The 57,104-nt window shown below is 59.7% G+C and carries 49 protein-coding genes and 2 pseudogenes; 33 read left to right on the top strand and 18 right to left on the bottom strand.

Annotated features, from left to right (window positions below; genetic code table 11):
- The 3 genes from BZK31_RS21680 to BZK31_RS21670 all read right to left on the bottom strand — a co-directional run.
- On the bottom strand, positions 1-368 hold a 368-nt coding region (locus BZK31_RS21680; protein ID WP_157900777.1), incomplete at its 3' end, for an ATP-binding cassette domain-containing protein.
- A 59-nt stretch (positions 369-427) separates the two neighbouring features.
- A complete protein-coding gene (locus BZK31_RS21675) occupies positions 428-1,360 on the bottom strand; it encodes a sugar ABC transporter substrate-binding protein (RefSeq protein ID WP_083185309.1) in 933 nt (310 codons plus the stop codon).
- Between the two features lie 98 nt (positions 1,361-1,458).
- Positions 1,459-2,454: an ABC transporter permease gene (locus tag BZK31_RS21670; protein WP_083185303.1), complete on the bottom strand. Its 996-nt coding sequence runs from the start codon at positions 2,452-2,454 to the stop codon at positions 1,459-1,461.
- Between the two features lie 270 nt (positions 2,455-2,724).
- Here BZK31_RS21670 and BZK31_RS21665 point away from each other — a divergent pair, with 270 nt between their 5' ends.
- The 3 genes from BZK31_RS21665 to BZK31_RS21655 are packed head-to-tail and all read left to right on the top strand — an operon-like array spanning position 2,725 to position 6,045.
- A complete protein-coding gene (locus BZK31_RS21665; RefSeq protein ID WP_083185301.1) occupies positions 2,725-3,564 on the top strand; it encodes a transketolase in 840 nt (279 codons plus the stop codon).
- Positions 3,554-4,510, top strand: a complete 957-nt coding sequence (locus tag BZK31_RS21660) for a transketolase family protein (RefSeq protein ID WP_083185299.1) — start codon at positions 3,554-3,556, stop codon at positions 4,508-4,510. Before BZK31_RS21665 ends, BZK31_RS21660 begins: the two co-directional genes overlap by 11 nt.
- Before the next feature lie 59 nt (positions 4,511-4,569).
- Entirely contained in the window at positions 4,570-6,045 is a 1,476-nt protein-coding gene (locus tag BZK31_RS21655; RefSeq protein ID WP_083185298.1) for an FGGY family carbohydrate kinase, read from the top strand.
- A gap of 31 nt (positions 6,046-6,076) precedes the next feature.
- On the opposite strand, the gene BZK31_RS21650 is transcribed toward BZK31_RS21655, so the two are convergent.
- From BZK31_RS21650 to BZK31_RS30645, 6 genes and pseudogenes are all read right to left on the bottom strand, one after another.
- Positions 6,077-7,678, bottom strand: a complete 1,602-nt coding sequence (locus tag BZK31_RS21650; RefSeq protein ID WP_083185296.1) for a rhamnogalacturonan lyase B N-terminal domain-containing protein — start codon at positions 7,676-7,678, stop codon at positions 6,077-6,079.
- Between the two features lie 24 nt (positions 7,679-7,702).
- Positions 7,703-8,887 carry a pectate lyase family protein gene (locus tag BZK31_RS21645; RefSeq protein ID WP_244182713.1) on the bottom strand — a complete coding sequence of 395 codons (1,185 nt, stop codon included), beginning with the start codon at positions 8,885-8,887 and terminating at the stop codon, positions 7,703-7,705.
- A 162-nt stretch (positions 8,888-9,049) separates the two neighbouring features.
- A complete protein-coding gene (locus BZK31_RS21640; protein WP_083185292.1) occupies positions 9,050-10,237 on the bottom strand; it encodes an MFS transporter in 1,188 nt (395 codons plus the stop codon).
- Positions 10,238-10,406: 169 nt separating this feature from the next.
- The gene (locus BZK31_RS30655) at positions 10,407-11,171 is read right to left on the bottom strand and encodes a methyl-accepting chemotaxis protein (protein WP_425273302.1); all 765 of its coding nucleotides are present in this window, start codon (positions 11,169-11,171) and stop codon (positions 10,407-10,409) included.
- Positions 11,172-11,261: 90 nt separating this feature from the next.
- A pseudogene (locus BZK31_RS30650) lies at positions 11,262-12,131 on the bottom strand (HAMP domain-containing protein); the annotation flags it as partial.
- Positions 12,132-12,146: 15 nt separating this feature from the next.
- The gene (locus BZK31_RS30645; RefSeq protein ID WP_415639688.1) at positions 12,147-12,296 is read right to left on the bottom strand and encodes a hypothetical protein; all 150 of its coding nucleotides are present in this window, start codon (positions 12,294-12,296) and stop codon (positions 12,147-12,149) included.
- Between the two features lie 711 nt (positions 12,297-13,007).
- Between BZK31_RS30645 and BZK31_RS21630 the strand changes: the two genes are divergently transcribed.
- The 6 genes from BZK31_RS21630 (at position 13,008) to BZK31_RS21605 (ending at position 20,373) form a co-directional block, all read left to right on the top strand.
- Positions 13,008-15,455, top strand: coding sequence for a TonB-dependent receptor plug domain-containing protein (locus BZK31_RS21630; protein WP_083185291.1), 2,448 nt, complete (start codon positions 13,008-13,010; stop codon positions 15,453-15,455).
- 80 nt (positions 15,456-15,535) lie between these two features.
- Positions 15,536-16,522, top strand: coding sequence for an amino acid ABC transporter permease (locus tag BZK31_RS21625; protein WP_083185289.1), 987 nt, complete (start codon positions 15,536-15,538; stop codon positions 16,520-16,522).
- Positions 16,515-17,309: an amino acid ABC transporter ATP-binding protein gene (locus BZK31_RS21620; RefSeq protein ID WP_083185287.1), complete on the top strand. Its 795-nt coding sequence runs from the start codon at positions 16,515-16,517 to the stop codon at positions 17,307-17,309. The genes BZK31_RS21625 and BZK31_RS21620 overlap by 8 nt, the downstream gene beginning before the upstream one ends.
- Before the next feature lie 31 nt (positions 17,310-17,340).
- Positions 17,341-18,288, top strand: coding sequence for an ABC transporter substrate-binding protein (locus BZK31_RS21615; RefSeq protein WP_083185286.1), 948 nt, complete (start codon positions 17,341-17,343; stop codon positions 18,286-18,288).
- A gap of 23 nt (positions 18,289-18,311) precedes the next feature.
- Complete coding sequence (locus tag BZK31_RS21610; protein WP_083185284.1) at positions 18,312-19,892, top strand: flavin monoamine oxidase family protein; 1,581 nt, start codon at positions 18,312-18,314, stop codon at positions 19,890-19,892.
- A gap of 46 nt (positions 19,893-19,938) precedes the next feature.
- Positions 19,939-20,373 carry a RidA family protein gene (locus tag BZK31_RS21605; RefSeq protein WP_083185282.1) on the top strand — a complete coding sequence of 145 codons (435 nt, stop codon included), beginning with the start codon at positions 19,939-19,941 and terminating at the stop codon, positions 20,371-20,373.
- A 60-nt stretch (positions 20,374-20,433) separates the two neighbouring features.
- On the opposite strand, the gene BZK31_RS21600 is transcribed toward BZK31_RS21605, so the two are convergent.
- From BZK31_RS21600 to BZK31_RS21590, 3 genes are all read right to left on the bottom strand, one after another.
- Positions 20,434-21,393: a D-isomer specific 2-hydroxyacid dehydrogenase family protein gene (locus BZK31_RS21600; protein WP_083185280.1), complete on the bottom strand. Its 960-nt coding sequence runs from the start codon at positions 21,391-21,393 to the stop codon at positions 20,434-20,436.
- The gene (locus tag BZK31_RS21595; RefSeq protein ID WP_083185278.1) at positions 21,390-22,736 is read right to left on the bottom strand and encodes an LLM class flavin-dependent oxidoreductase; all 1,347 of its coding nucleotides are present in this window, start codon (positions 22,734-22,736) and stop codon (positions 21,390-21,392) included. The genes BZK31_RS21600 and BZK31_RS21595 overlap by 4 nt, the downstream gene beginning before the upstream one ends.
- A gap of 282 nt (positions 22,737-23,018) precedes the next feature.
- Positions 23,019-24,218: an MFS transporter gene (locus BZK31_RS21590; protein WP_083185276.1), complete on the bottom strand. Its 1,200-nt coding sequence runs from the start codon at positions 24,216-24,218 to the stop codon at positions 23,019-23,021.
- Positions 24,219-24,258: 40 nt separating this feature from the next.
- Between BZK31_RS21590 and BZK31_RS29530 the strand changes: the two genes are divergently transcribed.
- From BZK31_RS29530 to BZK31_RS21550, 8 genes are all read left to right on the top strand, one after another.
- Positions 24,259-24,522 (top strand): hypothetical protein, encoded by a 264-nt coding sequence (locus BZK31_RS29530; RefSeq protein WP_157900776.1) that lies wholly within the window; start codon positions 24,259-24,261, stop codon positions 24,520-24,522.
- A complete protein-coding gene (locus tag BZK31_RS21580) occupies positions 24,519-25,613 on the top strand; it encodes an NADH:flavin oxidoreductase/NADH oxidase (protein ID WP_083185272.1) in 1,095 nt (364 codons plus the stop codon). Before BZK31_RS29530 ends, BZK31_RS21580 begins: the two co-directional genes overlap by 4 nt.
- Positions 25,614-25,691: 78 nt before the next feature.
- Entirely contained in the window at positions 25,692-26,027 is a 336-nt protein-coding gene (locus BZK31_RS21575; protein ID WP_157900775.1) for a hypothetical protein, read from the top strand.
- A 107-nt stretch (positions 26,028-26,134) separates the two neighbouring features.
- On the top strand, positions 26,135-26,623 hold the full coding sequence (locus tag BZK31_RS21570) for a (2Fe-2S)-binding protein (RefSeq protein WP_083185268.1): 489 nt from the start codon (positions 26,135-26,137) through the stop codon (positions 26,621-26,623).
- Positions 26,620-27,612, top strand: a complete 993-nt coding sequence (locus BZK31_RS21565; protein ID WP_083185266.1) for an FAD binding domain-containing protein — start codon at positions 26,620-26,622, stop codon at positions 27,610-27,612. The genes BZK31_RS21570 and BZK31_RS21565 overlap by 4 nt, the downstream gene beginning before the upstream one ends.
- Positions 27,609-29,999 carry a xanthine dehydrogenase family protein molybdopterin-binding subunit gene (locus BZK31_RS21560; protein ID WP_083185264.1) on the top strand — a complete coding sequence of 797 codons (2,391 nt, stop codon included), beginning with the start codon at positions 27,609-27,611 and terminating at the stop codon, positions 29,997-29,999. The genes BZK31_RS21565 and BZK31_RS21560 overlap by 4 nt, the downstream gene beginning before the upstream one ends.
- 42 nt (positions 30,000-30,041) lie before the next feature.
- Entirely contained in the window at positions 30,042-31,010 is a 969-nt protein-coding gene (locus tag BZK31_RS21555; protein WP_083185262.1) for an XdhC family protein, read from the top strand.
- 25 nt (positions 31,011-31,035) lie between these two features.
- Positions 31,036-31,947, top strand: a complete 912-nt coding sequence (locus tag BZK31_RS21550) for an AraC family transcriptional regulator (RefSeq protein ID WP_083185307.1) — start codon at positions 31,036-31,038, stop codon at positions 31,945-31,947.
- Between the two features lie 67 nt (positions 31,948-32,014).
- Here BZK31_RS21550 and BZK31_RS21545 read toward each other — a convergent pair whose 3' ends face one another.
- Entirely contained in the window at positions 32,015-32,239 is a 225-nt protein-coding gene (locus tag BZK31_RS21545) for a hypothetical protein (RefSeq protein WP_083185260.1), read from the bottom strand.
- 210 nt (positions 32,240-32,449) lie between these two features.
- Positions 32,450-33,340 carry a LysR family transcriptional regulator gene (locus BZK31_RS21540; RefSeq protein ID WP_083185259.1) on the bottom strand — a complete coding sequence of 297 codons (891 nt, stop codon included), beginning with the start codon at positions 33,338-33,340 and terminating at the stop codon, positions 32,450-32,452.
- Positions 33,341-33,574: 234 nt separating this feature from the next.
- Here BZK31_RS21540 and speB point away from each other — a divergent pair, with 234 nt between their 5' ends.
- The 14 genes and pseudogenes from speB (at position 33,575) to BZK31_RS21470 (ending at position 50,944) form a co-directional block, all read left to right on the top strand.
- The gene (gene speB / locus BZK31_RS21535; RefSeq protein WP_083185257.1) at positions 33,575-34,534 is read left to right on the top strand and encodes an agmatinase; all 960 of its coding nucleotides are present in this window, start codon (positions 33,575-33,577) and stop codon (positions 34,532-34,534) included.
- A 139-nt stretch (positions 34,535-34,673) separates the two neighbouring features.
- Positions 34,674-36,200: pseudogene (locus tag BZK31_RS21530) on the top strand (purine-cytosine permease family protein).
- 43 nt (positions 36,201-36,243) lie between these two features.
- Positions 36,244-37,104 carry a sugar phosphate isomerase/epimerase family protein gene (locus BZK31_RS21525; RefSeq protein ID WP_083185255.1) on the top strand — a complete coding sequence of 287 codons (861 nt, stop codon included), beginning with the start codon at positions 36,244-36,246 and terminating at the stop codon, positions 37,102-37,104.
- The gene (locus BZK31_RS21520) at positions 37,101-38,129 is read left to right on the top strand and encodes an isopenicillin N synthase family dioxygenase (protein ID WP_083185253.1); all 1,029 of its coding nucleotides are present in this window, start codon (positions 37,101-37,103) and stop codon (positions 38,127-38,129) included. Before BZK31_RS21525 ends, BZK31_RS21520 begins: the two co-directional genes overlap by 4 nt.
- A 40-nt stretch (positions 38,130-38,169) precedes the next feature.
- Entirely contained in the window at positions 38,170-38,964 is a 795-nt protein-coding gene (locus BZK31_RS21515; protein ID WP_083185251.1) for an ABC transporter substrate-binding protein, read from the top strand.
- 92 nt (positions 38,965-39,056) lie between these two features.
- Positions 39,057-40,574, top strand: coding sequence for an amino acid ABC transporter permease/ATP-binding protein (locus tag BZK31_RS21510; protein WP_083185305.1), 1,518 nt, complete (start codon positions 39,057-39,059; stop codon positions 40,572-40,574).
- A complete protein-coding gene (locus BZK31_RS21505; RefSeq protein ID WP_083185249.1) occupies positions 40,571-42,172 on the top strand; it encodes a 5-guanidino-2-oxopentanoate decarboxylase in 1,602 nt (533 codons plus the stop codon). Before BZK31_RS21510 ends, BZK31_RS21505 begins: the two co-directional genes overlap by 4 nt.
- Before the next feature lie 251 nt (positions 42,173-42,423).
- Positions 42,424-43,254, top strand: a complete 831-nt coding sequence (locus tag BZK31_RS21500; protein ID WP_083185247.1) for an N-acetylmuramoyl-L-alanine amidase-like domain-containing protein — start codon at positions 42,424-42,426, stop codon at positions 43,252-43,254.
- A 117-nt stretch (positions 43,255-43,371) separates the two neighbouring features.
- Positions 43,372-44,661 carry an NTP/NDP exchange transporter gene (locus tag BZK31_RS21495; RefSeq protein ID WP_083185245.1) on the top strand — a complete coding sequence of 430 codons (1,290 nt, stop codon included), beginning with the start codon at positions 43,372-43,374 and terminating at the stop codon, positions 44,659-44,661.
- A 356-nt stretch (positions 44,662-45,017) separates the two neighbouring features.
- Positions 45,018-46,181, top strand: coding sequence for a hypothetical protein (locus tag BZK31_RS21490; protein WP_244182712.1), 1,164 nt, complete (start codon positions 45,018-45,020; stop codon positions 46,179-46,181).
- A gap of 463 nt (positions 46,182-46,644) precedes the next feature.
- Positions 46,645-47,463, top strand: a complete 819-nt coding sequence (locus tag BZK31_RS21485) for an energy transducer TonB (RefSeq protein WP_083185242.1) — start codon at positions 46,645-46,647, stop codon at positions 47,461-47,463.
- Positions 47,464-47,473: 10 nt separating this feature from the next.
- Positions 47,474-48,160, top strand: coding sequence for a MotA/TolQ/ExbB proton channel family protein (locus BZK31_RS21480; protein WP_083185240.1), 687 nt, complete (start codon positions 47,474-47,476; stop codon positions 48,158-48,160).
- A 1-nt stretch (position 48,161) separates the two neighbouring features.
- Entirely contained in the window at positions 48,162-48,566 is a 405-nt protein-coding gene (locus BZK31_RS21475) for an ExbD/TolR family protein (RefSeq protein ID WP_083185239.1), read from the top strand.
- A gap of 77 nt (positions 48,567-48,643) precedes the next feature.
- Positions 48,644-50,944 (top strand): TonB-dependent receptor, encoded by a 2,301-nt coding sequence (locus tag BZK31_RS21470; protein ID WP_083185237.1) that lies wholly within the window; start codon positions 48,644-48,646, stop codon positions 50,942-50,944.
- Positions 50,945-51,066: 122 nt separating this feature from the next.
- On the opposite strand, the gene BZK31_RS21465 is transcribed toward BZK31_RS21470, so the two are convergent.
- The gene (locus BZK31_RS21465; RefSeq protein ID WP_083185235.1) at positions 51,067-52,362 is read right to left on the bottom strand and encodes an OprD family porin; all 1,296 of its coding nucleotides are present in this window, start codon (positions 52,360-52,362) and stop codon (positions 51,067-51,069) included.
- Positions 52,363-52,608: 246 nt separating this feature from the next.
- Between BZK31_RS21465 and BZK31_RS21460 the strand changes: the two genes are divergently transcribed.
- The gene (locus BZK31_RS21460; RefSeq protein WP_083185234.1) at positions 52,609-53,244 is read left to right on the top strand and encodes a hypothetical protein; all 636 of its coding nucleotides are present in this window, start codon (positions 52,609-52,611) and stop codon (positions 53,242-53,244) included.
- A 38-nt stretch (positions 53,245-53,282) separates the two neighbouring features.
- On the opposite strand, the gene BZK31_RS21455 is transcribed toward BZK31_RS21460, so the two are convergent.
- The 3 genes from BZK31_RS21455 to BZK31_RS21445 all read right to left on the bottom strand — a co-directional run bounded on the left by BZK31_RS21455 (position 53,283) and on the right by BZK31_RS21445 (position 56,197).
- A complete protein-coding gene (locus tag BZK31_RS21455) occupies positions 53,283-53,828 on the bottom strand; it encodes a hypothetical protein (RefSeq protein WP_083185232.1) in 546 nt (181 codons plus the stop codon).
- A 143-nt stretch (positions 53,829-53,971) separates the two neighbouring features.
- Positions 53,972-54,946: an alpha/beta fold hydrolase gene (locus tag BZK31_RS21450; protein ID WP_083185230.1), complete on the bottom strand. Its 975-nt coding sequence runs from the start codon at positions 54,944-54,946 to the stop codon at positions 53,972-53,974.
- Between the two features lie 36 nt (positions 54,947-54,982).
- Entirely contained in the window at positions 54,983-56,197 is a 1,215-nt protein-coding gene (locus BZK31_RS21445; RefSeq protein WP_083185228.1) for an MFS transporter, read from the bottom strand.
- A 119-nt stretch (positions 56,198-56,316) separates the two neighbouring features.
- Here BZK31_RS21445 and BZK31_RS21440 point away from each other — a divergent pair, with 119 nt between their 5' ends.
- Positions 56,317-56,928: a TetR/AcrR family transcriptional regulator gene (locus BZK31_RS21440; RefSeq protein WP_083185226.1), complete on the top strand. Its 612-nt coding sequence runs from the start codon at positions 56,317-56,319 to the stop codon at positions 56,926-56,928.
- The last annotated feature ends 176 nt before the right edge of the window (positions 56,929-57,104 follow it).

Here is a 57,104-nt window from a genome sequence, read left to right as displayed (position 1 = left end):
ACGCGACCCAGGCGCGTCGGCAGTCGGCCAACGAACATATTCTCGGCGATCGACAGTTCCGGTAGCAGACGGATCTCCTGATGGATCAAGCCGATCCCGGAATCCAGCGCCGCACCCGGGGAGGCGGGCGCATAGGGCCGTCCGTGCCAGGTCATGGTGCCGCCTGACTCTGGCGGCACCAGACCGGCGATGATCGAAGACAGCGTGGATTTGCCCGCGCCGTTCTCCCCAAGCAATGCCAGTACTTCGCCTGGATAAATGTCGACGTCGACATTGGCGAGCACCTCGATGGCCGCGTATTTCTTGCCAATGTTGCGCAGGCTGAGCCTCGGCTCAGCCTGCGAACGATCTGTTGCGGTGGCAGACATAAAATCTCCCGGGCGGTGCTGAAATGATCACTGCGTTGAAAGACACCTTCAAAAGCGCATCAAGGATGGTTGGCGATAAACGGCGCAACATTTTCCTTGGTTGTCAGGATCGCTTCCTGCAACTGCTCCTTGGCTACCGGCTTGCCTTGCTTGAGCGCGATGGCGGAGTCCAGCGCAATCCGGCCCATTTTCTGCGCCTGCTGAGTCATGGTCGCCGAGAGAGTGCCGTTGGCAACGGCCTTGAGGCCCGCGACGTCACCGTCGAAGCCGACGATGGTCACCGGTTGTTCCAGATTGGCAACCTTCACGGCCTGGGCCGCGCCCAGCGCCATCGCATCGGCCCTGCCGAAAAACACGGTGATATTCGGGTCGCGCTGAAGCATGTCCTGAGCCACGGCGAAACCTTTGTCCTGTGCCCAGTCGGCAGGCTGTTTGGCCACCACTTTCAGATCGGGAAACTGTTTGAGGCCTTCGTCGAAACCTTTGGCACGATCGTTTTCCGGGGTTGTGCCGATCTGTCCCTGCAGGATCGCCACGCGCCCCTTGCCGCCTGTCTCTTTGCCGACGTACTCGGCCAGTGTTCGCGCCGCTGCAACGCTGTCGCTGGCGATGAAGGTATCTCCGGGCGCATCGGGTGCGTTGCGATCCACCGCGATGACCGGGATTCCTGCAGCCTTCGCGGCCTTGACCGGCACGCCAGCGGCAGTTGCGCCGGCCGGAATATAAATGAGTGCATCGATCTTACGGGTGATCAGGTCCTGTACCTGACTCACTTGTGTGGCTGAGTTGCCTTGGGCATCGACTGTGATGACTCTAATCCCTTTTTCCTTGCCCGCCGCCTCAACCGACTGCTTGATCTGGTTGAAAAAGTCGGCCTGCAGATTGGCAACGGCCAGCCCGACAGTCATGTTTTCAGCCCAGGCCTGACCAGTGCCGGCGATAGCGACAGCGGCGAAGAGGCTGCCCAGCAACATTTTCTTTGGCGCGAACATTTTTGACGCGAACATAGCGGTTCTCCATTGTTTTTGTTGTGTAGTGCGTTCAGGGAACAGAAGCCGGAAAACAGAACGATGTTTGACTTGAACCAACTTCAGAGTTGGCCGGACCTCCTGCGCAGCGTGTCCAGGGTCACTGCCAGCGCGATGACCACGCCGATTACCACTTGCTGCACGAAAGGGGAAACGCCGAGCAGGTTCAGGCCATTGCGCAGAACGCCAATGATCAATACCCCCACAAGCGTGCCGCCAACGCTGCCGACACCGCCACTCAGGCTGGCGCCACCAATCACGACAGCTGCAATGGCATCCAGCTCCAGCGTCAGACCGGCGCTGGGCTGAGAGGAATCCAGCCGGGCCGCCATCGCCACGGCAGCAAGCCCGGCAAGCGCGCCGCTCAGTGCGTAGACCCACAGGGTGATTTTCTTGACCTTGATACCGGACAGCCGGGCAACCTCTGCGCTGCCGCCAATGGCGTAGAGACTACGGCCCCCAGCCCTAAAGCGCAGATAGACCCAGGCCACCACCAGCATCACCAGAAACAACGCGACGGTGGCCGACAGAAAACCAAAATGGCGCTGGGTGGCGAGGGCGGTAAACCAGTCGGGAAAGCCGACGATCTGACGACCGTCGGTGAGGATATTCGCCAGTCCGCGAGCGACCGACATCATGGTCAGTGTGGCGATGAAGGCGGGCAGTCGGGCGCGAGCGATCAGGGTTCCGGAGATCAGTCCGCAGAGCATCCCGCCCAAAATAGCCAGCGGTATGGCAAAGCCCATTGGCATGCCGATGTCCTGATAAAGCCAGCCCAGCAGCATCATGGAAAACGCCAGCACCGATCCCACCGACAGGTCGATACCGCCGATCACGATGACTGCGGTCATGCCGATGGCAAGGATACCCAGCACGGTCACCTGATCCAGGATGTTGAGCGCGTTGCGCACTGAAAAGAAGTATTCGGACGTGAGCGAAACCGCCAGAACCAGCAGCGCAAGACCGATGAGCGGACCGCCGATGTTCTGGGGCAAACGTAATGCCAGACGCGTGAGGGGCTTGGGTGGGATCGAGCCAATCGGGGCTTTTGCGTCCACGGGCTTCTCCTGGATTGTTGTTGTTATTGGCACGTTGGAATAATTATTCGTACGTGATTTTTAAATCAGACTCCCGCCGTGGCTCTTGGATGTCAAGCGCTTTCTTCACCAGCAAGATGTGTGGACTGTCGACTGAAAGCTCGACAAAGGGGATTGACGCGGACCTGGTTTAAGCCCTAAATACAAATATATTCTCATATATGAATAATTATTCGAGAACGACGCGACCCAGCGTTCAGGGGCCGTCGAGGTCACACACAGGGGATCGAGATGAATCCATTCCGCTATGACGTACCGCAAATCCGGGCGACCGCTCAGTCAATTCGACGCAGAATCATCAAGCTCAATGCAGAGTCACCCGCCGGAGGCCATACGGGCGCCGATCTATCGGAAACCGACATTCTGGCCACGCTTTATTTCCGGCTGCTCAATGTATCGCCGCAGACCCTCGGCGATCCGGATCGCGATATTTATATCCAGAGCAAGGGGCATGGCGTCGGCGGTCTGTACTGCTGTCTGGCCGAAGCCGGCTACTTTCCCGTCGAGTGGCTAGATACCTATCAGCACTTTGACTCGTATCTGCCAGGCCACCCGGTGCGTCAGAAAACTCCCGGCATCGAGCTCAACACCGGGGCACTCGGCCACGGTCTTCCAGTGGCGTGTGGCATTGCCATTGCGGCGAAGAAGTCGGGAAGCAGCAAACGTATCTTCGTCCTGACCGGCGATGGCGAACTGGGGGAGGGCTCCAACTGGGAAGCTGCGCTCACTGCGTCCAAGTATCAGCTGGATAACCTGATCGTGATCGTCGATCACAATCAGCTCCAGCTCGCGGGCAGAACGGCGGAAATTCTTCCTCTGGAGCCGTTGCCTGAAAAATGGCGAGCGTTCGGCTTTCAGGTCAGCGAGTGTGACGGCAACGACGTGCACCAGTTGGTTGAAACACTGGAAGCAATGCTGTCGCAGCCATCCGGCGGACCGAAGGTACTGATTGCCAATACGGTGAAAGGCAAGGGCGTGTCATTTATCGAAGACAAGCCGGAGTGGCATCACCGGGTGCCGAAAGGTGAAGAAATAGAGGCAGCATTGAAGGAGCTAGAGCATGTCCACTGAACACACTGCTGCGCCAGAAGCGCATCTGGCCTCGGTCATGGTCGAGGCGTTCATCAACGCGGTCGATAACGGTGTCGACCTGATCCCGGTGGTCAGTGACTCGACATCGACGGCCAAGATCGGCCCGTTCATGAAACGCTTTCCTGACCGGCTGGTAAACGTCGGCATCGCCGAGCAGACCCTGGTGGGCGTGGCGGCGGGCCTTGGTTTGTCAGGAAAGGTTGCAGTTACCTGCAACGCCGCGCCGTTTCTGATCTCGAGAGCCAACGAGCAGGTCAAGGTAGACGTCTGCTACAACCGCTCGAACGTCAAGATGTTCGGCCTCAATGCGGGCACCAGTTACGGTCCGCTAGCAAGTACCCATCACAGCATCGACGACATCTCGGTGATGCGCGGTTTCGGCAATGTGCAGATTTTTGCCCCGGCCGACGGTGAGGAATGCCGCCAGATTGTCGACTATGCCATCGCCTGTGACGGCCCGGTTTACATTCGTCTGGACGGCAAAGCGCTGCCCGCCCTGCATGATGGAGATTATCGGTTCGTGCCCGGTCAGGTGGATGTCTTGAAAGCAGGGCACGACGTCAGCATCGTCGCATTGGGCTCGGTCGTGCATGAAGCCGTCGAAGCAGCCCGCCAGCTTGAACAACTCGGGGTCAGCGCGCAGGTCATCAATCTGTCCTCCATTCGGCCGCTGCAGCGTGAGTCGCTGATCCATGCACTGCGTGCTACACGCGCCGTGGTGTCGGTGGAAGAACACAACATCAATGGCGGGGTCGGAAGTGTCGTCGCCGAGGTGCTGGCAGAGGCGGGGCTGGGGATCACACTGGTTCGGCTAGGCATCCAGGACGGTGAATACGCCTCCGCGGGAGGGCGTGCGCCGACCCGGGCCAGGCACCAGATCGATTCGGCAGGGATTGTCGCAGCGGCCACCTCGCTGGTGAAATGAGTCGAGCCCGCTGACGCTTCATAAGAAACCGGACAATAACAACAACAGGAATCCACGCGATGGCGTCCCACGCTCCCTTGATTCTGGCGCTGGATGAAGGCACCACCAATGCCAAAGCGGTTCTTGTCGACCGCAGCGGCAGGGTAGTCGCTCGTTCTTCACAGCCGCTCACCGTCTCCCATCCGCAGCCCGGCTATGCCGAACAAGACCCGATTGCGATCTGGGTGGCCATGCTGGCGGCCATTGATGGCTGCATGACGCAATCCAGTGCACCGCTTGCTGCGATTGCGATCAGCAATCAGCGCGAGTCGGTACTCGCCTGGGACAGACGATCGGGTCGCCCGCTTTCGCCCTTGATCAGTTGGCAATGTCGCCGCTCGGGCGACTTTTGCGAGCAGTTGGCCGCGCAGGATCAAGCCGACTTGATCCGTTCAACCAGTGGGTTGGCGCTTGATCCGATGTTTTCGGCGGGCAAGATGCGCTGGATTCTCGATCATCTGCCGAATGGCCAGGCGAGGGCCGCCAACACCGAGCTGTGTCTTGGTACGGTGGACAGTTGGCTGCTGTGGCAGCTCACCGGCGGCCAGGTCTTCGCAACGGATGCCTCGAACGCGGCGCGCACGCAACTGATGGACCTGAGGACCTGCCAATGGAGCACAGCACTGACGGATCTGTTCGACATTCCACTGGCCGCGCTGGCTGAAATCCGCCCGAGCGCTTCGATGTTTGCAGAGACCCTGGCGATTGGACCGCTGCCCGCCGGCATTCCGATCATGTCGATGATAGGCGACTCTCACGCCGCGTTGTTCGGCCAGGGCGGGTTCGCGCCTGGACGCGTAAAGGCGACGCTGGGTACCGGCTCGTCGCTCATGACGCCGATGGCTCGGCTCGTGGGTTCAAGCGCCGGTCTGGCGACCACCGTGGCCTGGCAAACCAGTGCGCCTACGTATGCGCTGGAAGGCAACATCGTGCATACCGGCGGCGCAGTCAACTGGGCTGCACGCCTGCTGGGTGCAACGCAGGACATCGACGCTTTGGCAGTCGAAGCTGCAGCCTTGCCCGATAACGGCGGGGTGTACTTTGTTCCGGCGTTGGGTGGCCTTGGCGCGCCGCACTGGAATTCACAGGCACGCGGTCTGATCACCGGGCTGACCGAAGCCTCCAGCCGGGCGCACATCATGCGCGCCGGGCTGGAAGCCATTGCCTATCAGATTCGCGATGTGTTCGAGGCCATGGAGCAGGACAGTCCCGCGCCGCTGGACGAGCTATGGGTGGATGGCGGCGCGACGCGAAATGAATGGCTGATGCAGTTTCAAGCCGACTTGCTGCAACGACCGGTGGTGCGCAGCCTTTCACCTGAAGTGTCCGCTATCGGTGCGGCTCATCTGGCAGGCTTCGCACTGTCCTGGTGGCCGGATGCGCAGGCGCTGGCTGGACTCGAACGGCCCCGCCAGCGCTACGAGCCCAGGCAGAACGCTGTGCCTGCGCTCTATCAGGAGTGGAAACGGTCGTTGAAGCGTACCGTGATGGCGTGAGCTTCATTGATCACATATCCCAGCATCGGGCCTACTCGATTAACTGCACGCTGTCGTACACAAACCCCGGGCTCAGGAAGTCCCTTGCGGATTTGCCGGAAGCAACGTCGATCTCCAGTGAGTTGGTGCCCGCATGCAGCGCAGACGCGGGAATGTTGAATTCGAACAGGGCATTGTTGCCCCGGTAGGTTCCACGCGAAATCCCGCGGCTGTCGGGCTGGTCTGAGGCGGCGGGCACGTCTGCGCACCAGTTGTGGTTGACGCTTAACTGCGGACGGCCGTCAGCCTGGGCCAGGGAGATGAGCACACGCAGTCGATAGTCACGCACCTCGTTATTGCCCAGCACGAAGTCAATCCGGGTGGGGCTGTTGATGTCACGCCATTGTGCTGCCGGAAAATCGTCCGGAGCGCTTGTTCCGACGGTGTAGATTCCCGTGGCCCAGGATGCCATTCGCGAGTCGGATGGATGGGCCGATTGCAACAGTTGCGCGTTGCGAAACCCCAGTGGGGTGCCATCGGGCAGGCCGATCTGCCATTTCACTCGACCAGCAGGCCACTCGGCATGCAGCGCGGCGTGCGTGACGCTGCCTGCCAAAATGTCCGTCGTGCCGCGGGCGACCTCCAGCTCGTTCTGGTACAGCGTCAGTCGATAATGGCCAGGGCGAATACCGGCCAACTGAAACTCACCATTGGTGGAGACTCGAGCCCAATACGCTGCTCGATCATTGCTCAGCCCGACAACGGCGGGCGTTGTGGATGCAACTCCATGAGCATGGCCGGATAACGCGCCACGGCCAGCGCCGTTCAGATAGCCTTCGAGCCCCAATGTGTCGTTTACAAAATCCAGATTGGTCAGGTCAGCGGTCGGTGCTTCGCCTTGGGTGAACAACAGCGCGTAAATACCGTGCAGCCCACCTCGATAAGCTTCTGTCTGGGTATGATTGGAGAACATGTAGTTGTACAGCTCGTGGGTCTTCAGGGTTTTCTGCGTGGCAATATCCTTGAAAAACGGACCTCCCGAACTGAGTTCGCGATTGCCCATGAGCATGTAAACGGCAAGGCCCGGTCCTTTCACACCGTGCAGGGTGTCATCCAACATCGGTTGCGCCGAATAGAACTTGGAGCTGGTGCGTCCATCCGGCAGCACGAACACATCCTTGCCTTCGATCGCCGTGCCGACGTTGGAGTCGGTCCCATGGTCAGCTTTTGGCAATTGGCCAACATCGAGCCGCGCGACAAATCGCAATTCGCCCACCGGCAGCAATGTCGGCGCATACGTCGCCATATAGATGGCATCGCGGCCTTTCACTGCCATGTAGTACTGCGTCAGTTCGCCCGATCGGGCGCTGATCACGATCACATCCTCTACGGTTTTGACGTCCACCTGGGCCGCACCAAGACCTGATGCAACTTGCGAGGCTTTCGGCTCGCGGGTCTGTAATTCCTTACCTCGGTAGCGCATGGAAACCAGGTCGCCATTACGCGTATCTACGCTGAAAACCAGCTGGCTTGCGGTGTCCACGACAACCCGCTGTGGCGCTCGAACGAACCCGAAAGAGGCACTGTGGGCTGGCTCAGCAAGCCCGACCAGACCCAGCCAGACGTAGCACAGCATCCCGACCAAACGTTGCATAAGGCGTACCCGTCGCATTTGAAATCAGTATTGGTCTTTGCCCGCGCCGGCTTGCTGCGGTATTCGGGTCAGCGCCACATCAGCAGGCAAGGGCGTCACAAGGTACTGGCGGTAAGGTACAAATGCTTTGAGCACCGCCTCGTCTTGAGGGCGGTAGTCGTCGCCGCTCGACTGTTGCAGATTGGCCACGCAGGGCCTGCCAATCGTGCGCTGGCATTCATCGCTAACCGATGTGGCCGCAGCCGCGGAGAACAGGGCGAACCCTGTGCCCGGTTGCCGGGCATCGTTGAACAGAGGATGCGTGACGTTTTCGAAACCGTTCGCTTCGACCAACAAATGCGAGGAGGGCGTGCGCGACATGATTGCACCCTGGTAGGTCAGGCGGGCAAACACGTTATTGACCAGTTGAGCAATGACCGCCGCATCGTGCATCCCGCCTGCATGAGGCGCACGGCCTGAGGTGTCGTGGACGTAATTGCGTGCCAGCGTCAACGTGTCATGGCCGCCGAGGAACAGCCACACCCAGTAATGATGGCCGTCGCAGGTAGAGGACCAGGGTGTGCGGCCGTCGAACTCGTTATCTGAGACCGTCACGTGGGACGCGGCGCCCCACCCGGTCACGATCATCTGTCGGCCGATACGGGCGAAGGTGTTGTGGTGAATCCAGACGCCGTCCGCGTCGTCAATGGTGAGCGCGTCGCCACCCCACACCACTTGCGCATTGATGTCGGACAGGGTCAGGTTGCGAACGATGACGTTATGGACACCGCCGCCGATGAACAACCCCATTCCCTGAATGCCCGCATGATTTCCTGCACCCTGCAACGTCTTGTTCGAGCCGATCTTCAAACGTTTCAACCCGGCGTTATCGTAAGTGACCGAAACCGGCGGTCTTGACTGGCAGAACCCGTTTGCACCATTGAGAGCCAACTGCGCGCCTCCATTGGGGCAGGCTTTGACCATGCAGCCGGTCTCAGTGGTAGTGGCGCTGCCGTTTACCAGGACACTGGCGCGAAAGTCGAAGGTATGGTCGAGTACGATGACGCGTGGCGTATCGTCCTTGCAGCTACCGCGAGCGTCGACGGCACTGCAGAGCGCCCGGGTGAGTTCATCAAGCGTGGCAGGATGCACGGCGACGGCACCTGCGCCGCCGGTGACGTCTTTGGCAAAGCCGTCGGGAGAGTCGGCGGCTTGTGAGCGTTGAGTCACAACGAGTAATGCGCAACACAAGGCCAGGCCATGAAACAGCGATCTGCGCAAAAGAGTGTCCCCGCGAGCAGCGAATCGATTATTAAAGGCCGATCATCCGGTATTCAGCGACTCGCGGGGGTAGTGATCGGCTCCTTTTAAGCGGCCGTTCAGTTGCCGCGTTCAGTTTCCTCCTTTCATACGGCGCGCCATGAGGTAAATACCCAACCCCGCCAGCGCACACCCCGCGCCGATGTAGCCGGTGCTGGTCCAGCCAAGGCCTGCGGTGATCGCTATACCGCCAAACCAGGGGCCCAGTGCATTGGCCAGGTTGAACGCGGCATGATTGGAGGCCGCCGCAAGACTCGGCGCTTCATGGGCGATGTCCATCAATCGGATCTGCAACGGCGCAGCCAGCGCGACCATCGTTCCGACCAGAGCAATGCCCAGCAACACTCCCCACAGCGAACCCGCCGCGAAAGGGAAGAACAGCAGTACTGCCATCGACCAGATCAACAACACGCCAACGGCCTTGAATTGCAGGCGGTCGAACAGCTTGCCACCGGCGACGTTGCCGATAATCCCGCCCACACCAAATGCAGCCAGCCCGAAGGGGATCCATTGTGGGGAGACGCGGGTGACTTCCAGCATGGTCGGCGCCAGGTAGCTGAACACGCAGAACATACCGGCAAAACCGATTGCGCCAATGGCCAGCGCCATCCAGACCTGCGGCTTGGTGAAGGCACCCAGCTCCTTGCGCGGATCGCTGCGTGGCTCGTCGCGGCGATCAGGCACGAATTGCCACACCAGCGCGATGGTGCACAGAGCGATCAGCCCCACCAGCGCGAACGCTGAGCGCCAGCCAAAGAATTGGCCGAGGAAGGTTGCGATCGGGTTGCCCAGCAACATCGCCAGGGTCAGGCCCATCATCACACGCGCCACAGCGCCTGCCCGCTGGTTGGCGGGCACCATGCTCGATGCGACGACAGCAGCAATACCGAAGTAGGCACCGTGGGGCAGGCCACTGATGAATCGAAATGCAACCAGGCTGCCGAAGGTCGGGGTAAAGGCAGTGGCCACGTTACCCAAGGCGTACAGCGCCATCAGCAGCAACAGCATGTGCTTGCGCAACAGCTTGGCGCCGAGGATGGTCAGCAGCGGGGCGCCGACCATCACGCCCAGCGCGTAAGCGCTGATCGCATGGCCCACTTGAGGTTCGCTCAAATGCAGGTTGTTGGCGATGTCAGGCATCAGGCCCATGATGGCGAATTCGCCGGTGCCGATAGCGAAGCTGCCAACGGCCATGGCAGCTTCCATTTTGCCAGCGGCGCGCGCGGGCAGGACGTGCCCGGGTTTTTGCTGTATCGACATGCGTCGCTCCGTTGTGAAAGAAATACCGAACCAAAAAAAGCGCCGATGCTAACCGCGCATCGGCGAAGGGGTCTAGAACAGTGTTTGTCGAGAGAGTTCCGGAAAATTGAAATCCCGTGGCGCAACTCGAACGGCCTGGCGAGCCGTTCCGACAACGCCCGGCGCAATCCTAGATATGGAAGCTGCCGACCAGTTGGGTCAGTCGGGCTGACTGGCGCTCCAGATCACTGCAGGCGCGCAAGGTGGCGTTGAGGTTTTCCACGCCTTCCTGGTTCAGTGTGTTGATCTGGGTGATGTCGACGTTGATCGCTTCGACGACGGCGGTCTGTTCCTCGGTGGCTGTGGCCACCGATTGATTCATGCCGTCGATCTCGCCGATGCGCACGCTGACGCTTTCGAGGCTGGCAACGGCCTGATTGGCAATGCCGACCGTTTCGATGCTCTCGCGCTGGCTCTCGTTCATGATGGCAACGGCTTCGCGAGCGCCGGATTGCAGTTGCTCGATCATTTCCTGCACCTGGCTGGCCGATTCCTGAGTCCGGTGAGCGAGGTTGCGTACTTCGTCCGCGACCACGGCAAAGCCTCTTCCGGCCTCTCCGGCACGCGCAGCTTCGATGGCGGCGTTCAGCGCCAGCAGATTGGTCTGCTGCGAGATGCCGGTGATCACTTCCAGGATCTGACCGATATTGGCAGTCTTGGTATTGAGTGCCTCGATCTCGCCACTGGCTCCGCTGATACGCGACGAAAGACGACTCATGGCGGCAATGTTCTTGCCGACCACGTCCTGACCATCGGCTGCGAGCGTGCGAGCGTCACTCGAGTGGCCGGAAGCACGCGCCGCGTTCTGGGCGATTTCCTGTGCCGCCGCTCCCAGTTCATTGATGGCCGCGGCCACGCTGTTGGTGCGATTGGCCTGCTGGTCCGAGTTGAGCATCGACGTGTTGGAGGCGCTCACCACTCTTAATGCAACCTCGTTGAGCTGGACGGTGGACGACGCCACCTCGCGCATGGAGTCATGTATCCGTTCCACGAACAGGTTGAATCCGTTGCCCAGATAACCGAATTCGTCCTGGCTCTGAATCGTCAGGCGTTTGGTCAGGTCGCCTTCGCCTGCGGCAATGTCGTGCATGGCGTGGCCCATCAGATTCAGCGGACGCATCAGTACGCTCAGCAGCATCCCCAGCAGTCCGATGATCAGCACCACGGCAATCACTGTGGCCACGACCGCCGAACTCCGGAACTCGCTCAACGTGGCGTAGGCCTTGGTCTTGTCCATGGCCACACCGACATACCAGTTGACTGAAGGCAGCCCGTCCACATGGGCGAAGGTGAGTATCTGAGTCCTGCCTGCGTACTCGCTCTGGCTGATGTCCTGTGACAGCCTGGGCGTATCGACCGGATACACGTCAGCCAGCGTTTTCATGGCGAGTGAAGCGTCAGGATGGACCAGAATGCGACCGTCGGCATCGACCAGAAACGCATAGCCGTCGCCATGCAGGCGCAGCGCGCTGATCATCTTCACGAGGATCTCCAGGCTCAGGTCTCCACCCACCACGCCGCTCACCGCCGAACCCGATTTCACCGGTGTGGCGATGGTGATAATCAGGCCTTTGGTGACTGCATCCAGGTACGGTTCGGTGAGGATGGTCTTGCCCGCGCTGACAGCGCCGGTGTACCACGGCCGGGTTCTGGGGTCGTAGTCGCCCGGCATGTCATCGGGCGGCTGAGTGGCGAATGCACCGTCGCTTTTGCCCAGATAGATGCTCATGAAGGTCGAAATCAGCGTCGGTTGACCGAGCGCAACGTTCAGCGCGTCCGTCGACAGCGGCACTGCCGTGGTTTGCGCGAGGTTTTCCACCAGCAAAATCCGTCCGGACAGCCAGTTGCGAATATTGCCAGCAGTGCTTTCTCAGGTCTGGTTCAGACTTTCCTTGAGCTGCTCGCGCAAGGCGTGACGTTGCAGATAGTCGTTGTAGAAGGTGAACAACGTGAACGCGGCTATCACCACGAGGGAGGCAGCCAGCAGAATCTTGTGGCTGAATTTCAGAGATCTGGTCATGCGGGTAAGAGCCTTTCGAGTGTCTGGCGCGGGGACTTGTGGTGCGGAATCAGCGCAGGGCTTATCGGCAGGCTTGGCGACTAATGAATGCCATTTGTCATATGAAGATCTGAATGCGCGTCTGGCAGGTTTAGCCGACCAAGCGGTGGACGAGCGCTGAAAGAACCGATACCGAAACAAAAAAAACAAATAAAGAATAATCTAATATTAATATCATGATTATTAGTAATATTAGCTTATGCCAAAACAGCATTATATTTTCACTATCGATTCCTTTATGTTGCAGTTCTACGACCTACCCCTTACCCCGGATGGTACCTATCGAGATCAAGCATCTGAGCACCATGCCGCAAAGAACGCAGCCACGGCCAACAGCCTGAAACTGCCCGGCATGTCAGGGTGATTCACATCACCCCCTGTAGCAGATCGTTGGAAGGGAGTTCGACGCATGTTGCCTATCCACCCCCTTTGCCCGGTGTTCGCCATCAGCCCGGTCAGTCACGGACGCGCTGCCCCGGTTTTGTCATTTCCCGCCACTGCGCCGCCTGCCTAGCCTGAACGGCGGGCTCTGGCGCAGGCATCTTTCAGTGCTGCGGCAGAGAACCGACCCACGCAAGTACCTCTCGAGCCGCGTTGTCATGGCGACGGCGTGAGTGCCCGACTGCGCAAGCTGGATGCATGGCCGATGATGGCGGCCATTCTGGAGTGGAAATGAAACGAGTCTTACAACGTGCTCGCCAAGGCGCTTCGGCCATGGGCTTCAGCCCGTTGGCTGTTGCCATCGGAAGCATATTGCTGTCAGAACAGGTGCAGGCGCAAACCCTGCCCGTCAACGAAGGCAGCACACTGTCCGCAGTCGTCGTGACCGGCAATCGCGGTGCCGAACAACGTACCGTGGCCAGCAGCGCAGTACCGATCGACGTGGTCAGCGCCAGGCAATTGCAGAGCACAGGCAAACCCGGCCTGATGGAGGCCTTGAGCGCGGTCATTCCATCGCTGACCCTGCCGGAAAAAACCGGCTGGGACGCCAGCGGTATCGCCAGAGCCCCCAACCTGCGTGGCCTGAGCGCCGCCGAAGTGCTGGTGCTGGTCAACGGTAAACGCCGCCACACCAGCGCGACCCTGAACATCAACGGCATCAACACGGGGGCCGCGCCTGCGGATCTGGATTTCATTCCGATCAGCGCCATCGATCATGTCGAGTTGCTGCGTGATGGTGCTGCTGCCCAATATGGCTCCGACGCCATCGCCGGAGTCATCAATGTCATTCTCAAGGCCGACACCAGCGGCACTTCAGTCAGCAATGCCGGTATCGGTTATGACGGCAAGAAGCAGACGGTCCAGCAGAGCTTGAACAAAGGCTTCGAGATCGGCAACGGCGGTATCGTGCAATTGGCGCTTGATGCCCGCAGCCAGAATGACGACAACAAGGCGTCCGCCAACGGCTACACCGAAGAACAGGCGTTGGGTCTCGCAGGCAGGAGCACGTATGGCGGATACGGCACGCCCAAGACTGAATTGCTGACCTTGGGCTATAACGCCGAACTGCCGATCGATGACAGCCTGAGCCTGTACTCCTTTACGACCTATTCCCATCGCAAGGGCGAGCAGGGACAGAATTTTCGTCTGCCGACCATTACCAACACCATTACCACCGGGCCCAACGGCTACCCGGCGGGATATACGCCCACCTGGTACATCGAGGAAGACGACTTTCAGGCGGCGTTTGGCAGCAAGGGTACGTCAGGCGCGTGGGATTGGGACCTGTCCACGACCTATGGTCGCAACGAGGCCGAGCAGGGCACGTGGCATAACCAGAACCCGTCATTGGGTGAGGCGACACCCAACCATTTCAAGTCCGGCACCTGGATTGCCAGCGAGCTGACCACCAACCTGGACGTCAAGCGCGGCTTCGATATCGGCCTGCAAAAGCCGCTGGATCTATCCTATGGGCTGGAGCATCGACGCGAGGCCTATGAAGTTCAAGAGGGCGATCGGGCCTCGTACGCAAACGGCGAATATTGCGTTGCGCCGGGCGATTGCGCGTCCTCGGGCGCGCAGGTCACCAACGGTATTTCTCCGGACGAAACCGCCAGTACCTCGCGCAACAGTGTCGCCGGTTATGTCGACGCGGGATTCAATCCAGTGCCTGACTGGTACCTGGGCACCGCGTTGCGTTACGAGCATTACAACCAGGGCGTCGGCGCAACGCGCAGCGGCAAACTGACCACCCGCTATGACTTCACCCCGCAATTTGCCGTACGGGCCACGGTAAGCAACGGCTTTCGCGCGCCATCGCTGGCCAACAGCCTGTTCAGCGCCCGCTCGACCACCTACGGCATCGTCGACGGCACCTATCAGTCGATCAACTACGGCGTGCTGCCCGTCGGGTCGGGCGCAGCAAAGGCGCTAGGGGCGCAGGACCTCAAGCCCGAGCGTTCGACCAATTTCAGTCTCGGCTTCACCCTGACGCCATCGGAGCGCCTGAGCCTGACTGCCGACGCTTACGTGATCAATCTTCGTGATCGCATCACCCTGACCGGCACCTTGCTGGGCGATGAAGTGACTCAGGTTCTGCTCGATAACGGCATCAATGCAACCTCCGGTGGCCAGTACTTCATCAATGGCGCGGACACTCGCACCAAAGGCGTGGATCTGGTCAGCAATTACCGCCAGGACCTTGGCCGATATGGCTCGTTGAAATGGACGGCAGCGTTCAACTGGAACCAGACCGAGATCCTCGACTACAAGGCATCCACCTCGATTCTGGGGACTTCGTACGACTTGCTGGACCGCGAAGCGCGCAACCTGATCACCGGTGTTCAACCCAAAACCAAGCTCATCCTCGGCGGCGACTGGCGCATCGAGCGCTTTAATTTCAACCTCGCGTTGACCCGTTACGGGGCCTACAAGGAGGTCAACGCGTCCAGCGACCGCACGCTTGACCGGGTGTACGCCGCCAAATGGATCACCGATCTGGACCTGGGTTACGACCTGACCCAGGACCTGAATATTGCCATCGGCGCCAAGAACCTGTTCGACATCTATCCCAAAAAACAGGGTGTGCCCAGCAGCACCATGGTCAGCAGTTACGGAACCTATTCGCCGTTCGGTTTCACCGGGGGCTACTACTACACCCGTTTGACTTACGCCTTTTAGGACGGACGCCCGGCCAACGTCCGGTCGTCCCGCTCGACATCGAAAACCTACCGACCGTTAACGCGTGAGAGGAACCGTGCATGCCTATTGTCGCCAAACCCTTCGATCTGATCGCCGAAGTGGATCAATACCCCGTTCGCCAGCGCCGGACCAGACACGCCGTAGATCACGACACGGCCGGTCAGCTGCGGATCGTGCCCTCCCGACATCCCTGGCGCTGGGCCGGATCGATATTTGCCGCTGTGGTGCTGTTGGCGGTCGGTCATTCGCTGGCGACCAATCCGCGCTGGGAGTGGGGCGTGTTCGGCCATTGGTTTTTCTCGCCGTCCGTGTTGCGCGGCCTGGCGCAGACCTTGTTGCTGACGGTCTTGAGTACAGTGTTCAGCATCGTCCTGGGGACTGCGCTGGCGCTGGCACGTTTGTCCGGTTCTCCACTGCTGGCCGCGTTGGCGTGGGGCTACATCTGGTTCTTTCGTTCGATGCCTGCGCTGCTGGTGCTGATCATCCTCTACAACTTCGCCTACCTGTACGACCACATCGTAATCGGCGTGCCCTTCACCGATCTGATTATTGCCCAATGGTCGACGGTGGACGTGCTGAGCCAGTTCACGGTGGCGGTGCTGGGCCTGAGCCTGATGCAGGCGGCCTATACTGCCGAGATCATCAGGGGCGGGTTGATCGGCGTCGACGCCGGTCAGCATGAAGCCGCTGCTGCGCTGGGCCTGCCCGCGTCGCGTCGCGTGCTGCGGGTCATCCTGCCTCAGGCGCTGCGTTCTATCCTTCCTTCCGGGTTCAACGAGATCATCGGTCTGGTCAAGGGCACGTCCATTGTTTACGTACTGGCGTTGCCGGAACTGTTCTACACCGTGCAGGTGATCTACAACCGTACTCAGGCGGTGATCCCGCTGCTGATCGTCGCCACCGTCTGGTACTTGATCATTACCACGGTGCTTACCAGCGCCCAGTATTACGTCGAACGCTACTTTGCCAGGGGCACTTCGCGGGTTCTGCCGCCAACGCCGTTGCAAAGGCTGCGTCGCTGGTTGAAGGAGAGCGCTCATGACTGAGGCGGCTACTGTCACGCCGAAGCTGCGGGCCGGGCGAATCCGGATTCAGGGCGTGGGCAAGCGCTTTGGCAGCCAGCAGGTATTGAAAAACATCGACCTGACCATTGAGCCGGGTCAGGTCACAGTGATTCTCGGGCCTTCCGGCTCCGGCAAATCGACCCTGCTGCGCACGCTCAATCACCTCGAGAAAATCGACAGCGGCCATATCACCATCGACGGTGAATACGTCGGCTATCGGCGCAAAGGTGATCTGCTCTATGAGCTCAAGGAGCGGGAGATTCTCAAGCGTCGTATCGAAATCGGTTTCGTGTTTCAGAACTTCAACCTGTTCCCGCACCTGACCGCCTGGGAAAACATCGCCGAAGCGCCACTGGCCCACAAACGCTGGAGCAAAGCACAGGCACGCGACAACGCCTCGCAGCTGCTGGCCCGAGTCGGTCTGGCCGACAAGCTCGATGCGTATCCACGCCAGCTTTCCGGCGGGCAACAGCAACGGGTCGCGATTGCCCGTGCCCTGGCGCTGGACCCCAAAGTGCTGCTGTTCGACGAACCCACCTCGGCACTCGACCCCGAACTGGTCGGCGAGGTGCTGGACGTGATCAAGGGTCTGACCCGTCTCGGGGTCACGCTGGTGATCGTGACCCACGAGATCGGTTTCGCTCGGGAAGTAGCCGATCACGTGGTGTTTCTTTGCGACGGGCAACTGATCGAACAAGGTCCGCCAGAGCAGGTTTTTCTGCACCCACGCCATCCTCGCACCGCTGCCTTTCTTGGCAAGGTGCTGTGATTTTTCTGCCAGATCGAAGGAGTGACCGTTTATGACATTGAAAATCGCCCGAGTGGCCGCCCTGGCGTTCGCCGTCAGTCTTGCTCTGCCGGCGCTGGCCGCGCAAGGCACCGGCACACCTGCCATCCAGACATTTGATTTGAGTCCCGATCGAGCGCGCATCCATGCGCCGCGCAACGAGGCCGCCATCGCACAGATCCCTCAAGGCTTCAAGTTCGCCCACCCCGGCAAGTTCACGGTGGCCGTTTCAGGCACGGCAGGGCCGCCGCTGGCGCTGCTGGCCAGTGACGATAAAACCACTATCGGCAGCGAAGCCGATACCGCGCAACTGGTGGCCGACAGCCTGGGGCTGCAATTGAACGTGGTGCAAACCAGTTGGGAAGACTGGCCGCTGGGTGTCAGCTCCGGCAAATACGATGCGGTGATCAGCAACGTGACCGTGACCGAAGCACGCAAGAAACGTTTTGATTTCGCGACCTACCGTCAGGATGTGCTGGGGTTTTACGTCAAGAGCACCAGCCCGATCACTGAAATCAAGGAGGCCAAAGACATCGCCGGCCTGAAGATCATCGTGGGTTCGGGCACCAATCAGGAAAAGGTTCTGCTGGCCTGGAACGAATCCAACGAAAAGGCCGGTATCGCACCGGCGACCTTGCAGTACTTCGATGATCAGGCGGCCGCGCAACTGGCCGTGCAGTCTCGCCGCAGCGACGCGCTGTTCGGCCCCAATTCGATTTACGCCTACTCGGCGGCGATCACCGGCGGCATCAAGCGGGTCGGGGTGGTCAACGGCGGCTGGCCGCTCAAAGCCGACATCGCGGTGACCACCCGCAAAGATAACGGGTTGGTGCAGCCGATCAATACCGCGCTGGAAGGTGCGATCGCCGATGGCCAATACGACCAGGTGCTCAAGCGTTGGGGGCTGGATGTGGAACGTATCGACAAATCGCTTATCAACCCGCCCGGTCTGCCGGACTGACACCTATCAGGGGAGTAACGAACATGGGATTGACTCGACGTGAAGCGCTTTCAAGCCTCGCGGCAGTGGGCGGAGACAAAGCGGTCAGGGAGGCACTCGCGGTGCTGGGTCTGGGGCCTTCGTCGCACCGGCGGCCGCAAACCTTGACGCTGCAAAAGGATCTGGGGCAGGGCACCCGCGTGCTGGTGCTCGGTGCCGGGATTGCCGGACTGGTGACCGCTCTTGAGCTGAAACGGGCAGGCTTCGACGTGCAGGTGCTGGAAGCCCGCGACCGGGTGGGCGGCCGCACCTGGACACTGCGCAATGGTGATCGTGTCGACTACAAGGACGGCCGCTCGCAGACCGTGGCGTTCGATCAAGGCCTGTATTTCAACGCAGGGCCGGCGCGCATTCCGAGCCAGCATCGGACCTTGCTCGATTACTGCAGCGAACTGGGCGTGCCGCTTGAGGTGCTGGTCAATAGCAGTCACGGCGCGCAAGTTCGTCCGGACCTCAACCGGTCGGCGTTCTCTGTCGGTCAGGCCATCAATGACGCCCGTGGTCACGTCTCGGGCCTGTTGGCCACGGCCGTGCAGCGCGACGCACTGGACGACGTGCTAAGCGCCGAAGAGCGCAGCCGTCTGCTGGCTTTTTTACAGGCGTACGGCGATCTGTCACAGGAGCTGACGTACGAAGGCAGCATTCGTGCCGGTCATCTGGAGTCGGCCAGCCACCCTGGTGCGTTGCCGGGCAGCGTTGCGCCGCTGGCACTGGAGCGGCTGCTGCATCCCGAACTCTGGGGCGCCTTGCTGCATACCGAATTTCCCGAGTTTTCCGCCACCATGTTCCAGCCGGTAGGCGGCATGGACCGTATCACGGATGCCTTTTATCAGCGCCTGACCCGGCAGATACAGCTCGATGCAAAGGTAAACAGCATTCGTCAGCACCCGCATGGCGTGACCGTCACTTGGCACGATCAACGCAGTGGCCATGAGCAGGTATCGCGTGCCGATTACCTGATCTCGACTTTGCCATTGCCGCTGCTGGCCAGACTGGACACCGACTTCAGCGATCTGGTCAAAACCGCGTTGTCGAGCGCGCGCAACGATCAGGCGACCAAGGTGGCCTGGCAATCGCCGCGGTTCTGGGAAACGGATTACCGGACCTACGGCGGGCTATCCTGGATCGACCACCCGGCGCGTCTGCTCTGGTATCCGAGTAATGACCTCAATACCGCTGAAGGCCTGTTGATCGCAGGCTACGTGACAGGCGAGGGCGCTGCGGCCTTCGGCAAGCTGCCACTCGACGTACAGCACGCCACTTCACGCGAAGCCGTTGAGCTCTTGCATCCCGGTTATTCCAGACAACTGCGTCATCCGTTGGCAGTGTCCTGGGAGCAGATTCCGTTCAGCGAAGGCCCATGGCTGCAACGCGAGCACTTTGCGGCTGATGCCAGCGCTTTGCTTGAAACCGGTTACGGCCGGGTGTATTTCGCGGGCGACGGTCTGGTGCAGAGCGGCGTCGGTATCTGGCAGGAATCGGCGGCCAACTCGGCGCGTCATGTAGTTGCGCAACTGGCTGACCACGTAACCCGGCAACGCCACAGCGCAGCCATCGCGGTGTGACGCTGCACTCACCTTCGAAACATCCCGTTATCCAAGGAGCACTACCATGAGCGACAGCATTCAACGCACCAGCGTCGGCGATTTCCCGATCTCGCAAACGGTGACCGTGCCGGCCTCAGCCAGTCTGGTATTCATCAGCGGCACCTTGCCCGACCTCGCCAATCCGCAGGCTCCGGCCGGAACGCCTGCGGCCTACGGCAGCACGCAAGTGCAGACCGTTTCGGTATTCAACAAGCTGCGAGCCATCCTCAGACAGCAGGACCTGGATCTGGGTGACATCGTGCAACTGCGCATTTTTCTGGTGGGCGCTGAAGAAACCGGCGGCAGGCTCGATTTCGCAGGCCTGCAAGCAGGGTACACGCAGTTTTTCGGAACGCCTGAGCAGCCGAACAAACCCGCACGCACCGCCTTGCAGGTAGTGGCGCTGCCGTTGCCGGGCGCGTTGGTGGAAGTTGAAGCGGTCGCGGCGAGAACCGCCTAGCCGGTCTTTGCGAACACAGGGCTTCGACATGAGTTCGTCAAAGCCCTGTTGCATTTCACGTCAGTTACCACGGTTCATGTTCGCCTGATTCTCCAGCGCCGAGCCTTTCAGGTAGCGCTCCAGATTGGCCAGGAAGCTGTCGGCAATCTCATGGTGACTGTTACTGGAAATCGCCGAGGTATGCGGTGAAAGCCGAACCTTTGGGTGAACATAAAGGCGATGACCGTCCGGCAAGGGTTCGGGCTCGGTGACGTCCAGCGAAGCGAGGCCGATGCGGCCGGTATCCAGTGCCTCAAGCAACGCCTCCTGATCCAGCAGGCCGCCGCGGGCGACATTGATCAGGTGCAGACCTTGTCTGGCCTGCGCCAGTACCGCGCGGTCGACGATGTGACGGGTCGAGGCGGTCAAGGGTGCCGCCAGCACCAGATGGTCGGAGCGGGCAAACAGGTCGTTGACATCCCGCGCAACTTCCACGCCTGCGACCCCGAACGGGGTCTGGCTTTCACGCAGGGCAATGACCTTGATGCCCAGCGCATGGGCCTTGATCGCCAGGCTACGGCCAATCGCGCCAAACCCCAGAATTCCCAGCGTGCTGCCTTTGACGGGCGTCAATGCGGTAAAATTCCACTGCGAATCCTGCACCCAGATATCCGGCAGATGCTTGGCCGCCGCAAAGATCGCGGCAAGGGCGAACTCGGCGATATTCTCCGCCGCGCTGCCACGTGAGGTGCTCACAGGCGGCCCGTTGAAAAACCAGTCGGGGTAAAAGTCGATGCCCGACGACACCACCTGAATCCACTTGAGCCCGTAGGGCCAGCCGGGAGGCGCAGTATCAGGCGCCTGATAGCCGCGCACATTGATCGGTCGCGCCAGGAGAACACTGACCTGAGGGGGCAGATCACTGGGCACGCCGGTCGGCACGCTGATGAGGCGGGCACCCGGCAACATGCGCTCCAGGCGCTGCCGGATGACCTCGTTGAACTGTTCATCCAGCTGGCTGGCGATGACGAGCTGACTCATGCCAGTGCCTCGCTGTGCTCTTCCTGAGCGACGCTGGCATAACGATTGACCGGCACTTCCAGGCCAAGATGCTCACGCAGCGTGTCTCCGCTGTACTCATCACGAAACAGCCCGCGCAGCTGAAGCACCGGTACCACTAGCTCGGTAAAATACGCCAGACCGTCGGGTAACAGCGAGTTGATGATGAAACCGTCTGCGGCGCCTTGTTCGAACCAGGTCTGTATTGCATCGGCCACCTGTTCAGGGGTGCCGGCGAAATCGCGGCGCGGCCTGGAGAATTGCAGGGCAACTTCACGTAACGTCAGGCCCTCGTCTTTGGCCAGTTGCTTGATGCGGTCCGATCCGCCTTTCTGGCTGTTGGAGCCCAGATCGCCCAGTTCGGGAAATGGCGCGTCGAGTGGGTATTGGCTGAAGTCATGGTCATTGAAGGGGCGGCCAAGCGCGACGATTGCGTCCTCGATGGTCACCAGCTTCACCGCTTGCCGATAGCGGCTTTCCACCTCGGCCTCATCACGGCCAACGATCGGACGGATGCCTGGCAGAATCGACAGCGTGTCGGCGTTGCGACCAAAGCTGGCGGCGCGCTGTTTCAAATCCTGATAGTAGACACGGGCGTCATCGAACGACTCCGCGTGGACGAAGATCGCGTCGGAGTTCTGCGCGGCGAAATTGCGGCCCGCCTCGGAGGTGCCCGCCTGAAAAATCACCGGTTGGCCTTGCTTTGAGCGGGCGATGTTCAACGGGCCTTTCACCGAGAAGAACTCACCCTTGTGATCCAGCGTATGCAGCTTGCCGGGCGTGAAAAACTCGCCGCTTTGCTTGTTGTAGGCAAAGGCGTCGTCTTCCCAGGAGTCCCACAAACCCTTGACCACCGCGACGTGCTCTTTGGCGATGCGGTAGCGCACGGCATGCGGCGGATGCTCGGCCTTGCCAAAGTTGTCGGCCGTGCCGCTGAGCCAGGAGGTGACCACATTCCAGCCGGCACGCCCGCCGCTGATGTGGTCCAGCGAGGCGAACTGGCGGGCAACCTGGAAGGGTTCGGTGTAGCTGACCGTAACGGTCGCCACCAGGCCAATGTGGCGAGTCGTGGCCGCCAGCGCGGACAGAATGGTCAATGGCTCGAAGCGATTGAGGTAATGCGGGCTGGATTTTTCGTGAATGTGCAGGCTGTCGGCGATGAACACGAAATCGAGTTTCGCCGCTTCCGCCAGTTGCGCCTGCTGTTTGTAGAAGTCGAAATTCACGCTGGCATTGGTCAGGGCCTGCGGGTGCCGCCATTCGCCCCAGCCGTGGCCGACGCCATGAACCATTGCACCGAGTTTCAGTTGGCGTTGCTTGCTCATGGGTGTACTCCTGTATCAGTCGCATCATGTTCGGTAAGTCGGCCAGAAACGACCGCACAGAGGGTGACGAGCCACCGCCCGGAATTCATGGAGGGGCAGCAGCTTTGCGCGTAAGAGATGTGGGGTTTCATGACAGGCAGGCTCCAGGCGGCAGTTATCGCTAATCGTGTGCCTCCGCCTGGAGGAAGGGGTCGGTCCGGACGTCAACCTAACCGTGTAGAAATGTACTGTAAAAGTCTTTCTGGTTATATCTTAATGAACACATTATTTAACTAATGCATTTTACGAGGTGCATTGAGCAGTTTCGGATGCCACTTGTTCACGCTTCATCGACTTCACGGCAGGCAGCAGACTCAGCAAGCCTACCAGCGCCATCGCCGCACCGACCCAGAGCGGCGAACGCAAGCCATACCCGGCATCGATCACTGCGCCACCGGCCCAGCTGCCAAACGCCAGGCCTGCGGTGATCACCGAGGTGTGCAGGATGTTGACCATTGCAGCAGGTTCGGCCGCCTTCATGACCCGCGCAACCATCGCCGGGTTCAAGGCAACACCTGTCAGCCCCAGCGCGAAGAAACAGCCCAGGTTCAGCCACAGATGATCACCCGCCAAGGCGAAGCCGCCCAATGCCAGCACCATCAGGCCGAGCCCCCAAGCCAGGGCAGGAAAGGTGTAGCGATCCGCAAAGCGGCCCACGATCATGTTGCCCAGCAGGTTGGCGACGCCATAGATGGCGAGAACCGGAGCAACCAGCGTCGGTGCAATGCCGACCTCATGAATCAGGATCGGCGTGCAATAACTGAACGCTGCGAACGTGCCGCCAATGATCAGGCCGCTGGTGACGTAAGCCCCCCACAACCTTGGGTTTTTCAAACCTGCCCACTGCTGACTCAGCGGCGGTTCGCCACCTTTCTGGATGGCTGGCAGACGGCGTGTCGCCAATACGGTACACAGCATGGCCAGCGCGACGACCGCCCAGGAACTGGCACGCCAGCCGACATGCTGCTCAACCCAGGTGGTCATCGGAACGCCGATGACGGGAGAGAGCATGAGCCCGGCCAGCACGACAGACACTGCGCGACCACGGCCTTCAGGCGCAACCAGTCCGGCGCAGATGGTCATGCACAATCCGATGCACACGGCACTCGAAATTCCCATGACGATGCGTGCCACGGCAAGCACTGCATAGCTCGGGGCTGCCGCCGCCACGGCACCCGCGAGCACGTAACACGTCAGCAGCCAGACCAGTGCGCGTTTATTGCTGATGCCTCTGGAGAGCAGGAGCACCGTGACCGGCGGACCACCCAGCGCCATGCCCAGCGCATAGTAAGCAATCAGGTTACCGACCTGCGCCAGGCTGACGGAGAAGGCGTCGGCCAGCGCGGGCATCATCCCTGCAACCATGAACTCGGCAGTAACCAGGGAAAAGATCGTCAAACCCAGCAGGTAGACGGTTGGAGGCAATGTGGAGCGGGTAGTCATCAGCGTCTCGGGCGGGGGAAAAGGTCGGTCACGGTAGGGAATGTTGACCGGCTGGTCAAATCGACATCAGGCATATTGTTATTCGCTGTGCGTAATGCTGACGCAAGCCGCTGAAACAGGACAGGTCAGCCGAAAACCCCGTAACGCCTTTGTTGAGCACCTTGTGGGTGGCATGGCTATACAGCCAATGACGCGGCTGAAAGCTCGTCATTTTGTGCAATCTGTCGATCCGATCCGGCAAAAAACAGGCACCGCTGCGCAGCATAATTCGCTCATTCAAATCACCCAGTGGATGAGCCCATGACCTCGTTGTTCTCACCTTACACACTCAAAGGCGTAACCCTGCGTAACCGCATAGTGGCGTCGCCGATGTGTCAATATCAGGCAGTCGACGGAGCCTTGAACGGTTGGCACAAGACCCACTACGAGACGCTCGCCAAAGGCGGGGCAGGTCTGGTGATGGTTGAAGCCACCGCCGTCAATCCCGAAGGAAGAATCACACCGGGTGACGCGGGACTGTGGCATGACTCGCAGCTTGCCGGCTTCGCCGATGTCGCGTCGTTCATCAAAGGCGCAGGCGCCGTTCCTGGCATTCAGATAGGTCATGCGGGCCGCAAGGCCGGGTGCACGCCGCCCTGGCTGGGTGGTGCTCCGCTCGTTGAGTCCGGTGCAGAAGGCTGGCAGCCGGTTGCACCCAGCGCGTTGCCGTATATGCCTGATTCTTCCTACGTTCCCGACGCGATGACTGTGGATCAGATTGTTGCGGTCCAGAATGACTTCGCGAACACCGCCGTGCGCGCACTCAGCGCTCGGTACGAATGGCTGGAACTGCATTTTGCCCATGGTTTTCTCGGCCAAAGCTTCCTGTCGCCAACAGCCAATCATCGTTCGGATCACTACGGCGGGTCGCTGGCCAATCGTGCACGGTTTCTGCGCGAAACGGTCGCTGCTGTAAGGCGCGTCTGGCCGGCGAATCTGCCGCTGGCGGTGAGATTTGGCGTGGTCGATTTTGCCGATGACCTTGAGGCGTCGATGGCAGAAGCACGCCAGGTGCTTCGCTGGCTGAAAGACGACGGGGTCGATTTCATTGACTGCTCGCTGAGTCTCGTGGTCCCCAGCGAGCCCGTGCCTTGGGGGCCGAACTTTCTGGTGCCGTTCGCAGAGCGCGTAAAAACTGAAACGGGCTTGCCGGTCAGTGCCAGCTGGATGATTACCCAGGCCAGCGAGGCGGATGAATTCATACGCAGTGGCGCACTCGACCTGGTCTGCTTCGCACGCACGCTTCTGGCCAATCCTCACTGGCCGTTCCTGGCAGCACGCGAGTTGGAGGTCACTGACCCAGCCTCGGTATTACCGACACCTTACGCCTACTGGTTAAAAAACTGGGCGGAGTGATGGCCCCTGACGCTTGTGCGTCCTGCCAAAAACTGCGCCTTGCCGATTGTCGTGCCGAGCTTTCTCGAGGGGGGATCCGTGAGTACTTCAATACATGAAACGGGGTTCAACCAGTCGATGGAAATACTCGCCAGTGTGCAGACTTCAGCGCAGCTGGTCGAGGCATTGATGGCGCAAGTGGATCGTTTCACCAGCAGGCACGCAGGGTTCGTGGGGTCGCGCATACAGATTGGCGAACACGAAGGCGAGGTTCACCTGCAGCTTTTCTGGTTGACCAAAGAGCACGGCGAGCAGGCCCTGGCCTGCCCGGTGGCCGGGGAAACCGATCTGCTTCAGTTCGTGCGTGATTTCCAGGTCCGCCAAGTCATCTTTCGGACAAGTGTTGCATTTCCCGGCGCGCCATCCGCTCTGTAAAGCGCGGCCATACCCTCGTCGGATCGGGCAATAAACACCGCCGATCAGGCAATTCCAGCCCTGACCGACCGCGCATACTTGCGCCAGACCTTAACGGAGAGGCCATCATGGCAGACCGCAATAGACTTCAGCTCAACGTCAATGGGCAGTCAAAGGCTTTTGAGCTTGAGTCGCGCACGACATTGCTCGACGCGCTTCGCGAGCATGCCTTTCTGCCCGGCACCAAAAAAGGTTGCGACCACGGCCAGTGCGGCGCCTGCACCGTGCATGTGAACGGCGAGCGGGTCTTGAGCTGCCTGACCCTCGCTGCGCAGGTTGATGGTTACGACGTCACGACCATTGAAGGCCTGGCCCAGCCTGACGGTACGTTGCACGCGGTCCAGGCTGCGTTCGTCGAGTTCGATGCTTTCCAGTGCGGCTTTTGCACGCCAGGTCAGATCATGTCAGCCGTCGCCTGCATTCGCGAAGGTCATACGGGTTCGGATGACGAGATCCGGGAGTACATGAGTGGCAACCTGTGTCGCTGCGGCGCCTACCCTCATATCGTCACCGCCGTGCGGACCGCTGCAGCGAGACTGCAAGGAGTGAAGGCATGAGAGCGTTCGACTACATTCGTGCTCCTGATATCGACAGCGCATGCCAGGCTGGCGGCCTACCCGAAACCCGCTTTCTGGCGGGTGGCACCACCTTGCTGGACCTCATGAAATGCGGTGTGGAGCGTCCGGCTCGTCTGGTCGACATCAGCCGTCTGCGCGGGCTTGACCAGATCACGGTCGATGAGCAAAAGGTTCATATCGGCGCATCGGCCAGGATGAGCCAGGTCGCGGCCCACCAGCGGATTCAGACTCAGGCACCGGTGCTGAGCGAAGCACTGTGGCGTGCGGCATCTGCGCAATTGCGCAACATGGCGTCGATCGGCGGCAACCTGCTGCAACGCACACGGTGTACGTATTTTCGTGACCCGGCGGCTTATCCAGCTTGCAACAAGCGCAATCCGGGATCGGGTTGCGCGGCGCTGGACGGGTTCAATCGAAACCATGCAGTGCTCGGCGTGAGCGACGCCTGCATCGCAACCTATCCTGGCGACCTGGGAGTGGCCCTGGTGGCGTTCGATGCCAGAATTTCTATTCATGGCGTGACAGATCGTCAAGTGGTCGCCGACGACTTCTTCCGACCGCCGGGCACGCGTCCGGACATTGAGCACGATTTGCAGAACGGCGAAATGATCGTCGCGGTGGACGTGCCCGTAGTGCCGGCATTGAAACGCTCTCATTACCTGAAGGTTCGTGATCGTGCGTCTTATGAATTCGCTGCCGCCAGCGCGGCGGTCGGTATCGAATTCGAGGCCGATGGTCGCACCCTCAAGGATGTCCGTATCGCCCTGGGCGGCGTCGGAACCAAACCGTGGAGAGCGCGAGAGGTCGAGCAAGCGTTGATCGGGCAACCCCTGTCCGAAAAGCGGGTGCGTGATGCCGCACTTCACGCGGTCGATGGCGCTCAAGCGCGTGAACATAACGGCTTCAAGATCGTTCTGGCTCCGCGCGTGGTCGCCCGGGCATTGATGACAGTGGGAGGCCTGGCATGAACGATCTCTTCAACCCCGATGTTCATCGACGCACGTTGCTGAAGACCGCTGCCGCAGGCACCGCTGTCGCGGTATCGGGACTGGCATTTAATCCGTTGACCGGCCACGCTCAACCGCTGACGGTCAGACAACCCAACGGCTCGATTGGAGAACGCGCGCCCAGACAGGACGGCGGACTCAAGGTCCGAGGCGAAGCCCGTTACGCCATCGAGCAAGTCATCGATGGCATGCTTTACGGTGTTGCGGTCCAGTCGACGATTGCTGCCGGACGGATTACCGCAATTGACACGCGCCAGGCTGATGCCTCGCCGGGTGTCATTGCCATTTACACCCACTTCAACCCGCTCGCGATTCAACCCGCGACGCCGTTTATCAAGGGCGGCGCAGCCACCGAGAATTTCACGCCGTTGCAGGATGATCGGGTGCGCTGGAATGGTCAGCACATTGCCCTGGTCGTGGCGCAGACTTTCGAGCAGGCCACTGAAGCGGCGAGTCTGCTCAAGGTCAGCTACGAACCGACTCGCGCGATCATCAACCCCGACGACGCCGAGGCCAAACCCCAGCCCATAGATGATCTGCAAGCCAAATGGGGCGATGCCCTGACAGCCATGGCGTCGGCTGCGGTGAAGGTCGAAGGTATCTATTCCACGCCCCGCGAATACAACACGCCGATGGAACCCCACGCGTGCATCGCGCAGTGGCAGCAAGATACGCTCACCGTTTACGAATCAAGCCAGTGGGTAGGCGGGGCGCGCGCGGTTATCGCGCAGTGGATGGGGCTCGATATCGCCAGGGTCAGAGTCGTGTCGCCGTTCATTGGCGGCGGTTTCGGCTGCAGGGTGGCTCCGCATCCGCATGTGGCCATGACTTGCGCTGCGGCCAAGGCGCTGGGCCGTCCGTTGAAAGTGTCTTTGACGCGTCCGCAGACCTTTACCGGTTTCGGTGGACGACCACGGACCAGCCAGAAGCTGGCACTGGGCGCGACTGCGCAAGGCATACTGGTCTCGGTGCTGCACGAGGGCTGGAATGAAACGGCCATAGACGATATCCATCTTGAGCCGACCACTTCGGTCACGGCACTGATGTATGCCACGCCCAATATGCTTGCTCGTCATAGCATCATCCCGGTAAACACGGTCAACCCTGGCTGGATGCGCGCGCCGGGCGAGAACATCAGTACCTATGCCCTGGAGACGGCAATGGACGAATTGGCTGGTGAACTGGGCATCGATCCGATCGACTTGAGGCTTAGAAACTGGGCTGCAGTTGACCCGAAAGCCAATATCCCGTGGACCACCCGTCGGCTACGCGAAGGGTATATAGCAGGCGCCAACGCGTTTGGCTGGGCGCAGCGTAATCCGCAGCCGCGTTCAATGCGCAAAGGCCGTGAATTGATCGGCTGGGGCATGGCCGCGGGTACTTACCCGGTGTGGCGCACGCCGGGTGAAGCCAGAATCGTCATCCATCGTGATGGGCTGATTGAAGTGCTCAGTGGCGGCACGGATCTGGGCACCGGTACGTATACGATTCTGGCGCAAACCGCAGCGCAAGTGCTCGATGTGCCGACGGGCTCAGTCCGGGTGAGACTGGGCGACACCGACTTGCCCAGGGCCCCGGTCGCCGGGGGATCCCAGTTGGCCAACAACCTCACCGGGGCGGTTTACAAAGCGGCAAAAGTGGCCCGTGCCGAATTGCTCAGGGTGGCGACCACCCACCCTAAATCGCCGTTGCACGGTATGGATGTGGCCAACCTGGTGCTCAAGAACGGTCGAATCAAACCGTCACAGCGGCCCGGGGATGGTCTCTCTCTGGGGGATCTGTTGAAAGCGGTTGGCAAGGAGCGTTTCGACATATCGACCGATACCTTCAAGGCCGGGGCCACAGAGGCGGATCGGGATGCCGCAGCGCATGGGTTCAGTCAGATGCTGTTGCCCACTACGGGTGGTGTTTCAGCCCACAGTTGGGGCGTGCATTTCGTCGAAGTGAGGGTCGACGAAGACTTCGGCACCATAAGGGTCAAACGCATGGTGGCGGCTTTTGACAGCGGGCGGGTCTACAACCCCAGGCTCGCCGAAAGCCAGTGGATGGGCGGCATGATCATGGGCATCGGTCAGGCCCTGTTTGAAGAGGGGCATATCGATCCGCGTGACGGCAGGATCGTCAACGCCAATCTGGCCGATTATGTGCTGCCGGTGAATGCGGACGTTCCAGAGATCATCACCCTGGATGTCGGTGTGCCTGATCTGCAAGCCAGCGCACTGGGCGGTAAAGCGGTAGGCGAGTTGGGAATCGTGGGGGTGGCGGCGGCGATTGGCAACGCGGTGTATCACGCCACTGGGAAGCGCATTCGTGATCTGCCCTTCACAATGGACAAACTGCTGACATGATCGGTACATACGCCCTGCAAGCGGGTTCTGCGAGAGCACGCCATGAATAGCCTGGACCTCCAAGTGGTTCAGCAGGCTTCAGCCTGGCTCGAGCAAGGGCAGGGTGTCTGGCTATGCACGGTTCTGTCCACGTTCGGCTCCGCGCCCCGTGGTCCAGGTGCCCTGCTGGTCGCGCTGGAGCGCGGACAGTCCGTCGGCTCACTGTCCGGCGGCTGCGTCGAGGATGATTTCCTGGAGCGGCTCGGTCGCCGGGAGTTTGAGAGAGTCAGTCAGATCGTTCGCTACGGAGAGGGTGGCCTGGCTCCAAACCTGGCGTTGCCCTGTGGCGGCGTGCTGGACGTGTTGGTCGAATATTTCGAACCTGACTGCGCAAGTCTCGAACACTTCAGCAGGCTGTCGGGCGCGCTCCAGGGCCATCGACTGATCGTGCGTCAGGTGACCTTGGGATCGAGTCAGGCGCACATCATCCCGGCAGATGAGGGGTGTGCGCCCGTCAGGGTACACGCCGATGCCGTTTACCTGCGCATGGGCGCGGCTCAACGGTTGCTGATCGCAGGCTTGTCACCGGTTGCGCAGTTCTGTGCCAGTTTTGCAGTGTCGCTGGGGTACGAGGTCATCGTTTGCGACCCTCGCCCTGAAGTCGTATCAACGTTCAAGCTCCCCGGCGTCACGCTGATCGACACACTCCCGGCGGCTTACATCGCTCGACACGGCTGTCACGAAGCGACCGCCATCGTTGCGCTGACTCACGATCCTCGGCTGGACGACCTGACGCTGCTGGAGGCCGTCAGGACCAAAGCGTTCTACATCGGTGCCATGGGCTCAAAACGAACCAGCGAAAAGCGCATGGAGCGGATCAGGCGCATCGGTGGCCTGAACGACGATCAGGCACGTCGCATTCATGCGCCCATTGGGCTAAACCTAGGTAGCAAAACGCCTGCAGAAATCGCGCTGGCGGTAATGTCCGACATCGTTCGGGTACGTAATGGCGTTGCCACAAACGCACTTTAGTCGTGTTGAATCCGGAAGAAAGATGATGAACTCAGCCTCTGTACATTTCCCTGCTGGCAACGACACAAGTGTTCTGGCTGAGCGCGCGGCGCGGCTGCTGCGCAGCGACGGCGATCATTTCAGTGACATACCCGGCCTCAGTTTCCATCGTCGCAGTGCGGCAACCGTGCCGTTGCACTGCATCTACGGACTGGGTCTGGGCCTGACCCTGCAAGGTGGCAAGCAGGTCATGGTCGGTGAAGACGTGCTGTCCTATGGTCCAGGCCAATCCATGGTCACCAGTGTCGATATTCCCGTCATTGCAAACGTGACCAAAGCCAGTTCCGCGCATCCCTTTCTGGGCATGATCCTGACCTTCGACAGTTCCATGGTGGTGGGCGTGGCAGAGCGACTGAAATTATCTCAACGAATGAAGGACGAAGAGTTTCGTCCAATTACCGTCCATGCGCTGGACGCGAACATCCTGCACGCACTCGAACGTCTGGCAGGTCTGCTGGACGAACCCTGTCTGATCAAGAGCGTTGCTCCGCTGATCATCGAAGAAATCGTGATTCGCCTGCTCAGCGGTGCCCACGGCCGTCAGTTGCTACACATTGTGAGCGCAGGGTCGCCCAGTCAGCAGATCGCCAGAGCGGTTTCGTGGCTGAAAGTCAATTTTCGGCAATCACTCAAGGTCGATGACCTGGCCGCGTCCGCGTACATGAGCCCATCCACGTTCCGCCAGCATTTCCGTGCCGTTACCGGCATGAGCCCCTTGCAGTATCAGAAGCAGCTCAGGTTGCAGGCAGCCCGCCAAATGATGCTCAGCCAGAACGTGGACGCCAGCAGTGCTGGCGGACTGGTCGGCTATGAAAGTTCTTCTCAATTCAGTCGCGAATACAGCCGACTGTTCGGCGAGCCGCCGCAACGCGACATCAAGCGCATGCGGTTGCTTTAAGCCCACAGAGCGCCTTGAAATGCGCATCAGGCACTGCGAGTGGGCCATTCCCTGGCCATTAACGGTTTCAGCGATTTCTCAACATTTCATTCATCCATCCGATCATCCAGCTCAACGGATCACGTGACAGAAAGGGAAGAAACGGCTTTCCCTCTCTCGCGGCCATCCGGCCCTGTAACTCACACTCGATATGAATCCACAGAGTGTTTTGCTTGAATCCGTCTGCGCGTTGACGCTCCCTGTAAATGCGCTGCCTCCTGAGCGCATCAGCCTGCTTCGGGTTGTCGGGCATGGAACACCTGATTGAAGTTCACTGCATGGATGAGGTGTATCGGCCAGTCCCGAACGATTGAACGGTTGCAGATACGCACGCCATATTCACAGGAAGGCAATGGCTTCAATACACCGATCCAGCGGCTTTCTTGCCTGATCTGATGGAGGATTTGACGCTGATGACTCACCGCAGGCTTTGGGCGTGCTGGCTGAGTGAAAAGCGAAGGTGCTAAGCCTCGAACCAGGTTTTCAACCGGTCCCTGAAGCTCTGAATCAAAGGTTCTCTTGCCCGGCCGCGTCGCAGCGCCAGGGAAAAGGGTGCCTGATAGCCGAAGGTGGCAGGCAACAGGACTTTGAGGCGCTTCTGATCCACCCAGAACTGCGCATAGTGCTCTGGCAGATAGCCGATATAAGCCCCGGAGAGCACCAGAATCAGCTGCGCTTCCATCGATTCGACCGTTGCGGCGCTGTCTTTGAAGCCGTGACGGGCGAGTTCGGACTGGCTCCAGTAGCCACGACCGACCATGCGCTGCTGGGCAATGATTTCAGCCGGGATCCGCCGTTGCTCGAACAGCTCGTGTCGGTCGCTGCAATACAACCAGTGCTGTTCGCGGTAGAGCGCCTGGTACATCAAACCGTTCATGCGGATGGAAAAGGCACCGATGGCCAGATCCAGACGATTCTCCAGCAAGCCCAGCTGCAGTTGCGCCGGACTGAGCACTGAAAGGTGCAGGTGCACAGCGGGATGCTCCTTGCTGTACGCCCCGATGACCTCGGCCAGCGGCAGTGCCCGGTCACTGACGGTGGAATCGAGGACACCGAGGTTCAACGTGCCTCGCAAGTCGCCCTTGAGGGCCGCGCTGTAGCGCTCGAAGCCTTCGAGTTCCGCCAGCAGACGCAAGGTTTCCTGATGAAACAGCTCGCCTTTGCTGGTCAGACTGAAACCGCCGCGTCCGCGATGACACAGCACCAGACCGAGTTGGGTTTCAAGCTGGCTCATGTACGTGCTGATTGCCGAGGTCGACAGGTTGAGTTCCTGTTGCGCTGCCGCGAACCCCTGATGGCGTACCACGCTGGCGAAGATACGCAGCAGTTTGAGGTCGGGCAGGGCAGAAGACATGAGGGCTCCGGTGCGGTTTGGCTGGTCGCAGTCTAATCATGGCGGGCGTGCGGGCAAGTGTTGTTTTCCGAAATTCTGGCGACCGAAGCTCGTAATGGCGGCACACGTCGGTGCGGCCGGGACCGGGCGATAGTTTAGAAATGTCTGAACTAAGTATTTGCTGACAGCGATTCTTTTGCCTGCGTGGCGTCACCAGAATGGCCGCACATTCATCAGTACGACATGAGGCCTTTCGTGGACAAGACTTTCCACCAGCCACTGGGCGGTAATGAAATGCCCCGATTCGGCGGGATCGCCACCATGCTGCGTCTGCCCCATGTGCAAGCCCCTGAAGAGCTGGATCGGCTGGACGCCGCTTTCGTCGGCATTCCCCTGGATGTCGGCACGTCGCTGCGGCCGGGCACCCGTTTCGGACCACGCGGGATTCGCGCCGAATCGGTGATGATCCGCCCGTACAACATGGCCACCGGCGCCGCCCCCTTCGATTCCTTGAACGTGGCCGATATCGGCGATGTAGCGATCAACACCTTCAACCTGCTGGACAGCGTGCGCATCATTGAGCAAGCGTACGACCGCATTCTCGCTCACGGCATCATCCCCCTGACCCTTGGGGGCGACCATACCCTGACCTTGCCGATCCTGCGCGCCATCCATAAGAAACACGGCAAGGTCGGACTGGTGCACATCGATGCCCACGCCGACGTCAACGATCACATGTTCGGCGAGAAGATCGCTCACGGCACCACCTTCCGTCGCGCCCAGGAAGAAGGCCTGCTGGATAGCGAACGGGTGGTGCAGATTGGCTTGCGGGCGCAGGGGTACACCGCTGAAGACTTCAACTGGAGCCGTAAACAAGGCTTTCGCGTGGTGCAGGCCGAGGAATGCTGGCACCAATCGCTGTCGCCATTGATGGCTCAAGTGCGCGAGAAAGTAGGCGGTGGGCCGGTTTATCTATCGTTCGATATTGATGGCATCGATCCCGCATGGGCGCCGGGTACCGGTACGCCTGAAGTGGGCGGCCTGACCACTATTCAGGCGCTGGAGATTATTCGCGGCTGCCACGGTCTGGACCTGATCGGTTGCGATCTGGTGGAAGTGTCGCCGCCGTACGACACCACCGGCAACACTTCGCTGTTGGGCGCCAACCTGCTGTACGAAATGTTGTGCGTGCTGCCCGGCGTCGTACGCCGCTGAGCGTCAGGACCGGGGCACAGAACAAGTGTGACAGAAGAATAATCAGATCGACCCTCCGTCCGGGGTTAACAGGCGGCCATAAAGGGTCAGCGTGCCTGCGCTGGCCTTACAACAACCGTGACAGGTGCTGGAGCGACACATGAGCCATTCGACGCGTGCCGAAACCCCTGACAAAACCCGAATCGAAACCTGGGGCGTCGAGCAGATACCCGACAGCCAGCGTCATGCACGCCCGCTTGATCTGTTCCGCCTGATCTTCGGCGGTGCCAATACGTTTTCTACGGCAGTGCTGGGCAGCTTTCCGGTGCTGTTCGGGTTGTCGTTTCAAGCCGGCCTCTGGTCGATTGTGCTCGGCGTGATGCTCGGGGCGCTGATTCTTGCCCCCATGGGGCTGTTTGGCGCGCTTAACGGGACCAATAACGCGGTCTCGTCCGGGGCGCATTTCGGCGTGCACGGGCGCATCATCGGATCGTTCCTGTCACTGCTCACGGCCATCGCGTTCTTTTCCCTGTCGGTATGGAGTTCCGGCGACGCGCTGGTCGGCGGCGCCCAGCGACTGGTGGGCCTGCCGGAAAACGAGCTGAGCCTGGGGCTGGCTTACGGCCTGTTCGCAATACTGGTGCTGGTGGTGTGCATCTTCGGCTTCCGCTTCATGCTGTGGGTCAACAAGATCGCGGTGTAGGCGTCCAGCTTGCTGTTTCTGCTGGGCATCTTCGCGTTTGCCGGCCCCTTCGATTCAGGCTACGCCGGCAGCGTCGATCTGCAGCAACCAGGTTTCTGGGCAGCGTTTGTCGGCGCTGCACTGCTGGCCATGAGCAATCCGGTATCGTTTGGCGCGTTTCTGGGCGACTGGTCGCGCTACATCCCGCGTGAGACCTCAGGGACGCGAATCATGCTCGCCGTATTGGCCGCGCAAGCCGCTACGTTGATTCCGTTTCTGTTCGGGCTGTGCACCGCAACCCTGGTGGCCAGTCAGGCACCGCAGTACATCGAGACCAGTAATTACGTCGGCGGGTTGCTGGCCATTTCGCCAGGCTGGTTCTTTCTGCCGGTGTGCCTGATTGCAGTGATCGGCGGCTTGTCCACCGGCACCACCGCGTTGTATGGCACCGGGCTGGACATGTCGAGCCTCTTCCCACGGCTGCTCAGCCGGGCCGCAGCGACTTTGCTGATTGGCATTGCTGCCATCACTTTCATTTTCATCGGCCGTTTTACCTTCAATCTGGTGCAGAGCGTGTCCACCTTCGCGGTGCTGATCATTACCTGCACCAGCCCGTGGATGGTGGTCATGATCCTCGGACTCATCGCTCGTCGCGGCTTCTACCACGCAGATGATCTGCAAGTGTTCACCCGTGGCCAGCGGGGAGGGCATTACTGGTTTCACCATGGCTGGAACTGGCGCGGCCTGGGTGCCTGGATTCCCAGCGCAGCGACGGGCCTGTGCTTCGTCAATCTGCCAGGCCAATTCGTCGGCCCGCTGGGTGAGCTGGCTGGTGGCATCGACATCAGCCTGCCGGTCACGTTGGGGCTGGCGACGCTGCTGTATCTGACCTTATTGCGCACCTTTCCCGAGCCTTGCGGGGTCTACGGCCCCAGGGGCGCGCATCCGATGCTGGGCCGCAAGGCGCTGAGCAGCGCCGCGAAACCGGCATCCGTTCACCCGTGACCGGTACTGCGCCCGATGCCGGCGCAGACGATGAGGCATGCCCATGAAACTGGAACTCTTTCGTACGCTGTGGGGCTATCGCGGCGCCTGGCAGCAAGCGCTGGACGAGGCGCTGGCCGCAGGCTTCGACGGACTTGAAGCCCGCATCCCCGAACAAAGCGCCGAGCGCGCGGCATTCGCGGCCTTTCTGCGCGACAACCGGGCGCCCTACATCGCGATTCTTTTCACCTCGACGCCTGTGCTGCCGCTGCAATCGGCCACGCCCGCCGATCATCTGGCCGATTTCGCCCGCAAGCTGCAATTGGCGGCTGACCTTGAGCCGCGCTTTGTCAACGTACTGGCCGGGAACGATCGCTGGCCTTTGGCGCAGCAAGTGGATTTCTTCGGTGAGGCGCTGCAAATCGCTGCACGCAGTGGCCTCACGTGCAGCTTCGAAACACACCGGGCCCGGTCGCTGTTCAATCCCTGGCTTACCCTGCAACTGATCGGACAAGTGCCTGATCTGCGTTTTACCAGCGACATCAGTCATTGGGTGGTGACCTGCGAGCGCCTGTTGAACGATCCGGCCGACGATTTGCGCGCCTTCGTCGAGCGCGTGCACCACATTCAGGCGCGGGTCGGTTATGACCAGGGACCTCAAGTGCCGCATCCGGCAGCGCCCGAGTATGCCGAGGCGCTGGCGTTTCATCAGCAGCACTGGGCCGATATCTGGCAATCGCAGCTGGCCCGCGGCTATACCGGCACGACCATGACCCCGGAATTCGGCCCCGACGGCTATCTGCATCACTTGCCGTTCACCGACGTGCCCGTGGCGGACTTATGGAGCCTCAATGCCTGGATGGGCCGGACCGAGCGTGAGCATTTCAATACTTTCCTCAATCCACTCACGAGGCCACTGTCATGAGCGAACGACTTGCTTTCACGCAAATTCCCGTGGTCGATGTCCAGGGTCTGTTCAGTGAGCGTATCGAGGAGCGTCAGGCCGTGGCTCAAGCGCTGGGCGACGCCGCTCGGCATGTCGGCTTTCTGTACATCACAGGGCACGGCATCGGGGCGAGGCTGATCGACAACCTGCACCGCGCCGCCGAGCACTATTTCGCTCAGCCGCTGGACGCCAAGATGATCCATTACATCGGTACCTCGCAGACTCATAAAGGCTTCGTCCCGGAGGGGGAAGAGATGTATGGCACCGGCAGGCCGGACCACAAAGAGGCTTTCGACGTGGGTTTCGAAGTGCCCGCCGACCATCCACTGGTGCTCGCCGGAACCCCGTTGCTGGGCCCGAACGACTGGCCAGCGCTGCCCGGATTTCAGGCCGCAGTGCAGGCTTACTATCAGGCTGTGTTCGCCTTGGGGCATCAGCTGTTTCGGGGTTTTGCCCTGGCGCTTGGCCTGGACGAGCACTGCTTCGATGAGATGGCGTGTTTCCCGCCCTCCAAACTGCGCCTGATCCATTACCCGTTCGATGTCACGGCCGAGGACGCTCCAGGCATCGGCGCGCACACCGACTATGAGTGCTTCACCATTCTCCAGGCCGATCAGCCCGGGCTTGAAGTGATGAACGAGCAGGGGGCGTGGATCGATGCGCCGCCGCTGCCGGAAGCCTTTGTCGTCAACATCGGCGACATGCTGGAAGTGATGACCAATGGCGCGTTCGTGGCCACGGCTCATCGGGTGCGCAAGGTCAGACAGGAGCGCTATTCCTTTCCACTGTTCTATGCCTGCGATTACCACACCCTGATCAAGCCCTTGCCGCAGTTTGCCGGCGATGGGGACGGCTATGAGGAAATCGCCATTGGCGAGCACATGTGGGCCCAGGCTTTGCAAACCTATCGATACCTGCGCCAGCGCGTGGCCAGCGGGCAACTTGCCCTGCCGGAACGCGCCAGAAAGCCATCAAGCTTCGGGCACCTGAAAACCAGAGCGTGACTTCGTGATCTGCCTTTTCCCTCAATCTGGAATGACTACTATGCAAAACACCACGTTTTCACGCCTTGCCACATCCGTTCTGGGGCTGACGTTATTCGCCGCAGCCGTGCAGGCCGCTCCCACCGCCACACCCGGCACGCTCAAGGTCGGCATGGAGATTTCCTACCCGCCGTTCGAGTCCTGGGACGGTGACAAGGTCGTGGGGTTCGACCCGGACATTTCCAATGCGCTGGCCAAACACCTGGGTGATCTTAAGGTGGAGTTCGTCGACACGCGTTTCCCGAACCTGATCCTGGGCCTGAACGCCAACCGCTTCGACACCATCATTTCGGGCATGTACATCACCGAGGAGCGGACCAGACAGGCCGAGGCAATCCCCTATGCGCAGGTGGGCGCTTCGATCATGGTGCGCGGCGACAACACCGCCAAGCCGCAGCAGCCGGAAGATTTATGCGGGATGAAAGTCGGCCTGCAGCAGGGCACCAACTGGATCAACCAGCTCAAGGCCGTGTCCGCCGACTACTGTGCTAAACAGAACAAAGGCGAAATTGCCATCAGCGAATTTCCCACCACCGCCGAAGCGTCGCAAGCGTTGATGTCCGGCAATATCCAGGCGCATCTGGAAATCTCCGCAGCGTCGCAAATGATCGTCGACAAGGCCCGTGGCCGCATTCTGATCAGTTCTCAGAAAGCGCTGTACCCGCAAACGCTGGGCATCTATGTGAAGAAGGGCAACGCCGAACTGGCTGACAAGCTGCGTAGCGCCGTGCAAAGCTTCAAGAGCAGCAGCAAATACAGCGAGATCCTCAAGAAATACAACCTGGAACCGGCATGAGTCTGTCCGACTGCTAACTGAACGCGCAGGCCACAGCGCCTGCGCTGTTGTTGGGCGATGCCTTCACCTTCCATCTGTTGTCCGAGGTCATCATGGCATTCGATTGGGCTTATTTTTTCTCGCTGTTTTCCGTGTCCGCTTTCTGGAAAGCCTGCCTTACCGTAGTTCAGTTGAGCACCCTGTCCTGGACTCTGGGACTGGCGCTGGGCTTCCTGCTCGCCAGCGCGAAACTGTCCCGCCACGCGTGGCTGAGCATACCGGCAAGTTTTTATATCTGGCTGTTTCGCAGCATTCCGCTCCTGGTGCTGCTGGTATTCGTTTACAACCTGCCGCAGCTTTTCCCGTCGACCGGCAGTCTGCTTTCGCAACCGTTCTATTCCGGGCTCATCGCGCTGGTTTTGACCGAGACCGCTTACATGGCCGAGATCCATCGCAGCGGTCTGCTATCAGTCCTCAAGGGCCAGCATGAAGCCGCCAAGGCCCTCGGTATTCGCGGCATCGGTGCCCAGCGTCTGGTGGTGATTCCTCAGGCGATCCGCATCGCGTTGCCGACCCTGACCAATGAATACGTGACGATCGTCAAACTGACCTCGCTGGTGTCAGTGATCTCCCTGAATGAATTACTGCTGGTGGGTCAGCGCATGTACGCGCAAAATTTTCTGGTGCTGGAAACCCTGGCGGCAGTGGCGGTGTATTACGTACTGATCGTGACAGTGTTCGGCTGGTTGTTGCAGTGGGCCGAGCGGCATCTGGATCTGAGCCGTAAAAAAGCCCAGACCTTGAATGACGAGCAGACTGGTGCCTTGCGTCAGCCAGCCGATCAGCTCGGAACGCGCTTCGAGAAAGCTGCCGGGCAGGCCGACGCGCTGTCTTTGCGCAGTATTCACAAGCGCTACGGCAATCATGAAGTGCTCAAGGGCATCGATCTGAATGTGCGCCAAGGCGAAGTAATCTCCATCATCGGGCCGTCCGGCTCGGGCAAGACGTCGCTGATCCGCACGATCAACAACCTGGAGCGGATCGACAAAGGCGAAATCGTGTTATTCGGCCATGCGTTTATTGCGGCCGGTGACCGCCCGGATTCGTCCACCATCCGCCAGGGCATCAGGCGCATTGGCATGGTGTTCCAGAATTTCAACCTGTTCCCGCACCGCACCATTCTCGACAACGTGATTCTGGCGCCGCGCTATTACGGATTGGCCGACACCCGCGAGCTGCGCCGCAGGGGGCATGCGCTGCTTGATCGCGTAGGGTTGCTGGCGCATGCCGACAAGTACCCGCATCAGTTGTCGGGCGGTCAGCAGCAACGCGTGGCCATTGCCCGCGCACTGGCTATGGAGCCGGACATCATGCTCTTCGACGAACCGACGTCGGCGCTCGATCCTGAACTGGTGGGCGATGTGCTCAATGTCATTCGGGATCTGGCCGAGGAGGGCATGACCATGCTGATCGTGACCCATGAGATGGATTTTGCGCTGTCGATCTCGGATCGCATTGTTTTCATGGAAAACGGCCATGTGGCGGCCGACGCGTCGCCAGCCGAGCTTCGCAGTGAAGGCGATGAGCGGGTTCGCCGCTTCATCGGTCTGCAACAGGAGGCCGTCGCATGACAACGTGCGCAGAGTTTCTCGTCCGCCAGTTGCAGGCGTGGGGCGTCGATACCGTGTTCGGTATTCCGGGCGTGCACACCGTCGAGTTGTATCGCGGCTTGCCAGGCAGTGGGATTCGCCATATCACACCGCGTCATGAGCAGGGTGCCGGGTTCATGGCCGACGGTTACGCAAGGGTCAGTGGCAAGCCGGGCGTGTGCTTCATCATCACCGGACCTGGCATGACCAATCTGCTCACGGCGATGGGGCAGGCTTATGCCGACTCCATCCCGATGCTGGTGATCTCAAGCGTCAACGAGCGTTCACGGCTGGGCCAGGGCAACGGCTACTTGCACGAGCTGCCGGATCAGCGGGCGATGGTGGCGGGTGTCAGTGCGTTCAGTCATACCTTGGCGTGTGTCGACGATCTGCCCGGCGTGCTGGCCAGGGCCTACGCGGTGTTTGATGGCGAGCGCCCAAGGCCAGTGCACATTGAATTGCCGCTCGACGTCATGGTCGCTGCGGCCGACCACTTGCAACTCGGTGTACGTCAGGTGGCTGCGCGACCAGCGCCTGACCCGCGCCTGATTCATCAGGCGGTGGCCCGCTTGCGGCAGGCCGAACGACCGCTTTTACTGCTGGGCGGTGGCTGCGTGGGGGCGGTGCAGGAGGCTCGAAAACTGGCCACTTGTCTCGATGCGCCCACGGCACTGACCATTAATGCCAAAGGCCTGCTGCCCGCCGATCATCCGCTGTTGGTTGGCAGTAACCAGTCGCTGGTTCCGGTGCGGCGACTGGCGCTGGACGCCGATGTGGTATTGGCCATCGGCACCGAGCTGGGCGAGACCGATTATGACGTGGTGTTCGACGGCAACTTCCGGATAGGCGGCGAACTGATCCGCATCGACATCGACGCTGCGCAACTGAACCGAAACCACGCGCCGAGCCTGGCGATTCAGAGCGATGCACGACAGGCCATGCAGGCTCTGCTGAACACGTTGCCGAATCGTGTCCAGGACCTTGACAGTCCGGGCGCACTGACGGCCGCTATGGTACGCAGACAACTGGCCGACGAGTTTGGCGGGTGGGTGCATTACCGGCGACTGTTCGACTGCATTCTTGAGGTGCTGCCTGACGCACGCTTCGTGGGTGACTCGACCCAGACGGTCTACAGTGGCAATCATCTGGTCGACCTGGATGGCCCGCGACGCTGGTTCAACGCGTCCACCGGTTACGGCACGCTTGGCTACGGTCTGCCTGCCGCTATCGGGGCGAAGCTTGCGGAGCCTTCACGGCCTGTGATCAGCCTGATGGGCGACGGCGGCTTCCAGTTCACATTGCCGGAGTTGGCCAGCGCTGTCGAAGCGGGTGTGGGGATTATCGTGCTCCTGTGGAATAACCACGGCTATGGCGAGATCAAGCGCTACATGCAGCGCCGCGATATCACGCCACTGGGCGTGGACATCTACACCCCGGACTTTCTGACCATCGCGCGCGGTTTCGGCTGTGTGGCCGAGCGTGCGCGTGATCATGCTCATCTGCAAACGCTGTTGCGCAAGGCACCCAGTGACCGGCCGTTGATCATTGAGGTCAACGAAGTTCCGCCGTTTGCGCATTAGGCTCTGTGGTGGCAATGTGATGGCCTCTTGTGAAGCGTTTCGCAACCTGATTCCCGACTGTGTCGGGAATCAGGCCTCGCCAGGCGACCCCGCTGACTTGCCGTCTTAATAGTATTTAATGTTCAGGCACTGACGTTGATATGTGCTCTGACATATTTCCCTTCTTACTGTATAAAGCCCCCATCGATTGCTGCGCAGGCAATCGTTGCGACGCCCTCCATTTAATTTCCGCTTTGAAAGCAGGACGTTACATGTTCAAAGAATGGCGCATGTTCTTGATCCCGTTGATGCTTGCAAGCGGCCTGATGGGACGATCTGCACAGGCGGCCATTCAGACCGACAGACCGCAGGCGCCACCCCAGGTAACCTTGAGCCCTTACACGACCGCCAAGTTAAATGCCGTGCTGAAGCAGGTCTCAAGCCATCCGGGTTTGAGCGCCGGGCAGATGACCGACATCGTCTCGTCTGCATTTCTCGACACGCCTTACAAAGCCCATGTGCTGCAAGGGTCTGCAACAACATCGGAAAAGCTGATCATCGATTTCAGCGGGCTCGACTGTTACACGTATATGGAATATGTCGAAGCGGCGCGAAAAGCCCGGTCCCGACAGGCGTTCATCAGCAACCTCGTTATGACCCGTTATGTCGATGGCATCATCAGCTTCAAGAAACGCAAGCATTTCTTCACGGACTGGGTCAGCAGGCCATACACGTTCGTCACCGACATCACCGCATCCATCAGTCCCGACACGCTGCATGTGGTGAAAACGCTGAATCTGAAGGGGGACGGTGACAAGTATCTACGTGGTTTGCCACTGGTCAGCCGGACGATCAGCTACATTCCATCTGGACACGTTGACAGTAGGGTCGTGAGTCAGCTGCATACGGGTGACCTGATCGGCTTCTACACGCCATTGCCCGGGCTGGACGTCACCCACGTCGGTTTTTTCATCATGACTGACCACGGGCCGGTGCTGCGCAACGCTTCGTCGCGCAAGGAGAATCAAAAGGTCATCGATATGCCATTTTTGGACTACGTTGCGCAGAAGCCGGGAATCATTGTGTATAGAGCCGAAAACTGAGGGCTGGAGCGTTGAGCGCAGAAAAAGCCGGCGCGCACCGCACGACTATCGAAACAGCAACGGCACGATCACAGGAGCGTCGATCATGTCCAACTCTCGCGTTCGAGGCGCCAGGTCATGAGGGCGGCAGGCCTGTTCAAATGGACCAACGTTCTGCCTTCTGAACGAACCGCATTGCTGCTGGGGTTTGCGTTTCACTTCTGCGTGCTGTCCAGCTATTACCTGGTCCGCCCCCTGCGTGATGCATTGGGCCTGGAAGGCGGCGCGGACACGTTGCAGTGGCTGTTCACCGCGACTTTTCTGGTGATGTTGCTGGCGGTGCCGCTGTTTGGCGCATTGGTATCGGGATTGCCGCCCGGACGCTTCGTGCCACTGATCTATCGCTGTATCGCATTGACGATGATCGTCTTCGGTGTGCTGATCGCCAAGCACGTTGCTCCGGTGGATGTCGGGCGCGTGTTCTTTGTCTGGATCAGCGTCTACAACCTGTTCATTGTCTCGATCTTCTGGAGCGTGCTGGTCGACCGGTTTTCCAGCGAGCAGGGGCAGCGATTATTCGGCTTTATAGCGGCGGGCGGCACCTTGGGCACGTTTATCGGGCCGTTGCTGGCGGCCACCATGGCGACCCGTCTCGGCCCGATTGCGCTGACCCTGGCGGCGGCCGTGTTGCTTGAGCTGGCGGTGCGTTGTTACAGAGGCCTGTTGTCTCGTACCGAGCCGCGCGGGCAACCAAAGCGCAGCGATCTTACCCTGGGCGGCGGCATACTGGCGGGCATCACGCTGATCTCACGCTCGCCTTACCTGCTCGGTCTGGTTCTGTTCATGTTGCTGCACACCACGGCAGCCACCTTTCTGTATTTCGAACAGGGCCGGATTGTCTCGGACAGCTACTCGGATGTGGCCAGCAGAACGCAGTTCTTTGCCGTGGTCGATCTGATTGTGTCGGCGCTGACGCTGACCTTACAGCTGCTTTTGACGGGACCGCTGATCCGCTTGATCGGCGTTGGCGGTGCGCTGGTCGCGCTGCCGCTGGCGACACTGATCGCCTTTACCGCCATGGCGCTGGCGCCTGTTCCGACGACTGTCGCCCTGGCCCAGGGTCTGCGTCGTGCCGTGGAGTTCGCCATCGTTCGTCCGGCGCGAGAGGTGCTCTGGACCGTGGTCAGCCGTGAAGCCAAGTACAAGTCCAAGAACGTCATCGAAACGCTGGTTTATCGCGGTGGAGACGCCGCCAGCGGCTGGCTGTCGGTGGGGCTGACGGCGGTCGGGGCAGGGTTTGGTGTCGTCGCCATGCTGGTCGTGCCGGTCGCAGGATTGTGGGCCGGGTTATGCCTATGGCTCGCCGGGCGGCAGAAGAAAATGGCTGCCGTGACGGACGCCAGTCCACAAAAGACACTGCACAACTGACGCCTCATCGTAGGTATTGCATCCGAATCACTCACGGAACGTGTCATCTTGATAGCGTTCAATGAAAGGTTATTGTTCTAAATAGCCAGTGCCGGATGCCGAGCGTCATATAATTAACGTTCTGTGCCTATGCGTTAGCTGGACATTCTAGGTGTCGGACGTCCTCAATCTGTCACATCCGCGCCCTACAGTACCAGCCAATGTAAGGGAATATAACCGGCGCATGAAGTTCAATAGCGTGTCGTCCACCCATTGTTGAAGATGAATCGACTAAAGCATGCGATGAGCCTGTTTCGTTCTGGCCAGTAAGGCCACGAGCGGTGTGAATACATAATCCCGATCTGGATGTCCGCTGCATGACTACCCACTGGACGACAATGGCACTGGCGGCGGCGAGCGCGGTGCTGAACGCAGGTTTCATAATGGCTGCCCCTGCGTCAAATAACGATCCGTCGGTCGTCGCCGTCATCAAGTTCGTCAAGCGTGCAGACGGTCCCGGTGTACGCTTCGATCCGGCCAGTTGCGTCAGCTGCAGTCTGGTGACAGCGCCCAACTGGAATGCCGACAACCCGCGCGAGACGGTCATCGCGCTGAACGTCCCGCGCTCAAGGACGCTTGAGCTGGGTTTCGACGGTGCAGTGACGAATACGGCGCGGGTGATCCTGGAAAGTGGGGATATCCCGTTCAGGCTCGACGACGGACGCTTGTACGTGGCCTTGCCGCCCTTGGCAGTGGATGCGATAACCGCCTGCGAAGTGTCCACGCACATTGTTGAACCTGGCATGGTTCTGCGGTTTGAGCATGCCGACCCCGTACGTCGCGCTGGCCTTTATCAGCAGGATCCGTTTCCTTCCATCGAGCGCGCCGCGGTCGATGTGCTGGCGTTCGCGCAGCGAGAAGCCGTCCGTGATCTGGGGCTGGGACGGTATGTAGAGAAACACGGGCTTGGCAGAATCCAGATCATGGGCTTCGACACCAATGCGCCTCACGGCCACGAAGATGCGCCGCCGCATATGCACATGCACCTGCGCTGGCCCGCGAACACCGGTACGCAAATCGCCCATTACTACGTTGGCACGGACGGCCTGCTGCTGCATAACATTGTCGGCGTGAAAGGCCACGATGCTCCGGAACGGCGGTTCGAACGCGGCGAGTCTTTCACCACGATCGGCCCTGATGGTCGTCCGGTCTACACCCATCGCATTACGCCACAAGGCTCACTGCAGATCAGCAGGCCCGACGGGGCGCTCTGCCTGATCGAACCCACCGGGGCAGGGGGGCCAGGCTTTGCCGGTGGCGCCCGTGTGACTTGTTCCACAGGGTCGAAACGCCTCGTTAACGTCGCTGACGATCTGCAGCGGGGCCGATTGACCGTCAGTATCGACCGTGTCCAGGAGGTCTTTTCCTACGACCCGGATACCGGCGCCCTGCGGTCCCCAATTCAACCTCCTCCCGTACCGCCCTCCGTGTATGTGGAAGCGGTAACAGGTCCGGACTTGCCATCGGCTGTGCCTGACTAAACGACCTATCCGAGGCTTTTTACGAAAAGTGACTGCGTTCGGTGATGCTGCGTTAGAACAGGCTTGGAATGCTCATTCACAACCCGTAGGACTCCGCTTCCTTGCCTGTTTTTGTCTTGCCCGACCTTGCTCGCCGATTTTTCATACAGAACCTAACAGATGACCGAGTCGCCGCTATGGCGCGAAATTAAACTCGCCTCAATATTCCTTGATATTCCTTAGGCACCTATCGAACTAAGCGTAAGAAAAAACAATAAAACCAGCACACTGTTCGTCTGGCGTTAAAGCATGTGTTCATCAGTCCAGAGTTTGAGGACTGATACTCATAAGCCAGCTCTTGAGCAAAGATGAAACTTTCAAACCCTGTTCCTGCCGTCACAATAAGGACATAAGCGTCGTAGTAGCATCGCCCAACTTTTAAACGCGGCAACGGTTATGTGTTCCGCCTTGAACTGGTGATGTTATGCCCGCGCTACTTTCATCTCGTCGTCCGCCGCACCCTGTTCGCGACTATGATCGGGTGCCAGCGGTTACGGCTGACAGGATCCGGATTCCGGCAACACCATTACCGGCAGTGGCCGTACCACGCGTGGGCGTAGGGCATATTGTCTTCGCTTGCCTTATTGCACTGGTGATACACGCGGCGGGACTTTTCTGGCTGCACAAGAGCGCGCCTGCACAACCATTGCCACCGATAACCCAGCCGATGCAGATCGCCATGCAAATGGTCGCCGCGCCCAAGCCGCCGGTTCCGGCAGCGCCTGCCGTACCGACGCCTCCGGCAGAACCACCGCCGCCACCCACGCCAGCCGAACCGCCCAAACCCATGGCCGCCACGCCAAAACCTGCCGCGCCACGTCCGCAGGCCGCCAAGCCCCAGACCAGACCTTCGACGGTCCCGAAACAGACAGCCGAGAAGCAGCCGCCAGCAGCGACGCCTCAGACGAATCCGACGCAGCCTCCGGTTCAGGCTTCACCGGCACCGAACGAGCCGCGCACCACCGCACCGATCGGGCGTGCCGGTTACCTGAACAATCCGCCGCCTGTGTATCCGCCGGCTGCCGCCAGACGGCATCAGCAGGGCACTACGCTGCTGCGGGTACACGTATTGGCCAGCGGTCGTCCGGACCAGGTCGAAGTGGCCCAGTCCAGTGGTGTTCCGGCACTCGACGACGCCGCAAAAGCGGCCGTTCGACAATGGTCATTCACTCCTGCCAAGCGCGGCGAGACTCCGGTCGATGGCTGGGTCAATGTTCCGCTTGCCTTCACACTCGCTCCTTGAGGCGCCTCGTATGACAATCGACTACTCAACACTGATTCAGCAAAGCTCCATGGGCATTTTGCTGCTGTTTTCATTGGCAACCTGGGCCGTCCTGCTGCTCAAGGTCTGGCAGCAGGGCAGGGCAAAACGTCAGAACAGGCACTACACCCAGGCGTTCTGGGAAGCACAGGATTTCGATGCCGCATTGCGCAGTGGTCCGCAGAAAAGCCAGCTGTCACGTCTTGCTCAAGTGACCACCAAAGCGCTGTCCAGCAACCAGGACGGACATGAACCGGTGGACAGTTGGAGCCGTCAGGAACTGTTGGAGCGCAGCCTGCATCAACAGATTCAAGCTGAGCGGCGTACTCTGGAAAGCGGCATGATCGTGCTGGCCTCGATCGGCAGCACCGCGCCGTTCATAGGCCTGTTCGGTACGGTGTTCGGGATCATCCACGCGTTGCAGGCCATCAGCACGGCGAAGTCGGCGAGCATTGCCGTGGTGGCAGGTCCGATCGGCGAGGCGCTGATAGCCACCGGTATTGGCATCGCCGTTGCCGTACCCGCGGTGCTGGCCTACAACTTCTTCAACCGACGGTTGAAACTCATGGTGGCGGATATGGACGCTTTTGCCGTCGATCTGCTGAACCGCGCTCAGCGTCATGCCTTCAGATTGAAAGGCGAGCGTGACGGTGTTCGCAATCTCAGCGGGGTCGCTTGAAATGGCCTTTTCCTCGAGCAATGACGACGACGCCATCAGCGACATCAACATCACGCCACTGGTGGACGTCATGCTGGTGCTGCTGGTGGTGTTTATCGTGACCGCGCCGTTACTGACCAATGCCATACCGCTAAACCTGCCACAGACGCAATCCACCGCACCGCTGGACGACGCCAAACCGGTGGCCATCAGCATCGACGTCTCCGGTGGCTTGTTTGTCGATGAACAGCCCCTGGCCGAAGAGCAGTTGCCGGACACGCTGCAGAACCTGCATGAGCGCGACCCGGAGGTGGCGCTGACCTTGCGTGCCGATACCGCGACTGACTACGGACGCGTTGCCAGGGTACTGGCCGATGTGCAGAGGTCTGGCATTACCCGACTGGCCGTGATCACCGAAAGCCCCTGATCCCGGCAACCCCGAACACTGAAACCCGATGCAGGCCTGTGGTCTGTCGCCTTCTTTCGCCTTCAGGAAATGCTTTCATGATCATGTCATCGACCTTGCACGCCTCACGTTTTCCGCTTGAACGACTGGTGTTACTAATTGGATTGCAGGCCCTGAGTCTGGCGAGTCATGCGCAGGATGTTGCGGCTCCGGTAAACGCGGCGCAAGAGCCAACTCCTGGCGCAGCCGATACCACGCTTGGTACGGTTTCGGTGATCGGTGCGGGTGAAACGCGTCAGGTTCAGCGCGTCGATGAAAAGGACATCAAGGCGTATTCGGCTGGCACCAATCCGATGAAGGTGCTTCAGCGCCTGGTTGGCGTCAGCTTCCAGTCGGGCGATCCGCTCGGTCGTGAAGAAAGCAGTCAGCGTATCAGCCTGCGTGGTTTTGACATGCATCACCTGGGCTACACGCTGGATGGCGTCACGCTGGGCAACATGAGTTTTGCCAACTTCAATGGCCTGAGTATCACCCGGGCAATCATTGCGGAAAACATCGCCAAAAGTGAGGTTGCAGCCGGCATCGGTGCCTTGGGCACGGCTTCGAACAGCAATCTGGGCGGCACAATCGCGTTTACCAGTTCTAACCCTGAAAAGGAGTTCGGTGCTCGGCTGTCGCAAACCCTTGGCGACTACAAAACCACACGCACTTTCGCGCGACTCGATACCGGCGAATACAACGGTCTGGCAGCCTATATCTCTGGGGAGAAGTACGACGCCGATGCCTGGAAAGGTCACGATAATCCGCAAGAGTCGGATGCGGTCAATGCCAAGGTGACCTACGACTTTGGCGGCAATCGCCTGAGTTTCTATCACAGCACCTCGACCCACAACGAAGCCAGTCTGCCGTCCCTGTCTAGCAGCATTATCAGGCGTCTGGGTTACAACTGGAGCTACTACACGCCTGACTGGACCCGCGCGGTGAACGCGGCCAATGGTATTTTCACCGGCGGTGTCACCCGGGCGGGGGACGCGACGTACAACGGCAGCAGCCTGCGTGACGATGAACTGGACATCCTCAGTGGCAACTTCTCGCTCAGTGATGATGTGTTGCTGGACGCGACGGTCTACCACCATCACGACTCGGGCCATGGCAACTCTTACTATCCATTCATCTACACCAACGGCAGTACGACAGTGCCGACCAACTCGATTCGCAGCACGGTCTACGGCATCAATCGCACGGGCTTTCAGACGTCGTTGACGTACTTCCTGGGCCAGCATGAGATTCAGGGTGGGTTCTGGATTCAGTCGAACAAGAGCGACATCGCCCGTTACCTGTTCGACCCGACCGGTACCGCGCCGCAGAATCATATTGTGAAAACCCATGGCTTGCCGCAGGTCGCGACCGTTCTTGCTCAGGATGACAACGACCTGACGCGCCAGTTTTATGTGCGTGACAGCTACACCTTGCTCGACGAACGCCTGAAGCTCGAGTTTGGCGCAAAGAACACGGTCACCACTTCGACCGTGGAAGGCAAAGGCGGCGGTTATGCCAGTGGCTCGCTGGAGGCGCGCGACCGTTTTCTGCCGCAGTTGGGGGCAACGTACAAACTCGATGACCAGGACGAGGTCTTCACCTCTTACTCGGAAAACGTCGCCGCGTTTCCGAGCAGCGGATACAGCCCGTTTTTCACCACGCAGGCGGCCGTGGACGCGGCAGGCGGATTCAAGCATCTCAAGCCGGAAACCTCAAAGACCGTTGAAGCCGGGGTGCGGCGCAGCAATCCGCTTTACTCGACCTCGGCTGCGATCTACACCACCCGATTCGACAATCGCCTGGTTGCCATCGCCAATTGCACCGGCATCGTGATCTGCCAGAACAGCGTGGCCAACGTCGGCTCGGTGACCAGCCGCGGCCTTGAAATGACGTTCTCGCTGACCCCCGATGAAAACTGGAGCTGGTCAAATTCTGCGTCCTACAACCGCAGCACTTACAACGATGATTACCAGAGCAATGGCAACACGGTGCATGTGAAAGGCAAAACCGTGGTCGACACGCCCAGACTGATGTATTCCAGCAGCCTGGACTGGCACTGGCAGCAATGGAACGCAGGCTTGCAGGGCAGCTACATGAGCAAGCGCTATTACACCTATACCAATGATTCCAGTGTCGCGGGCTACTGGCTGGCCAATACAACGCTGGGCTATGACTTCGGCAAACTGGGCGCCGTCAAGGACACCAGCCTGTCACTAAACGTGGTGAACCTGTTCGACAAGCGCTACATCTCGACGCTGAACACCGATGCCAGTGCTGCCAGTGATCCCACTGGCGATTTGCAGGTTCTTCAAGTTGGCAACCCGCGTAGCGCATTCGTCACCATGGCCGTTCGCCTCTGACACGCAACATCATGGAACTGAATCTGAGAGGCGAAAGGTCTGTTCGCTGCGACACAAGGCAGGGCAGGTTTGCCGACGGTAACGACTGCCAAGCGCAGTGACAGGCCTCTGATGTCCGTTACTCAGGACCCCAGCGGATATTGAATCACCACGTAGATCCGGTCGATGTCATCACCCGCCTGAGCGCTGTTGGCCCGATGCGAGACGTGTGAAAGCTGTACCGACAAGTCCTTGGCCGCTCCCGACTGGACGATGTAGTGCAGGTCGACGTCGCGTTCCCAGTGGCGGCCACCCGCGCCTTGTTGTGGCAGATATTCTCCGCGGCTCGCATCGAACGGACGGTAGGCACCGCCCTCGGGCGCATGAGTACCGTCGATATGGCTGCCAGCAACGTAACGAGTCATGAACTTCAAACCGGGCACACCGAACGCAGCGAAATCCAGGTCATAACGGAGCTGCCACGAACGCTCTTGGGCGCCATTGAAGTCAGCGTATTTGATCGAGTTGGCCAGATAGATGGAGTCGCCGCCGACGAAATCGAACGGCGTATTGCCGTTAATGCGTTGCCAGCCAAGCATGACCGCTTGTGAGCCGAAGGTATATTTACCTGAAAGACTGAACGCGGTGTTATTGATGTCGCCCGCCAACGCCTGGCCGGTATCGCGGGTGCGATAGAGGTTGGCATCCAGCAGGACACCATATTGATTCAAGTGCAGATTGGCGTAGTACTGGTGCCAGGTTTCGCTGAGGTCAGAAGCATACAAAGCGCCACCCAAAGGACTATCACCAAACAGATCAGCGCCGATGAAACTGATGCCGCCGACATCGGTACTGGCGCCGTAGCCCTGAAAATCATCTCGGCCGGTTGAGCTGTCCTGGTTCTTGAACGCGGTGAAATGCCCGGCGACCAGATTTACATGCTTGATCTCAAAGCTGTCGAGCAGGAAGCCGGTGGCGTATTCCGGCTGCAGGCGCTTGTCAGAGGTCGCGAATACTGGCGTCTCCACGGTCATTTCGCCGTAGGCGAGGGTGGTGCGCGAGGTTTTCAACTTAAGCGCACCGCCCGCGCTGGAATAGCCGCTTTCGCTGCGGCCGTCACTGTCTATCGGCAGCAATCCAGTACCGGAATGCCCTTTGCCACCGTCCAGCTTGAGGCCATAAAAAGCGTGGGCATCGACACCTGATCCAACGGCGCCGCCAGTAAAGCCTGACACAAACGTGCCGATGAATCCTTGAGCCCATTCCTGTTTGTAACTTTTGCCCGACGGCGACGGTGAACGGTAATCGTTGCTCAGGTAGAAGTTACGGATGAGCAGTTCAGACCGGGCGTCCTCAAGGAAACCGCTGGCAGACGCGGTTTCGGCCGCCAGGCAATACAGCACGGCGAGCGCAATAAAGGGCTTTGCGGAAACATTCATGTGTCGACGACCAGCGATGGCGGAAATATGCGCATGGTCCGGGAAATCGCGACGCGGGGATTGAGTGGATGTGCTGACTTGTAGCCCTCTATTTGAAGGGTTAAGCCAAGCGGAAACGCTAGCTGAGTGCACTAACGGATAGCTCGTTAACTCAGACCAGTAATGGCCTTTTGATTTTATTCGCATAACGCTAGAATTCGCCTCCCTTTTTGACCTGCATGTAAAACATTACCCAAGGAAGTCGGTATGCAATTTGGAAAAGCCATCGCTCTTGTTTTGGCATTGAGCCTCAGTGGATGCGCCAGTTTCACGAAAGATGAAGTAGCCCCGGTGAACTTGCCGTCGATGGCCGGTTATTCGAACAAGCCGAACGTCTACGTCGATTTCGATTTCTATCAGGGCGAACCCGACAGCGCCAAGGCCACCGAACTGCCGCAAGCACGCGACATGCTCCAGCCCGACCTAAAGCGAGTGTTCGAGGAGTCCGGTTTGTTCGGTCGCGTGGTCTTCGATGAATTCCAGAAGCAACCAGGTGACTACAGCCTGCGTTTGAAGGCCTATAACCATCCGCCGGGCGGTGGACAGATGGTTTGGGCGTTCGTCAGCGGCCTTACGTTCACGATCATCCCGGCGCTGGCGACCGATCAGTACACCATGAGCCTGGAAACGCTGGACGACCGTGGTCAATCGTCAGGCAAAACCAGCAATCATGATGCAATCAACACTTGGATGGGCATCTGGTTCCTGCCGCTTGCGGGCAATACGCCGAAGGCTGCGATCACCGACACTTTCAATCGGCAGGTCAATGCGCTGTTGAAGAACTGGGTTGAGAAAAACCGCGTGAAATACTCGGCACTCGACGCCCACACGCCACAGGGGTGACGATACGAAAAGAGCCGCAATCGCGGCTCTTTTTTTGGTCACTTCAATGCTTTTGTGAACTGGGGGTCGCTGTACAGGCTCTTGAGCAGTCCCTGGAGCATGGGATTGTAGTTATTCGCGGCAACCGGAATAGCGGCCGGCCCGAAGAAACTGCTGTCCCAGTCACGCTGCACATTCTTGGTGGTTTCATAAAGAACCTGATCACCTTTAATCAGCGTGAAGCGCGCAGCCAGTTCGCCATGACCGCTGCTCGCCCCGGCATAAAGCTGGCTCTTGACCAACTGAACCTGCAACTGTCGATCGGCACGTGGGTCCAGCAAACCTGCCTGCCGCAGTTCATCATTGATTGCTGCCTGAATGTGCAGTGGGATGCTGCCCTGCGGCGAAGAAATCGGATTCAGACGCACCATCAGTGAGCCTTCACCCGAATCTGCCTTCACCTGCGTCTCACGAACCGGCTGCAAAGGCGCATGTTGTTTGAGCTGCTGAACGTTCTGGAAATTGGGTTCATAGCGGGCCATTGTCACGCCGCAGCCTTGTAGCAGCAGCGCGCAGAACGGCAGAGCCAGGTAGAGCTTCTTCACAGCAAATCCTTATGTGCTTTTTAGAGGGCGCGATTATCGATATATAGCGTTGCGCCATCAAGCGTGAAAGTGCTGTGAGTCGGTAATAAAAGAACCCTGCGTTCCGCCAATGCTCAGCTACTTACAACGTCTGCTTCATACTTTCATGGCCGGGCCAGAAAGGAAGAAATCAATGGGTTCAGCACGGATGAGCATTCTTCTGGAACCCAGTGGCCGCACCCAGACAATACATGCGCTTCCACGTGAGTGGCGTAGCGACGAATGTTCTCCGGCTGCATGGCACCGAATCCCCCATTACCGCCACCGCCCACGGCCAGGACAGGCATTTTCAATCGGGTCTTGGCCAACTGCTCATTCTGCGCAATGGTTTGAGGAAGCGCTCGATAATATTCAAAGGCGTAGTGGAAAGTCTGAGGCTTGGAGTATGACCGGACATAGCGTTCTATCAGATCATCGGTGAACACCGCTTGGTTGCTCGCATGATGACGGATGAAGTGCGTCAGGAATAACCGCTCGTTTCCTTTCACCATCGCGTCGGCCAATTGGTCGGAGGCTGCAAAGAAACTGTGGTGCCAGCCCGGAGCTTCTCCAGTTGCGACAAAGGCGGGTAGCGAATAAAGCGTGTCGTCAGGAATGGTCGCTTCAATGAAGGCGGCCTTAATAATGTCCTCTGGATGACGGGCGACCATTGGATAGCTATTCCAGATACCGATATCGTGGGCAACCAGATAAAAGGCCTTGCCGGCACTCACACGCTTGGCAAGTTTGTGCAGGTATTCCGAGATATCGACCCCGGTAAAAGTCTGTGCAGGTCCTGACAGGCCAAGACCTGGCAGATCAACGGCCAAGACGGTATAGCGTTCGGCGAGTTGCGACATGAGGCTGTTCCACTCATACCATGTCTGGCCAAAACCGTGGACAAGCATCACCAGCGGGCCTCTACCACCGCGCACGAAATGTAACTCAACACCGTCGACATTTTCGTAGCCACTGCTAAAACCGTCGGGAATCGGAAACTCCTCCTGAACTGCGGCGACCGCAGGGTTCGGATCAGCATTGACCAGGATTGCACCGAATGCGAATGCCGCGAAAGCAAGTGCGATTGCATATGAGTTCATGTTTTTAGCCTTATGTATCAATAGATTATTGGACGATCAGCGACGCTGTTGAGCACGACTGCCAGGAGGAAAGGCGAAGTGGCGGGCTGCCAACGCTATGAAAAAGGCAAGAAGTGCGAGCACTGCAACGGTGGGCGGCAGCATTGATGTACCTCCATTCGTGAGCAGCGCTCCGCCAAGTGCTCCGCCGGCCGCGATGGCCAGGTTCCACGCAGTGGTCACCATTGCCTGGGCCAGGTCCACACCATCGCCAGCCGCATCAGCGGACGCGGTCTGCATCATGGCGCCGGCTCCACCAAAGCCCAGGCCCCAGACGACGGCACCCAGATAGACCGCGACGCTCTGGTCTCCCGCGACACTCAGGAGAACGGCGGTCAGAGCGAACGAAAGGATTGCGCCAAGCAGCATTCGGCGAAGCATCCGATCAACAAACCGCCCGACCAGCCAGATGCCGAGAAGCGAGCTGATTCCGAATGCCAGCAAGACAAGATCGACACGCGATTTCGAGGCTATCGAGAACGGCGCAATGTAGGTGTAGAGAATGTTGTGAGCAGTCATCCAGGTCAGAATGACGAGCAGGATCGGGATGATGCCTTTAGTCCTGACGACGCGAAGAAGCGAAGGGCGGTTGTCGCCTGTCCGGCCGGGAGCATCGGGCACTTTCACGATGATCCATCCGATTAACAGGACACCGACTGCCGAAAGCATCAGGAATGATCCGCGCCATCCCACCAGGCTGCCCAAGAACGTTCCCATCGGCACACCCAGGGAGAGCGCCAGAGGCACGCCCACCATCGCGACCGCCATTGCCGCTCCAGTCTGCTCAGGGCGAACGATGCTGCGCGCATAGCCCGCAAGTATTCCCCAGGCCAGTCCTGCGGCACACCCGGCGATGAATCGCGCTATCAATACGATGCCGATTGAGTCGGCCATCGCCGTCAACGTATTGCCGATAACGAAGCAGATGATGGTGGCGAGCAGGACGGGCCTGCGGCTGAAGCCTTGCGTGAGACTCGTAAGCGGGATTGCCGCCAACAGCGATCCCAGCGCGTAGATCGCGACAAGTTGTCCCGCGAGCGCCTGTGATATCTGCAGGCCCGAGGCGATGCCGGGCAACAGACCGGCGGGGAGTGTCTCAGTGACGATGCACAGAAAACCGCTTGCTGCGAGGCCGGCCAATGCCGCGAGGGGGAGTCGGGAGCTTGAGCCCGGAACCTCGTCGGATAGGGCTTCTGAGGGGGAAGACTGCATGGTTTTTCCTTGTGATGCCGTGTACCGCCTGCCGTGTGAGCATGGCGCCGGACGGCGTGGATATTTACGTTAATACCCACTATAGTATTTGCAACTCCCCAAAGTAAACGGTTTATGTAATGGTTATTAACGAAAAGCGGACCCGAGGCCGCCCCCGCGAATTCGAACTCGAAGACGCAGTCCAGGTCGGGCAGCATCTGTTTCACGAGCGCGGTTATGAGAATGTCAGCGTCGCGTCGCTGACCGAAGCTATCGGGATTACGCCCCCAAGCTTTTATGCGGCGTTCGGCAGCAAAGGGTCGTTTTTTAACGATGCCTTGCGGCACTATTCAGCCACGGTAGTGCCACTCGACCGTTTTTTGGTCCCCGGCAAATCACCACAGACCGCCCTGCGGGAAATGCTGACTGCTGCGGCGCACGCTTACGCGGCACACCCACAGCGCCGTGGCTGCTTCATCCTTGAACACGCGAAGGCTGGAGCTACCGAATGGGGCATCGCCGCCAAGCAAATCGCCGAAGAAAATCGCGCAAGAGTTATGGCGTTTCTCCAGACGTCCAACGTTCCGGCTCCTGACCAAATCGTGGATTATGTCGCTGCCGCAATGCTTGGCCTGTCGGCCGCCGCGAGAGAAGGGTGGGAAGAAAAGAGGCTTATTGCAGTTGTGGAAATTGCCGCGACGGGGCTTGAGCAATTGATGCGGCACGGCCAGGTTGAATGTGAGTCGTCTTGATGGCTGGTGTGGTGTATCCGAAATAAGTTTCCAATTTGAGCTATGCGTCAGATCCGTAAAAGGTGTTTCGATCATAGATGTTAAAGACGTACTTCTCACCACGATGATGTTCACGCTCCAGCGAAAGATGGTCAAGCAAGGCTGCCGCAGGGGCTTGGTTAGGGATGCTCCGATCA

Origin of the sequence: Pseudomonas floridensis (assembly GCF_002087235.1) — a bacterium.
Taxonomy (GTDB): Bacteria; Pseudomonadota; Gammaproteobacteria; order Pseudomonadales; family Pseudomonadaceae; genus Aquipseudomonas; species Aquipseudomonas floridensis.
This window is presented reverse-complemented; position numbering and strand designations above follow the sequence as displayed.

Bases quoted from the DNA above. Each gene is read 5' to 3' on its own strand.
- BZK31_RS21595 (WP_083185278.1), bottom strand. From the start codon at position 22,736: ATGAGCAAGCAACGCCAACTGAAACTCGGTGCAATGGTTCATGGCGTC.
- BZK31_RS21485 (WP_083185242.1), top strand. From the start codon at position 46,645: ATGCCCGCGCTACTTTCATCTCGTCGTCCGCCGCACCCTGTTCGCGAC.
- BZK31_RS21510 (WP_083185305.1), top strand. From the start codon at position 39,057: ATGGCATTCGATTGGGCTTATTTTTTCTCGCTGTTTTCCGTGTCCGCT.
- BZK31_RS21615 (WP_083185286.1), top strand. From the start codon at position 17,341: ATGACATTGAAAATCGCCCGAGTGGCCGCCCTGGCGTTCGCCGTCAGT.
- BZK31_RS21525 (WP_083185255.1), top strand. From the start codon at position 36,244: ATGAAACTGGAACTCTTTCGTACGCTGTGGGGCTATCGCGGCGCCTGG.
- BZK31_RS30645 (WP_415639688.1), bottom strand. From the start codon at position 12,296: ATGACCAGATCTCTGAAATTCAGCCACAAGATTCTGCTGGCTGCCTCC.
- BZK31_RS21550 (WP_083185307.1), top strand. From the start codon at position 31,036: ATGAACTCAGCCTCTGTACATTTCCCTGCTGGCAACGACACAAGTGTT.
- BZK31_RS21460 (WP_083185234.1), top strand. From the start codon at position 52,609: ATGCAATTTGGAAAAGCCATCGCTCTTGTTTTGGCATTGAGCCTCAGT.
- BZK31_RS21620 (WP_083185287.1), top strand. From the start codon at position 16,515: ATGACTGAGGCGGCTACTGTCACGCCGAAGCTGCGGGCCGGGCGAATC.
- BZK31_RS21610 (WP_083185284.1), top strand. From the start codon at position 18,312: ATGGGATTGACTCGACGTGAAGCGCTTTCAAGCCTCGCGGCAGTGGGC.
- BZK31_RS21565 (WP_083185266.1), top strand. From the start codon at position 26,620: ATGAGAGCGTTCGACTACATTCGTGCTCCTGATATCGACAGCGCATGC.
- BZK31_RS21480 (WP_083185240.1), top strand. From the start codon at position 47,474: ATGACAATCGACTACTCAACACTGATTCAGCAAAGCTCCATGGGCATT.
- BZK31_RS21605 (WP_083185282.1), top strand. From the start codon at position 19,939: ATGAGCGACAGCATTCAACGCACCAGCGTCGGCGATTTCCCGATCTCG.
- BZK31_RS21555 (WP_083185262.1), top strand. From the start codon at position 30,042: ATGAATAGCCTGGACCTCCAAGTGGTTCAGCAGGCTTCAGCCTGGCTC.
- BZK31_RS21675 (WP_083185309.1), bottom strand. From the start codon at position 1,360: ATGTTCGCGCCAAAGAAAATGTTGCTGGGCAGCCTCTTCGCCGCTGTC.
- BZK31_RS21450 (WP_083185230.1), bottom strand. From the start codon at position 54,946: ATGAACTCATATGCAATCGCACTTGCTTTCGCGGCATTCGCATTCGGT.
- BZK31_RS21470 (WP_083185237.1), top strand. From the start codon at position 48,644: ATGATCATGTCATCGACCTTGCACGCCTCACGTTTTCCGCTTGAACGA.
- BZK31_RS21600 (WP_083185280.1), bottom strand. From the start codon at position 21,393: ATGAGTCAGCTCGTCATCGCCAGCCAGCTGGATGAACAGTTCAACGAG.
- BZK31_RS21665 (WP_083185301.1), top strand. From the start codon at position 2,725: ATGAATCCATTCCGCTATGACGTACCGCAAATCCGGGCGACCGCTCAG.
- BZK31_RS21540 (WP_083185259.1), bottom strand. From the start codon at position 33,340: ATGTCTTCTGCCCTGCCCGACCTCAAACTGCTGCGTATCTTCGCCAGC.
- BZK31_RS21655 (WP_083185298.1), top strand. From the start codon at position 4,570: ATGGCGTCCCACGCTCCCTTGATTCTGGCGCTGGATGAAGGCACCACC.
- BZK31_RS21660 (WP_083185299.1), top strand. From the start codon at position 3,554: ATGTCCACTGAACACACTGCTGCGCCAGAAGCGCATCTGGCCTCGGTC.
- BZK31_RS21465 (WP_083185235.1), bottom strand. From the start codon at position 52,362: ATGAATGTTTCCGCAAAGCCCTTTATTGCGCTCGCCGTGCTGTATTGC.
- BZK31_RS21570 (WP_083185268.1), top strand. From the start codon at position 26,135: ATGGCAGACCGCAATAGACTTCAGCTCAACGTCAATGGGCAGTCAAAG.
- BZK31_RS21495 (WP_083185245.1), top strand. From the start codon at position 43,372: ATGAGGGCGGCAGGCCTGTTCAAATGGACCAACGTTCTGCCTTCTGAA.
- BZK31_RS21505 (WP_083185249.1), top strand. From the start codon at position 40,571: ATGACAACGTGCGCAGAGTTTCTCGTCCGCCAGTTGCAGGCGTGGGGC.
- BZK31_RS21520 (WP_083185253.1), top strand. From the start codon at position 37,101: ATGAGCGAACGACTTGCTTTCACGCAAATTCCCGTGGTCGATGTCCAG.
- BZK31_RS21490 (WP_244182712.1), top strand. From the start codon at position 45,018: ATGACTACCCACTGGACGACAATGGCACTGGCGGCGGCGAGCGCGGTG.
- BZK31_RS21475 (WP_083185239.1), top strand. From the start codon at position 48,162: ATGGCCTTTTCCTCGAGCAATGACGACGACGCCATCAGCGACATCAAC.
- BZK31_RS21500 (WP_083185247.1), top strand. From the start codon at position 42,424: ATGTTCAAAGAATGGCGCATGTTCTTGATCCCGTTGATGCTTGCAAGC.
- BZK31_RS21515 (WP_083185251.1), top strand. From the start codon at position 38,170: ATGCAAAACACCACGTTTTCACGCCTTGCCACATCCGTTCTGGGGCTG.
- BZK31_RS21440 (WP_083185226.1), top strand. From the start codon at position 56,317: ATGGTTATTAACGAAAAGCGGACCCGAGGCCGCCCCCGCGAATTCGAA.
- BZK31_RS21590 (WP_083185276.1), bottom strand. From the start codon at position 24,218: ATGACTACCCGCTCCACATTGCCTCCAACCGTCTACCTGCTGGGTTTG.
- BZK31_RS21580 (WP_083185272.1), top strand. From the start codon at position 24,519: ATGACCTCGTTGTTCTCACCTTACACACTCAAAGGCGTAACCCTGCGT.
- BZK31_RS21445 (WP_083185228.1), bottom strand. From the start codon at position 56,197: ATGCAGTCTTCCCCCTCAGAAGCCCTATCCGACGAGGTTCCGGGCTCA.
- BZK31_RS21630 (WP_083185291.1), top strand. From the start codon at position 13,008: ATGAAACGAGTCTTACAACGTGCTCGCCAAGGCGCTTCGGCCATGGGC.
- BZK31_RS21560 (WP_083185264.1), top strand. From the start codon at position 27,609: ATGAACGATCTCTTCAACCCCGATGTTCATCGACGCACGTTGCTGAAG.
- BZK31_RS21650 (WP_083185296.1), bottom strand. From the start codon at position 7,678: ATGCAACGTTTGGTCGGGATGCTGTGCTACGTCTGGCTGGGTCTGGTC.
- BZK31_RS21545 (WP_083185260.1), bottom strand. From the start codon at position 32,239: ATGCCCGACAACCCGAAGCAGGCTGATGCGCTCAGGAGGCAGCGCATT.
- BZK31_RS30655 (WP_425273302.1), bottom strand. From the start codon at position 11,171: ATGCTCAACTCGGACCAGCAGGCCAATCGCACCAACAGCGTGGCCGCG.
- BZK31_RS21640 (WP_083185292.1), bottom strand. From the start codon at position 10,237: ATGTCGATACAGCAAAAACCCGGGCACGTCCTGCCCGCGCGCGCCGCT.
- BZK31_RS29530 (WP_157900776.1), top strand. From the start codon at position 24,259: ATGTTGACCGGCTGGTCAAATCGACATCAGGCATATTGTTATTCGCTG.
- BZK31_RS21625 (WP_083185289.1), top strand. From the start codon at position 15,536: ATGCCTATTGTCGCCAAACCCTTCGATCTGATCGCCGAAGTGGATCAA.